At 71.8% G+C, this 52,992-nt stretch carries 43 protein-coding genes, 1 tRNA gene and 1 rRNA gene; 19 read left to right on the forward strand and 26 right to left on the reverse strand.

Annotated elements, in window-relative coordinates; all coding sequences use genetic code 11:
* Window positions 1-1,020 (forward strand): chitinase (locus ACZ4WH_RS36560; protein WP_468189029.1); only part of this gene is annotated, 1,020 nt, incomplete at its 5' end.
* A 40-nt stretch (window positions 1,021-1,060) separates the two neighbouring features.
* On the opposite strand, the gene ACZ4WH_RS36565 is transcribed toward ACZ4WH_RS36560, so the two are convergent.
* The 3 genes from ACZ4WH_RS36565 to ACZ4WH_RS36575 all read right to left on the reverse strand — a co-directional run bounded on the left by ACZ4WH_RS36565 (window position 1,061) and on the right by ACZ4WH_RS36575 (window position 3,052).
* Window positions 1,061-1,729, reverse strand: a complete 669-nt coding sequence (locus ACZ4WH_RS36565) for an RES family NAD+ phosphorylase (RefSeq protein ID WP_468189031.1) — start codon at window positions 1,727-1,729, stop codon at window positions 1,061-1,063.
* Window positions 1,729-2,424, reverse strand: coding sequence for a hypothetical protein (locus ACZ4WH_RS36570; RefSeq protein ID WP_468189033.1), 696 nt, complete (start codon window positions 2,422-2,424; stop codon window positions 1,729-1,731). The genes ACZ4WH_RS36565 and ACZ4WH_RS36570 overlap by 1 nt, the downstream gene beginning before the upstream one ends.
* Window positions 2,425-2,509: 85 nt before the next feature.
* The gene (locus tag ACZ4WH_RS36575; RefSeq protein ID WP_468189036.1) at window positions 2,510-3,052 is read right to left on the reverse strand and encodes a hypothetical protein; all 543 of its coding nucleotides are present in this window, start codon (window positions 3,050-3,052) and stop codon (window positions 2,510-2,512) included.
* Between the two features lie 216 nt (window positions 3,053-3,268).
* On the opposite strand from ACZ4WH_RS36575, the gene ACZ4WH_RS36580 reads away from it, so the two are divergent.
* Both ACZ4WH_RS36580 and ACZ4WH_RS36585 read left to right on the forward strand, forming a co-directional pair.
* Entirely contained in the window at window positions 3,269-3,628 is a 360-nt protein-coding gene (locus ACZ4WH_RS36580; RefSeq protein ID WP_468189038.1) for a DUF6204 family protein, read from the forward strand.
* Window positions 3,629-3,687: 59 nt separating this feature from the next.
* The gene (locus ACZ4WH_RS36585; protein ID WP_468189041.1) at window positions 3,688-4,125 is read left to right on the forward strand and encodes a MarR family winged helix-turn-helix transcriptional regulator; all 438 of its coding nucleotides are present in this window, start codon (window positions 3,688-3,690) and stop codon (window positions 4,123-4,125) included.
* Between the two features lie 254 nt (window positions 4,126-4,379).
* On the opposite strand, the gene ACZ4WH_RS36590 is transcribed toward ACZ4WH_RS36585, so the two are convergent.
* A complete protein-coding gene (locus ACZ4WH_RS36590) occupies window positions 4,380-4,811 on the reverse strand; it encodes a pyrophosphohydrolase domain-containing protein (RefSeq protein ID WP_468189044.1) in 432 nt (143 codons plus the stop codon).
* A gap of 135 nt (window positions 4,812-4,946) precedes the next feature.
* On the opposite strand from ACZ4WH_RS36590, the gene ACZ4WH_RS36595 reads away from it, so the two are divergent.
* Complete coding sequence (locus ACZ4WH_RS36595) at window positions 4,947-5,945, forward strand: TAXI family TRAP transporter solute-binding subunit (protein WP_468189046.1); 999 nt, start codon at window positions 4,947-4,949, stop codon at window positions 5,943-5,945.
* Window positions 5,946-6,149: 204 nt separating this feature from the next.
* On the opposite strand, the gene ACZ4WH_RS36600 is transcribed toward ACZ4WH_RS36595, so the two are convergent.
* On the reverse strand, window positions 6,150-7,580 hold the full coding sequence (locus ACZ4WH_RS36600; RefSeq protein ID WP_468189048.1) for a sensor histidine kinase: 1,431 nt from the start codon (window positions 7,578-7,580) through the stop codon (window positions 6,150-6,152).
* Between the two features lie 9 nt (window positions 7,581-7,589).
* Window positions 7,590-8,276 (reverse strand): response regulator transcription factor, encoded by a 687-nt coding sequence (locus ACZ4WH_RS36605; protein WP_103817574.1) that lies wholly within the window; start codon window positions 8,274-8,276, stop codon window positions 7,590-7,592.
* Window positions 8,277-8,572: 296 nt separating this feature from the next.
* Between ACZ4WH_RS36605 and ACZ4WH_RS36610 the strand changes: the two genes are divergently transcribed.
* The 8 genes from ACZ4WH_RS36610 (at window position 8,573) to ACZ4WH_RS36645 (ending at window position 15,165) form a co-directional block, all read left to right on the forward strand.
* Window positions 8,573-9,349 carry an amino acid ABC transporter ATP-binding protein gene (locus ACZ4WH_RS36610; protein WP_468189051.1) on the forward strand — a complete coding sequence of 259 codons (777 nt, stop codon included), beginning with the start codon at window positions 8,573-8,575 and terminating at the stop codon, window positions 9,347-9,349.
* A gap of 155 nt (window positions 9,350-9,504) precedes the next feature.
* On the forward strand, window positions 9,505-10,344 hold the full coding sequence (locus ACZ4WH_RS36615) for a glutamate ABC transporter substrate-binding protein (RefSeq protein WP_468189053.1): 840 nt from the start codon (window positions 9,505-9,507) through the stop codon (window positions 10,342-10,344).
* 74 nt (window positions 10,345-10,418) lie between these two features.
* The gene (locus ACZ4WH_RS36620; protein ID WP_468189055.1) at window positions 10,419-11,084 is read left to right on the forward strand and encodes an amino acid ABC transporter permease; all 666 of its coding nucleotides are present in this window, start codon (window positions 10,419-10,421) and stop codon (window positions 11,082-11,084) included.
* The gene (locus ACZ4WH_RS36625) at window positions 11,081-11,974 is read left to right on the forward strand and encodes an amino acid ABC transporter permease (RefSeq protein WP_468189057.1); all 894 of its coding nucleotides are present in this window, start codon (window positions 11,081-11,083) and stop codon (window positions 11,972-11,974) included. The genes ACZ4WH_RS36620 and ACZ4WH_RS36625 overlap by 4 nt, the downstream gene beginning before the upstream one ends.
* A 177-nt stretch (window positions 11,975-12,151) precedes the next feature.
* Window positions 12,152-13,813 carry an FAD-dependent monooxygenase gene (locus ACZ4WH_RS36630; RefSeq protein ID WP_468189059.1) on the forward strand — a complete coding sequence of 554 codons (1,662 nt, stop codon included), beginning with the start codon at window positions 12,152-12,154 and terminating at the stop codon, window positions 13,811-13,813.
* A 241-nt stretch (window positions 13,814-14,054) separates the two neighbouring features.
* The gene (locus tag ACZ4WH_RS36635) at window positions 14,055-14,102 is read left to right on the forward strand and encodes a hypothetical protein (RefSeq protein ID WP_309506048.1); all 48 of its coding nucleotides are present in this window, start codon (window positions 14,055-14,057) and stop codon (window positions 14,100-14,102) included.
* Between the two features lie 68 nt (window positions 14,103-14,170).
* On the forward strand, window positions 14,171-14,728 hold the full coding sequence (locus tag ACZ4WH_RS36640; RefSeq protein WP_468189061.1) for a cupin domain-containing protein: 558 nt from the start codon (window positions 14,171-14,173) through the stop codon (window positions 14,726-14,728).
* Window positions 14,725-15,165, forward strand: a complete 441-nt coding sequence (locus tag ACZ4WH_RS36645) for a rhodanese-like domain-containing protein (RefSeq protein ID WP_468189064.1) — start codon at window positions 14,725-14,727, stop codon at window positions 15,163-15,165. Before ACZ4WH_RS36640 ends, ACZ4WH_RS36645 begins: the two co-directional genes overlap by 4 nt.
* Window positions 15,166-15,223: 58 nt before the next feature.
* On the opposite strand, the gene ACZ4WH_RS36650 is transcribed toward ACZ4WH_RS36645, so the two are convergent.
* From ACZ4WH_RS36650 to recA, 3 genes are all read right to left on the reverse strand, one after another.
* The gene (locus ACZ4WH_RS36650; RefSeq protein ID WP_468189066.1) at window positions 15,224-17,752 is read right to left on the reverse strand and encodes an FtsX-like permease family protein; all 2,529 of its coding nucleotides are present in this window, start codon (window positions 17,750-17,752) and stop codon (window positions 15,224-15,226) included.
* Between the two features lie 215 nt (window positions 17,753-17,967).
* The gene (gene recX / locus ACZ4WH_RS36655; protein WP_468189069.1) at window positions 17,968-18,903 is read right to left on the reverse strand and encodes a recombination regulator RecX; all 936 of its coding nucleotides are present in this window, start codon (window positions 18,901-18,903) and stop codon (window positions 17,968-17,970) included.
* Between the two features lie 3 nt (window positions 18,904-18,906).
* On the reverse strand, window positions 18,907-20,037 hold the full coding sequence (gene recA / locus ACZ4WH_RS36660) for a recombinase RecA (protein ID WP_468189071.1): 1,131 nt from the start codon (window positions 20,035-20,037) through the stop codon (window positions 18,907-18,909).
* A 184-nt stretch (window positions 20,038-20,221) separates the two neighbouring features.
* Between recA and ACZ4WH_RS36665 the strand changes: the two genes are divergently transcribed.
* Window positions 20,222-20,527, forward strand: a complete 306-nt coding sequence (locus ACZ4WH_RS36665; protein WP_468189074.1) for a hypothetical protein — start codon at window positions 20,222-20,224, stop codon at window positions 20,525-20,527.
* 146 nt (window positions 20,528-20,673) lie between these two features.
* Window positions 20,674-21,420 carry a hypothetical protein gene (locus tag ACZ4WH_RS36670; protein ID WP_468189076.1) on the forward strand — a complete coding sequence of 249 codons (747 nt, stop codon included), beginning with the start codon at window positions 20,674-20,676 and terminating at the stop codon, window positions 21,418-21,420.
* 24 nt (window positions 21,421-21,444) lie between these two features.
* On the opposite strand, the gene ACZ4WH_RS36675 is transcribed toward ACZ4WH_RS36670, so the two are convergent.
* Together ACZ4WH_RS36675 and ACZ4WH_RS36680 are read right to left on the reverse strand one after the other, a co-directional pair.
* On the reverse strand, window positions 21,445-22,584 hold the full coding sequence (locus ACZ4WH_RS36675) for an AI-2E family transporter (protein ID WP_468189116.1): 1,140 nt from the start codon (window positions 22,582-22,584) through the stop codon (window positions 21,445-21,447).
* Between the two features lie 246 nt (window positions 22,585-22,830).
* Window positions 22,831-23,025, reverse strand: coding sequence for a DUF3046 domain-containing protein (locus ACZ4WH_RS36680; RefSeq protein WP_468189078.1), 195 nt, complete (start codon window positions 23,023-23,025; stop codon window positions 22,831-22,833).
* 80 nt (window positions 23,026-23,105) lie between these two features.
* Here ACZ4WH_RS36680 and ACZ4WH_RS36685 point away from each other — a divergent pair, with 80 nt between their 5' ends.
* Window positions 23,106-24,050, forward strand: coding sequence for a hypothetical protein (locus tag ACZ4WH_RS36685; RefSeq protein ID WP_468189080.1), 945 nt, complete (start codon window positions 23,106-23,108; stop codon window positions 24,048-24,050).
* A 93-nt stretch (window positions 24,051-24,143) separates the two neighbouring features.
* Here ACZ4WH_RS36685 and ACZ4WH_RS36690 read toward each other — a convergent pair whose 3' ends face one another.
* The 3 genes from ACZ4WH_RS36690 to ACZ4WH_RS36700 are packed head-to-tail and all read right to left on the reverse strand — an operon-like array spanning window position 24,144 to window position 26,139.
* The gene (locus ACZ4WH_RS36690; protein WP_468189082.1) at window positions 24,144-24,452 is read right to left on the reverse strand and encodes an AzlD domain-containing protein; all 309 of its coding nucleotides are present in this window, start codon (window positions 24,450-24,452) and stop codon (window positions 24,144-24,146) included.
* Window positions 24,449-25,204 (reverse strand): AzlC family ABC transporter permease, encoded by a 756-nt coding sequence (locus ACZ4WH_RS36695; protein WP_468189084.1) that lies wholly within the window; start codon window positions 25,202-25,204, stop codon window positions 24,449-24,451. Before ACZ4WH_RS36695 ends, ACZ4WH_RS36690 begins: the two co-directional genes overlap by 4 nt.
* A gap of 23 nt (window positions 25,205-25,227) precedes the next feature.
* A complete protein-coding gene (locus ACZ4WH_RS36700) occupies window positions 25,228-26,139 on the reverse strand; it encodes an AraC family transcriptional regulator (RefSeq protein ID WP_468189086.1) in 912 nt (303 codons plus the stop codon).
* A gap of 203 nt (window positions 26,140-26,342) precedes the next feature.
* Between ACZ4WH_RS36700 and ACZ4WH_RS36705 the strand changes: the two genes are divergently transcribed.
* The 3 genes from ACZ4WH_RS36705 (at window position 26,343) to ACZ4WH_RS36715 (ending at window position 33,888) form a co-directional block, all read left to right on the forward strand.
* The gene (locus ACZ4WH_RS36705; protein ID WP_468189089.1) at window positions 26,343-31,409 is read left to right on the forward strand and encodes an ATP-dependent helicase; all 5,067 of its coding nucleotides are present in this window, start codon (window positions 26,343-26,345) and stop codon (window positions 31,407-31,409) included.
* Between the two features lie 694 nt (window positions 31,410-32,103).
* Window positions 32,104-32,949 carry an Fpg/Nei family DNA glycosylase gene (locus tag ACZ4WH_RS36710; protein ID WP_468189092.1) on the forward strand — a complete coding sequence of 282 codons (846 nt, stop codon included), beginning with the start codon at window positions 32,104-32,106 and terminating at the stop codon, window positions 32,947-32,949.
* Window positions 32,950-33,123: 174 nt separating this feature from the next.
* Window positions 33,124-33,888, forward strand: coding sequence for an SDR family NAD(P)-dependent oxidoreductase (locus tag ACZ4WH_RS36715; RefSeq protein ID WP_468189094.1), 765 nt, complete (start codon window positions 33,124-33,126; stop codon window positions 33,886-33,888).
* Between the two features lie 378 nt (window positions 33,889-34,266).
* Here the strand turns inward: ACZ4WH_RS36715 and ACZ4WH_RS36720 are convergent, their stop codons facing one another.
* From ACZ4WH_RS36720 to ACZ4WH_RS36760, 9 genes are all read right to left on the reverse strand, one after another.
* A complete protein-coding gene (locus ACZ4WH_RS36720) occupies window positions 34,267-34,737 on the reverse strand; it encodes a Dps family protein (RefSeq protein ID WP_468189097.1) in 471 nt (156 codons plus the stop codon).
* Window positions 34,738-34,938: 201 nt separating this feature from the next.
* Window positions 34,939-35,313: a helix-turn-helix domain-containing protein gene (locus ACZ4WH_RS36725; protein WP_053666341.1), complete on the reverse strand. Its 375-nt coding sequence runs from the start codon at window positions 35,311-35,313 to the stop codon at window positions 34,939-34,941.
* Window positions 35,314-35,422: 109 nt separating this feature from the next.
* The gene (locus ACZ4WH_RS36730) at window positions 35,423-35,968 is read right to left on the reverse strand and encodes a CinA family protein (protein WP_468189099.1); all 546 of its coding nucleotides are present in this window, start codon (window positions 35,966-35,968) and stop codon (window positions 35,423-35,425) included.
* Window positions 35,965-36,732, reverse strand: a complete 768-nt coding sequence (gene pgsA, locus ACZ4WH_RS36735; protein WP_468189102.1) for a CDP-diacylglycerol--glycerol-3-phosphate 3-phosphatidyltransferase — start codon at window positions 36,730-36,732, stop codon at window positions 35,965-35,967. Before pgsA ends, ACZ4WH_RS36730 begins: the two co-directional genes overlap by 4 nt.
* On the reverse strand, window positions 36,729-38,201 hold the full coding sequence (gene rimO, locus ACZ4WH_RS36740) for a 30S ribosomal protein S12 methylthiotransferase RimO (protein WP_468189104.1): 1,473 nt from the start codon (window positions 38,199-38,201) through the stop codon (window positions 36,729-36,731). The genes pgsA and rimO overlap by 4 nt, the downstream gene beginning before the upstream one ends.
* Window positions 38,202-38,297: 96 nt before the next feature.
* Window positions 38,298-39,137 carry a helix-turn-helix domain-containing protein gene (locus tag ACZ4WH_RS36745; RefSeq protein ID WP_468189106.1) on the reverse strand — a complete coding sequence of 280 codons (840 nt, stop codon included), beginning with the start codon at window positions 39,135-39,137 and terminating at the stop codon, window positions 38,298-38,300.
* A gap of 282 nt (window positions 39,138-39,419) precedes the next feature.
* Entirely contained in the window at window positions 39,420-42,176 is a 2,757-nt protein-coding gene (locus ACZ4WH_RS36750; RefSeq protein WP_468189108.1) for a DNA translocase FtsK, read from the reverse strand.
* A 140-nt stretch (window positions 42,177-42,316) separates the two neighbouring features.
* Entirely contained in the window at window positions 42,317-42,997 is a 681-nt protein-coding gene (locus ACZ4WH_RS36755) for a response regulator (RefSeq protein ID WP_031101857.1), read from the reverse strand.
* A 294-nt stretch (window positions 42,998-43,291) separates the two neighbouring features.
* Complete coding sequence (locus ACZ4WH_RS36760; protein WP_468189111.1) at window positions 43,292-48,748, reverse strand: HAMP domain-containing protein; 5,457 nt, start codon at window positions 48,746-48,748, stop codon at window positions 43,292-43,294.
* A gap of 411 nt (window positions 48,749-49,159) precedes the next feature.
* Between ACZ4WH_RS36760 and ACZ4WH_RS36765 the strand changes: the two genes are divergently transcribed.
* Window positions 49,160-51,919 (forward strand): SpoIIE family protein phosphatase, encoded by a 2,760-nt coding sequence (locus ACZ4WH_RS36765; RefSeq protein WP_468189113.1) that lies wholly within the window; start codon window positions 49,160-49,162, stop codon window positions 51,917-51,919.
* A 44-nt stretch (window positions 51,920-51,963) separates the two neighbouring features.
* On the opposite strand, the gene ACZ4WH_RS36770 is transcribed toward ACZ4WH_RS36765, so the two are convergent.
* From ACZ4WH_RS36770 to rrf, 3 genes are all read right to left on the reverse strand, one after another.
* Window positions 51,964-52,039, reverse strand: a tRNA-Thr gene (locus ACZ4WH_RS36770).
* 84 nt (window positions 52,040-52,123) lie between these two features.
* Complete coding sequence (locus ACZ4WH_RS36775; protein ID WP_468189118.1) at window positions 52,124-52,786, reverse strand: DegT/DnrJ/EryC1/StrS family aminotransferase; 663 nt, start codon at window positions 52,784-52,786, stop codon at window positions 52,124-52,126.
* Between the two features lie 114 nt (window positions 52,787-52,900).
* Window positions 52,901-52,992 (reverse strand): 5S ribosomal RNA (gene rrf, locus ACZ4WH_RS36780); the annotation flags it as partial.

Here is a 52,992-nt window from a genome sequence, read left to right on the forward strand (position 1 = left end):
CACGACATCGTCAACCCCCAGGCGAACAAGTGCCTGGACGTCACCGACAACAACTCCGCCAACGGCACCCGGACACAGATCTGGAGCTGCACCGGCGGCGCCAACCAGAAGTGGAACGCGCCCGCGGCCGGTGGCGGCGACACCCCCTCGGCGCCGATGGCGGTGGCGCCGTACCTGTACAACGGCTGGGGCAGCCCGCCCGACCCGAGCACCATCACCCAGGCCACGGGCGTGAAGTGGTTCACGCTCGCCTTCGTGCTGAGCAACGGTTACTGCAACCCGCAGTGGGACGGCAGCCGTCCGCTGACCGGTGGAGTGGACCAGCAGACGGTCAACACCGTGCGGGCGAACGGCGGTGACGTCATCCCGTCCTTCGGCGGCTACAGCGGCAACAAGCTGGAGAGTTCCTGCTCCAGCGCCGGCGAACTCGCCGCCGCCTACCAGAAGGTCATCAACACCTACGGCCTGAAGGCGATCGACATCGACCTGGAGGCCGACGCCTACAGCAACGGGACCGTGCAGCAGCGCACGGTCGACGCGCTGAAGACCGTGAAGGCCAACAACCCCGGCCTGAAGGTGTACATCACCATCGGCACCGGGCAGAGCGGCCCCGACACCAGCCTCATCAACCGGGCCGCCGCGTCCGGGCTGACCGTCGACGCCTGGGCCATCATGCCGTTCGACTTCGGCGGCGCCGGCCAGAACATGGGCAACCTGACCGTGCAGGCGGCCGAGGGGCTGAAGAACGCGCTGAAGAACGCGTACCACTACAGCGACGACCAGGCCTACCGGGACATGGGCATCTCGTCCATGAACGGCATCACCGACAACAACGAGACCGTCACGGTGAACGACTTCCGCACCATCCTCGCCTACGCCCAGCAGCACCACCTGGCCCGGCTGACCTTCTGGTCCGCCAACCGCGACCGGCCCTGCACCGGCGGCCCGGCCGACAGCTGCTCCGGCGTGAGCCAGTCCGCATGGGACTACACGCGGGTCTTCGCCGGCTACACCGGCTGAGCATCCCTGGCCCCGGGGTCCGGGCTCGGACCCCGGGGTCTCACGGCTCGGGCTTGGCGATTCTCGCCCGCAGCGGCGTGAGGAGTTCGTTGGCCCGCTCCCAGCCCTCCTCCGAGCCGAGATCCTGGATGCCCCTCTCCGTCAGCACCTCCAGCGGCCTGCCGTCCGGGCCCGCGCAACGGTCGTGATAGAGCACCAGCGCGTGTTCGGACCGGTTGCGCCGGGACTCCCAGATCAGGCCCATGGCGTCGGACGCCTGCGCCCGGATCTCGCTCGACCAGCGCCGGGCCCGCGCATAGTTGCTCTCGTCCTCCAGAAGCGTGGTGTCCTGGCACACGGCGGCCAGGTCCGCGCCACTGATCAGCGAGACGAGGGTCAGGTCGTACCGGGTGCGCAGACAGCTCAGGGACCGTTGCCAGACCGTGCGGTAGGGGATCGTGCGCTCGCCGACGGGCGGCTCGAAGGGCCGCGAGCGCAGCACGCTCTCGGCCAGCGCCGTCAGCGCGCTCTCCGCCAGGTACAGGCTGTGGTACGTGTCCAGTACCGTGCCGTCGAAGCGGCCTCCCTCGAAGTGGATGTCCGCGAGTCTCGGGTTGAACTCGTCCGGCGCGTAGCGGGACTGGTGCACCCGCCACAGCACCGTCCCAGCCGCGATCACCCGGCGGTGGGGACGCAGTTTCAGGTCGATCATGGGGAAGAAGCCGCTCATCACTCCCCCTCCGCGAGTTCGCGGGCCGCGCCTGCCAGCCGGTGGTCGGGCAGCCGGCCGAGCAGCGCCGCGGGGGTACCGCCCAGCCAGCTGTTGCCGCTGAACCACCAGGCCGCGGCCCCCCACGGGTCGATGTCCGCGAGGAGCAGCCGGTTGACTTCGAGGACGACCCCGTACGGCGTGCCGCCGCCCGGGGCGAACTGGAACTCCGGGTAGCGGTCGCTGTCGTCCGGAGCACGCAGTCTGATCAGCTCTGGGGGTGGCGCGCCACCACAGCGGGCTCGCGCCTCGGCGGCCGACAGGGCGGGTTCCCGCAGCAGCCGCTCCCGCTCGGGGCCCGGACCGTACGCCGGTTCGTACGCCGGTCCGCGCGTCGGCGGCGGGAGGCGGAACCAGGCCATCAGCTCCTGTGCACCGGCCACGGTCCCCGGTCCGGGCAGCGTCACGGCACCACGCGGGGAGTCCAGTTCCCGGCGCACCGGATGGCCCAGCGGCAGCTTCAGCAGCACCAGCCTGACGCCGTGGAGTGCCCTGCGGACCGCCCTGTCGTCGTCCGGTGGCGCTTCGGCGAGCGCCGTCAGCCGGGCCAGCAGCACCGCGTGCTGCTCGTCGCCCAGCGCCTGCCGGAGGCTGTCCCGGTGTTCGCCGATCAGGGCGAGCAGCCGCTCCGCCGACCCCGCACGCTCCTCGTTCATACCGTCTGCCCCTCCGCGTCCGCCGTCCGCGCCGTACTGTGCCGACCCTCGGCGCGTACGGCGACAAGATCCCGCCCCGGCCTCCTCATCGGCCGGAATCCGCCCGGAACGCACCCGGTTCGGAGCGCATCTCGTGCCGCATCCCGCGCAGCCGGCCCCACAGTTCGTCGATGCTCTCCCGCACCGCGGCCGGTGAGTCACCGGCGCGCGGGATTCCGTCCTCCAGGCGCCGGACCATGCCGTACACCGCCCCGAGGTCGTGGCTGAGGCCGCCCGCGAGATCGAGCACCCGGTCGGGCATCCGCATCTGGGCCTCCGCGTACACGTCCCGGTACTGGTCGCGTGCCTCCGTGAGCCGCTGCCGTACGGCGCGCACCTCCTCGTCCCGGCCCAGGGCGTGCAACTGGTCGGTCAGCGCGGCCAGATACTGCCGGGCGGAGGTGTTCAGGGCGACGTAGCACACCCGCAGTTCCTGGGCCTGCCGGCGCCGCTCCCGCACCTCCTCGGCGCGCTCCTGCTCGCGCCGGCGGCTGCGGTCGGCCGCGCGCTGGGTCAGCAGCGCGGACAGCAACGTGCCGACGACTCCGACGACCGCGACCACGGGCGCGGTCGCTTCCCCGACGTCCACCCGCCCTCCATCCCCCGTGATTCCTCACGGTTCCAGGGAAGCACCGTCCCTCCGGCCAGGTGAACAGACGATCCGGACCTCGCCCGGTGTCCGCCCCGCCAACGCCCGGACCCGCCGACCGGCCCGACCCGACGGCATCCGCGCAAGGCACTTGGCGCTCCCGTGCCCCGGGAAACCCGGTGGAGGAGTCACCCCCGCCGTGCCTAAGGTCGCGCAATGAGCACCCGAACCTTCCGCATCACCGTCCGCGGCGCCTTCGACGCCCTCACCGACGCCCAGCGCGCCGCCCTGTTGGCCGACGCCGCCGAACACGACGTCCTGCGCGCCGCCTTCACCCCCGAGGGGAGCCTCACCTACGACATCGCCGCCCGGCCCGCCTTCGTCTTCCGCTTCTCCGCGACGGGAGAGAAGGAGGAGGACGTCCTGGAGGCGACGGAACGGGCCGAGGAGGCGGCGAAGTCCTGGCTGACCGGGCGCGGCTACGGCTTCAAGCACCTGCGGACCACCGCCGAGGACCTGTCCCAGGCACCCCTGGGCAAGCGACAGCGCCGCGCCGCGCGGACGACCGGCTCCTGACGTCCGCCATAAACTTGAGTACTCAAGGAGTGGGCAAGGGACGCGAGAGAGAGTGGACCGTGAGTGAGGCCCTGGACGCGGCGCTGCGCCTGGTACGGGCCCAGTCGGCGCTCGTACGACGCTTCGACTCCCGCCTGAGCGGCCTGCACGGCGTCAGCCTCGCCGACTTCACCCTGCTGCTGCGACTGGCGCAGGCGCCCGGCGGCCGGATGCGCCGGGTGGACCTCGCCGAGGCGCTGGGGCTGACCGCCTCGGGGGTGACGCGCGGGCTCGTTCCGCTGGAGCGGATCGGCCTGGTGACCCGGGAGACGGACGCCCGGGACGCGCGCGTGGCGTACGCGGCGCTGACCGGGACGGGCCGGAGGCGGCTGGCGGAGATGCGGGCCACGGCGGAGGAGACCGCCGCCGAGGTCTTCACCGCCCCGGCGTGGCCCGCGGCGGACATCGACCGCCTCGCGCATCTGCTGACCCGCCTCGGCGGCACGGGCCTGACCTGACGGGCCGCTGAGTTCGCGCGTTGTCGGGCGCGCCTCAAGGGCGCCTTCACGGCGGGCGGCACCTCATCCCCGAGTCGGCCTACCCGAACGTGCAGCACGCCCGTGCGCGCCTCCGTCACCACCGCCGGACACGTGAAGGCCGCGCTCGGCGCGCCGAGGCCACGGCCGGCCTCCACGGCACCGCCGGTGTCACCGCCGAGGCCGGCGTACGGCTCGCTGTCCTCGTACTGTCCTCGTAGGACCCGGCCCGGACGTCAGGCCGCGCCGCCCGGTATCCAGCCCTGGCGGCGCAGTACGGCCGACACGTCCGGCGCCCGGTAGTGCTCCCCCTTGAGCACCTTGCCGTCGGCCCGGCGGGCGACCGTCCCGTCCGGGCCGATCTTGCTCATGTTGGCGCGGTGGACCTCGGCGATCACCTCGTCGAGGTCGATGCCGTGCACCAGGGCCGTGCCGTAGGCCACGTACACCACGTCGGCCAGCTCGTGCGCGAGCCGGTCCAGCGGCCCCTCCACCGCGACCTCGGCGACCTCCGCGGCCTCCTCGGCGAGCAGTTCGCCGCGGTGAGCGGCCAGGCCCGGGTCCACTTCCGTCGGCGTGCTGCGGGCGTCGAGGCCGAAGGCGTGGTGGAACTCACGGACGAGGTGGGCGGGCGACGTGCTCGTGCGGTCGGCGGGCGAAGTGCTCATACGGCGACTGTAACGGCGGCCACTGACAACGCCCGCCGGCCCGTGCGGACCCCGTGGCATCGGCTCCCCGGTCCCCGGTCCCCGGAGTGACCCCGGCCCTGGCCAGTGGCGCGCGTCGCCTGGCAGGATCGCCGCATGTCCAAGGTGTTCCCCCGGCTCGGCAGGCGCCGAGCGCTGCAAGGCGCGGCCGTCGGTGCCGTCGCCCTGGGGCTGCTGCTGTGGTGGCTGCTGCCCCTGGGCGAGAAGCCGCCGAGCGGAACGATCGTCTTCAGCACCGGTACGCCCCGCGGGGTCTACCAGGAGTACGGCGAGCGGCTGCGCACCGAGCTGGGCCGGGACATGCCGGGCCTGAGGGTGAAGCTGCTCAACAGCGCGGGCTCCCAGGAGAACGTCCAGCGGGTGGCGACCGGGCAGGCCGACTTCACCATCGCGGCGGCCGACGCCGTGGCGACGTACGAGCTGCGGCACGGCAGCGGCGCCGGGCGGCTGCGCGGTGTGGCCCGGCTCTACGACGACTATGTGCACCTCATCGTCCCCCGCGACTCGGACGTCCGGAGCATCGCGGACCTGCGGCACAAGCGGGTGGCGACCGGGCTGCCCGATTCCGGGGTGCGGCTGATAGCCGACCGGGTGCTGCGGGCCGCCGGTATCGACCCCCGGAAGGACATCACGCCGGTCGCGGACGGCATCGACACCGGACCCGCGCGGCTGCGGGAGGGCAAGGTCGACGCCTTCTTCTGGTCCGGCGGCCTGCCCACGAAGGGGCTGGACGCGCTGGCACGGAAGGGCGGGTTCCGGTTCCTGTCGATCGACGACGACCTCGTCGCCCGGCTGCACACCCAGGGCGAGGGCGCGCGCTACTACCGGACCACCAACATCCCGGAGTCGGCCTACCCGAACGTGCAGCAGGGGGCGCAGGTGCCGACGATCGCCGTGTCCAACCTGCTGATGACCCGTACGGACGTGGACCCCCGGCTGACCGAGTGGGTGACCCGTACGGTGATCAAGAGCCGGGACGGCATCGGCGCACATGTCCACTCCGCCCAGCTGGTCGATCTGCGCACCGCCATCTACACCGATCCGCTGCCCTTGCAGGAGGGCGCCCGGCGGTACTACCGGTCGGCGAAGCCATAAGGGCTGTCGATGCAGCCAAAGGGCCTGCCGGTGGCGCCATAAAGCCCTGCCCGTGGCGCATAAGGGCCTACCGGTGGCGTCATAGGGGCCTCTCGGTGAAGCCATGAGGGGCCGAGGGAAGCCCGGGAAGGGAATCCCGGAGGACCATATGGGCCTCAGGGAGGCATGGAAGGGAATCCCGCGGCCGGCCGGCCTCGGCGGAGCCTAGATGACGGCGTCCGCGGCGCTCCCGCCGGTCTCCGGGTGCCGTGGCACCCGGACCGTCACCCGCAGCCCCCGCGGCTCGTGGTGGGCGTAGTCGATCGAGCCGCCGCCCGCCGCGAGCAGGGCGCGGGTTATGGACAGCCCCAGGCCCGAGCCCTTCACGTTCTGGTGCCGGCCGCTGCGCCAGAACCGGTCGCCCACGCGCGCGAGTTCCTCGTCGGTGAGGCCCGGCCCGGTGTCCGTGACGACGACCGTGGTGGTGTCGCCGTCGGCCGCGACGACGACCTCGACCGTGCCGCCCTCGGGGGTGAACTTCACGGCGTTGTCGATCACCGCGTCCAAGGCGCTGGACAGGGCTATCGGGTCGGCCCAGCCGGTGGTGGGCGGGCAGTCGCCGGTCAGGCGGACGTCCTTGGTCCGGGCGGCCGGCGCCCAGGCGGCCACCCGTTCCTCGGCCAGCGCGCCGATGTCGGTCAGCACGAGGTCAGCCTCGGCGTGCTCGGCCAGCGCCAGGTCGAGCAGGTCGTCCAGGACCTGCGCGAGACGCTTGCCCTCGGTGCGGACCGAGGCGATCTCCTCGTTGCCCTCCGGGAGTTCGAGGGCGAGCAGTTCGATGCGCAGCAGCAGCGCCGCGAGCGGGTTGCGCAGCTGGTGCGAGGCGTCGGCGACGAAGGCGCGCTGCTGCTCCAGCACGGCCTCGACGTTGTCCGCCATCTCGTTGAACGAACGGGCCAGCCGTCTGAGTTCCGGCGGCCCGCCGGCGGCCGCGACCCGGGACTTCAGGCGCCCGGTGGCGATGTCGTGGGTGGTGGCGTCCAGGATCCGGACCGGCCTGAGCACCCAGCCGGTCAGCCTGAGCGCGGCGCCGACGGCGAGCAGCATGGCCGCGATCTCGCCGGCCCCGATGAACAGCCAGCCGCGCAGGATGCGGGAACGCAGCTGTCCGGTGGGCGAGTCGGTGACCACGACCGCGACCACGTCCCCGTCCCGGATCACCGGCGAGGCGACGACGAGCCGGCCGCGCTGCCAGGGCCACACCTGCCGCGGGTCATGGCTGCGCCGGCTGAGCAGCGCCTCGCCGAACGCCCTGCGGACCTCCCCCGCCCGCGGTACCAACCAGTCGCCGGGCGCGTTGGCCATGGGGGAGCCGTTGCGGTAGAAGACACCGGCGCGGATGCCGTAGACGCCGTAGTAGCTCTCCAGTTCGCTGCGCAGGGTCTCCCCGCGCTCGTCCGTGGCGGTGCGGTGGGGTCCGCTGGGCCCTTCGGTGACGAACTGGGCCAGCGCCGCGAAGCGTGCCGTGTCGTCGATCCGGTCGACCACGACCCGCTGCTGCTGTGCGGCGGCCACGCTGCCGGCGAGCGGGATGCCGAGCGCGAGCAGGACGGCCGCCAGCAGGACGATGAGCAGCGGGAGGAGGCGTGTGCGCACCCGTCCCCGCTAGGCGGCCGGGGCGACGAGCCGGTAGCCGACGCCGCGTACGGTCTCGATCAGCGCGGGCATCCGCAGCTTGGCGCGCAGGGAGGCGACGTGCACCTCCAGGGTGCGGCCGGTCCCCTCCCAGCTGGTGCGCCAGACCTCGCTGATGATCTGCTCGCGCCGGAAGACCACGCCGGGCCGCTGGGCGAGCAGGGCGAGCAGATCGAACTCCTTGCGGGTCAGTTGGACGACCGAACCGTCCACGCTGACCTGGCGGGTGGGCAGTTCGATCCGGACCGGGCCGAGAAGCAGGGCGCTCTCGCCGCCGGTCGCCGGGTCCTCGTGGGCGGTGCGCCGGCTGACGGCGTGGATGCGCGCGAGCAGTTCCCCGGTGTCGTACGGCTTCACGACGTAGTCGTCGGCGCCCAGGTTGAGCCCGTGGATGCGGGAGCGGACGTCGGAGCGGGCGGTGACCATGATCACCGGAGTGCTGGTGCGCTTGCGGATCTTGCCGCAGACCTCGTAGCCGTCCTGGTCGGGCAGGCCGAGGTCGAGCAGGACGACACCGAAGCCGTTGCCCTCGGGGACGAGCGCCTGGAGGGCTTCCTCACCGCTGCGCGCGTGGGTGACCTGGAAGCCGTGCTTCGCGAGGACGGCCGACAGCGCCGCGGCGACGTGGTTGTCGTCCTCGACGAGGAGCAGTCTCATCCCGGCCCCCTCCGGTTCAGCGGTCGTACGGTCTCGGTTCGCGTCGGCCTTGTAGATCACGCACACGCGCGCGTGCACCATGGCAGTGACGCTGATGGACAAGGACGACGTCAAGAGGGTTCGGGTTGCCCGTCGCTTCCGTTACCCGGCCGATACGCGCACCGGCGACAAGTACTACGACATGTGTCCGATTGCTATCGGATCGTGATGCTCAGATCTCCCTCAGATGTGATGACGCAGGTCACAGCCCCTCACTACTGTCCTCGGAAACCCGAGGAGGACGGAGCCTGAGAGCGATGACCAATGTATCGGTGGCCAAGGAAGATGTGGCCACGTCCGACGAACTGGTCGTCCTGAGGAGCGTCAACAAGCACTTCGGCGCGTTGCACGTGCTCCAGGACATCGACCTGACGATCGCCCGCGGCGAGGTCGTCGTGGTCATCGGGCCCTCCGGGTCCGGAAAGTCGACCCTGTGCCGCACCATCAACCGCCTGGAGACGATCGACTCGGGCACGATCACGATCGACGGCAGGCCCCTGCCGCACGAGGGCCGCGAGCTGGCGCGACTGCGGGCGGACGTCGGCATGGTGTTCCAGTCGTTCAACCTCTTCGCGCACAAGACCGTGCTCGAGAACGTGATGCTGGGTCAGGTCAAGGTCCGCAAGGCGGACAAGAAGCAGGCCGAGGAGAAGGCCCGGGCCCTGCTGGACCGGGTCGGTGTGGGCACGCAGGCCGACAAGTACCCCGCCCAGCTCTCCGGTGGCCAGCAGCAGCGGGTCGCGATCGCGCGGGCGCTGGCGATGGGGCCGAAGGTCATGCTGTTCGACGAGCCGACCTCCGCCCTCGACCCCGAGATGATCAACGAGGTCCTGGAGGTCATGCAGCAGCTCGCGCGCGAGGGCATGACGATGATCGTGGTCACCCACGAGATGGGCTTCGCGCGATCGGCCGCGAACCGCGTGGTCTTCATGGCGGACGGCCGGATCGTCGAAGAGGCCACGCCCGACCAGTTCTTCAGCAACCCGCGCAGCGACCGGGCCAAGGACTTCCTGTCCAAGATCCTGCACCACTGACGGCACCGGCCCAGCACACCCACCGCCAGGCCGAACACGCCACCAGTCCGCACGCACCGCCCGGCCCACGTACCGCCGCCCGCCGCACGCCCCGCCCGGTCCGCGTCACCCCTGCCTCAGGGACTCGTTCCTCACCACTCAGAAGGATGTTCACCATGAAGCTCCGCAAGGTCACCGCCGCCTCGGCCGTCCTCCTCGCCCTCTCCGTGACCGCAACCGCCTGCGGCGGCGACAAGAAGGACGACGGCGCCGGTTCCTCCGGCGGCGGCAAGAAGATCACCATCGGCATCAAGTTCGACCAGCCGGGCATCGGCCAGAAGACCCCGCAGGGTTACTCGGGCTTCGACGTCGACGTGGCCACCTATGTCGCCAAGAAGCTCGGTTACGGCGCCGACCAGATCGAGTGGAAGGAGTCGAAGAGCGCCGACCGCGAGACCATGCTGAAGCGCGGTGACGTCGACTTCATCGCCGCCTCCTACTCGATCACCCCGGAGCGCCAGAAGCTGGTCGACTTCGCCGGGCCGTACCTGCTGGCCCACCAGGACGTGCTGGTCCGCGCGGACGACAGCAGCATCAAGTCGCCGGCCGACCTGAACAACAAGAAGCTGTGTTCCGTCACCGGCTCCACCTCGGCGCAGAACGTCAAGGAGAAGCTGGCGCCCAAGGCGCAGCTCCAGCAGTACCCGACGTACTCCGCGTGCCTGACCGGTCTCCAGAACAAGGTGATCGACGCTCTGACCACGGACGACTCGATCCTCGCCGGTTACGCCGCCCAGTCCCAGTTCAAGGGCAAGTTCAAGCTCGGCGGCCTGAAGATGACCAACGAGAACTACGGCATCGGCGTCAAGAAGGGCAGCGACCTCAAGGCCAAGATCAACAAGGCGCTGGAGGAGATGGTCTCCGACGGTTCCTGGGACACGGCCGTGAAGAAGAACTTCGGCCCGGCCGGCTACAAGAACGAGCCCGCGCCGAAGATCGGCGACATCAAGAGCTGAGGCAACGCCCGGCGGATGCGCCGTCCTCGAGGGCGGCGCATCCGGGCATCCCTACACGCGAAAGCGCGGGAGACGTGTTCGACTTTCTTGACGACTACGACGTACTGGGCGCCTTCTGGACGACGGTACAGCTGACGCTGCTGTCCGCCGTGGGCTCCCTGGTCTGGGGCACTCTGCTGGCCGCCATGCGGGTGGGTCCGGTACCGCTGATGCGCGGTTTCGGCACCACCTACGTGAACATCGTGCGGAACATCCCGCTCACGGTGATCATCCTGTTCTCCTCGCTCGGCCTCTACCAGACGCTGAACATCACCCTCGGTGCGCACGACACCGACACGATCAACTTCCGGCTCGCGGTGCTGGGGCTGATCCTCTACACGTCGGCCTTCGTGTGCGAGGCGATCCGGTCCGGCATCAACACGGTGCCGGTCGGCCAGGCGGAGGCCGCGCGGGCCATCGGCCTGAGCTTCTCCCAGGTGCTGTTCCTGGTCGTGCTGCCGCAGGCCTTCCGGGCAGCCGTCGGCCCGCTGACCAACGTCCTGATCGCCTTGACGAAGAACACGACCGTGGCGGCCGCGATCGGCGTCGCAGAGGCGGCCCTGCTCATGAAGGACATGGTCGAGAAGGAGGCCCAGCTGCTGCTGATCTCCGCGATCATCGCCTTCGGATTCTGCTGCCTGACCCTGCCGACCGGTCTGATCCTCGGCTGGGTGGGCAAGAAGGTGGCGGTGAAGCGATGACCTCGGTCCTCTACGACGCCCAGGGACCGCGCGCCAAACGGCGCAACATCCTCTACACGGCGCTCTTCATCGTCGCGCTCGCCGCCGTCCTCTGGTGGGTCTACACGTCCCTGGACGAGAAGAACCAGCTGGACTGGGCGCTGTGGAAGCCGTTCTTCAGCGGCTCCGAGGCGTACTCGACGTACATCTGGCCCGGTCTGGAGAACACGCTGAAGGCGGCGGCCCTGTCGATGGTCGTCGCGCTGCCGCTGGGTGCCGTCCTGGGCATCGCACGGCTCTCGGACCACATATGGGTGCGGGTCCCGGCCACGGTCGTGGTCGAGTTCTTCCGCGCGATCCCCGTCCTGGTCCTGATGATCTTCGGCAACGAGCTGTACAGCCAGTACACCGACGTGAGTTCCGACGACCGTCCGCTGTACGCGGTCGTGACCGGCCTGGTGCTGTACAACGCGTCGGTGCTCGCCGAGATCGTCCGCGCGGGCATCCTCGCCCTGCCGAAGGGCCAGTCCGAGGCGGCCATGGCGATCGGTATGCGCAAGAACCAGGTGATGCGGCTCATCCTGCTGCCGCAGGCGGTCACCGCGATGCTCCCGGCGATCGTCAGCCAGCTCGTGGTCATCGTGAAGGACACCGCGCTCGGCGGCGCCGTCCTCACCTTCCCCGAACTGCTCGCTTCGGCGAGCACGATGAGCGGCTACTACGGCGCCAACACCATCGCCTCCTTCACGGTGGTGGCCGTCATCTTCGTGATCATCAACTTCTCGCTGACCTCGTTCGCGAGCTGGCTGGAGGGCCGGCTGCGACGCGGGAAGAAGTCGACCGGGGCGGTGCTCGGCGCCGACGAGACCGTGGACATCCCCGGCCACGCGGGCACGGGAACCGCGGCCTGACGCCAGGTCAGACCCGAATGCGTCACCCGGGGGCAGTGGCATGATCGCCACTGCCCCCGGTCGCTTGACGCAAACTCTGCCAATGGGTTGCATACGTTGTGTGATCGTGCACCCCGCTTCACCTTCCTGTTCACTTGTCTCCGTCAAGGCATCGCCACGAGCAGGGGGCGCCACACCGTGGACCCGGTGATCATCGTCGGAGCGGGGCCCGTCGGGCTCACGCTCGCCCTGGCGCTGGCGCGTCAGCAGGTGCCGTCCATCGTGCTGGACGAGGGCGTCGGCAAGGACGAGCCCCGTCCGGCACGCACGGTCGTCCTGCACGAGGACACGGCCGCCCTGCTGGAGCGGCTGACCGGAATCGCGCTCGCGGAGCAGGGCGTGCGCTGGGCCGGCTGGCGGTCGGTCAGGCGCAAGCAGGTGATGAGCGAGATCACTTTCACCGAGACCGAGTCCGCGCCGCTGCACATCGCCCAGCATGTGCTCACGGGTGTCCTGCGAGCGGCCATCGCGGCGGAGCCCCTGGTGAAGACGGTGGTGGAGAGCCGCCTGGACGCGATCGAGCAGGAGCGTTCCGGCGTCTCCGCGCACACCCGTGGCCCCAACGGCACGTGGTGGCGCGGCAGTTACCTGGTCGGCTGCGACGGCCCCCGCTCGACCGTGCGCAAACTCCAGGACATCCGCTTCCCGGGCCGTACGGCGGTGGAGCGGCACGCGGTCGCCGCGCTGCGCGCGGAACTTCCGTGGGCGGGTCACGCGTTGCTCCATCGGATGCCGCCGTGGCGGTCGTCCGGGCCCTCGGCCGGGGAGGTGACCGCCCGCCCCCTCCCGGACGGCGTGTGGCGCCTGGACTGGCTGCTGCCACCGGGCAAGGACCTGGTGACACCCGAGATGCTGCTGACCCGCATCCGTGAGACCCTCACGGGCTGGACGGACAGCACGTCACCCGTGTACGAGCTGCTCGACACCGGCGTCCACACGGTGCACCACCGCCTCGCCCGCCGGTGGCGCGCCGGCCGGGTCTTCCTCGCCGGGGACGCGGCCCACCTGCTCGGCGCGCTCGGCACCCAGGGTCTCGACGAGGGCCTCAGGGACGCCGGCAACCTCGCCTGGAAGCTGGCCACGGCCTGGCACCACGGCCCGCACGAGGCCCTGCTGGACAGCTATCAGACCGAGCGGCGCGCGCTGGTCGCCGCCCGGCTGCGCGCCGCCGACCAGGCCCTGCCGGTGCTGCGCGGCGGGGGCGGGCTGCGCGGCATCGTGCCGGGCGCGGCCCGCAACCACGACGCGCTGTTCACCGACGGCCATCTGGGCCGCGGCCCGCTGGGCGCGTCCGGCACCTACGCCGACTCACCGCTCGCACCCCGGCGGCTGGAAGGCGAGATCCCGGTCGAGACCGCGCCCGGCGCACCGGTCACCGACGTCCGGGTCACGGCGGAGGACGGGTCCTTCGTCCAGCTGCGCGACCGGCTCGGCCGTGGCGCGCTGCTCGTCGTGCTGATCGCGCCCGGTACAGGTGTCTGGGACCGCAAGCACTGGATGTCCGCCGGGGTGATGCCCCGGCTCGCGGCCGCCGTGACCGCGCTGCCGCACCCCGCCGAGCTGCTGGTGGCCGAGAGCTACCCGGGTGCGCCGGCGCACAGCGTGCTGCTCGTGCGCCCCGACGGCCACCTGGTCACCGCGCTGAGCGGGGTCCGCCCGGCCGACCTGTACGCGGCGGCCGAGGCCACGGTGGGCGGCGCGGTGCAGACCGAGGAGACGGAACAGAGGGAGAAGGAGAGGGAGGCGGACAGGGAGAAGGGGAAGAAGGCAGCGGCGGAGGCCGGCTCGGGCGCACGCTGACGACAGGCCCGCTTTCAAACCGACGGCGGACCCCGGTGACGCCTTCCCGAGCGCGCCGACCGTGCCCCGAAGAGGGCTCCCGCACGCGCCGGCCGTGCTCCGTAGGAGGCTCCCGCACGCGCCGACCGCACCTCCTCGCACCCCCGTCCACAGGCTGACACTCGGTTGACCGCAGTGCGGCAGCAGTGCTGTACTCCGGATCGTGACCGACACCTGTGTGCGCCTGTGGCGGAGGGTCCATATGGACCTCGTCCGCTATGCGGGCTGCGTGTGTCGTCCGTCCTGCTGAATTCGCATCCTTCCCTTTCCGGGCGCCGTCGTGCGCCCGTTCCGCGAACGCTCCTCAGGACGGTGTACGTGTCTGTCCCCTCCTCTTCCGCTTCCCCTTCCCTGTCCACGTCCGTCTCCGCTGTCCCCGGCCCGGCGCCCACCCAGGCGGACCTCCTCGACTTCGTCCGGCGTACGGCGGCCGACGCCGAGCTGATCGCCTCCCTGCCGCTCGATCCGGAGGGCCGCACCTGGTTGCGGTTGCAGGGCCCCGGCGGAAGCGAGGCCTGGCTGATCGGCTGGCCGCCCGGTACCGGCACCGGCTGGCACGACCACGCCGACTCGGTCGGTGCCTTCCTCACCGCTGCGGGCGAACTCACGGAGAACTCCCTCGCCGCCCGGCTGCCCACCGACGGCTGGAAGACCCTGGAACTCACCGAGGGCGTGGACCGCGTACGCCGACTGCCCGCCGGACAGGGCCGCGGCTTCGGCCGCCATCATGTGCACGAGGTGCTCAACGAGTCCGGCGAGCGACACGCGATCTCCGTCCACGCCTACTACCCGCCGCTGCCCCGGATCCGCCGCTACAGTCGCACGGGCCAGGTGCTGCGCCTGGAGCAGGTCGAACGCCCGGAGGACTGGCAGTGAGCGGCACGATCGAGCAGCCGGGGGGCGCCCGTGTGACGGCGGAACGACCCCTGGGCATCGACGAGTTGCTGGAACGCGTGCGTGCCGGCTACCGGCGCGTCGAGGCACGCGAGGCGCACGAGGCGGCGCAGGCCGGTGAAGCGCTCCTGGTCGACATCCGGTACGCCGCCCTGCGCGACCGGGACGGACTCATCCCCGGCGCCGTCGTGGTCGAACGCAACGAACTGGAGTGGCGACTCGACCCCCAGGGCAGCCACCGCCTCCCCGAGGCCACCGGGCACGACCTGCGGGTCGTGGTGATCTGCAACGAGGGCTACGCCTCCAGCCTCGCCGTCGCCTCCCTCCACCAGCTGGGCCTGCACCGGGCGACGGACCTGGTGGGCGGCTTCCAGGCGTGGCGGGCGGAGGGGCTGCCGGTGAGCCCGGCGACGCCCTGAACGGCGCTGGGCGCCCTGACCGGCGCTGACCGGAAACCGCACGTACGAGGGGCCCGTCCTACTCCTTCGCCGTGGCCACGGTCACCGCCCGCACCCGCAGCGCCGCACGCCCCGGCACGGCGCCGGCCACGAGCGCGAGGAGACCGGCGACCGCGACGACGCCGACGTACGGCAGCGGGGTGACCGCCGGGGCGGCCCGGCCCGTCATGCCGACGCTGAACGCGGTGAGCACGGCGAGGGCGATACCGCTGCCGACCGAGGTGGCGAGGAGCAGGACGGACAGTGCCTCGGTGCGCAGCATGCGCAGCACCTGACGGCGGGTCGCGCCGGCGAGGCGGAGCAGTGCGAACTCCCGGACACGCTCGGCGACCGACATGGCGAGCGTGTTGACGACGGCGATGGCGGTGAAGGCCAGGACGAGCCCCATGGCCAGGTAGTTGACCTCGGCGTTCGTCTGCTGCCGATCGGCCTGAAGAGCGTCGGCGGCGGCCGGCGAAAGAATTCTCAGTCCCGGGAACTCACGGAGTGTAGTCGCGAGTTCTGTCTGTGTACGGGTCGTGCGGACGAGGACGGAGGAGGCGAGCGGGTTGTCGACGTGGTGGGCCACGAGGTCGTGGGCGAAGGTGAGGTCGCCGAAGCCGAGACCCCGGGCGTAGACGGCGGCGACGGTCAGCGTGGCGGGCGTGCCGTCGCCGAGCGTGAGTTTCAGAGTGCTTCCCGGCTTCAGATGCCGCTGGTCCGCGGCCAGTTCGCTGACGGCGACAGTGCCGGGACCGAGCCGGTCGAGGGAGCCGGCGGTGACCTTCGGGTCCCAGGTGCGGGTCAGGCCCGCGGGGGTGACGCCCTGTGCGGGGTACTTGTCGAGGCCGACGCGGACGGTCGTGCGGACCACCTCGGTGACGGTGTCGTGCCGTGCGCGCAGCCGCTCGGCGGCCTCGCCGGGGACGCCCGGCCCCTGGGCGGCGACGACCCAGTCGGCCCGGACGCCCTCGCGGACCTGGGCGCGGGCGGCGTTGCCGAGGGTGTCCTGGACGAACAGGACGGTGCAGGTCATGCCGACGAGCAGGGTGAGGGGGGTGACGACGGAGGCCATGCGGGTGGCGTTGCCGCGCAGGTTGGCGGTGGCGAGCCTGCCGCCGTGACCGGTGAGCCGGAGCGGGCCGGCGAGCAGCAGCGCGGCGGCCTTGACCAGGAGCGGACCGAGCAGGGCGACGGAGGCGGACAGGACGACGACGGCGAGGAAGGTCACGGGTGTCGAGGCGGGCTCGCTGCGCAGGGAGGTGAGGACGACGAGGAGGACGACTCCGCCGGCGAGGAGCAGCAGCCCGGCGGCGATGCGGCCCCAGGCCGGTCGGCTGCGCTCGGTCCTGGCTTCGCCCAGGGCCTCGGCCGGGCGGATCCGGGCGATCCTGCGGGAGGCGATCCGGGCCGCCGCCCAGGCTCCGAGCAGGGTGGCGGCGAGAGCGGCGAGCGGCGGGAAGACACTGACGGTGCGGTCGAGCGTGTCGGGTACGGCGCCCAGGGCGACGAACCTCGCGTGCAGCCAGCCACCCAGCGGCAGCCCGAGCAGGGCGCCGGCCGTGCCCGCCGCCGCGCCGACGATCAGCGCCTCCCGGCCGAGCAGCCTGCGGATCTGCCCGGACGTGGCAGCGACGGCCCGCAGCAAAGCGAGTTCGCGGTGGCGCTGCTGGACCGTGAGCGCGAAGGTGCCGACGACCACGAGCACCGCCACCAGCAGCGAGGTGCCGCCCATGGCGCCGCCCATGCTGACCAGCCGGGTCCGGGCGGCAGCCGCGTCCAGGAACTCGACGGGCCCGCGGGCGTCTCCGGTGCTGACCTGGGCCGTGGTGCCGCGCAGCGCCCGCGCCACGCCCCGGCGCACCCGCTCGGGGTCCGTCCCCTTGGCCGGCAGCACACCGAACGCGGTGACCTGGCCGGGGTGCGCGGCCAGCCTGCGGGCTTCGCCGGCGGAGAAGAACAGGGACGTCTGGTGGCGTACGGCGGTGGCCGGGGTGGCGATACCGGTGATCCGGTAGGTGCGCGGGGCCTGGGTGGACTGCACGGTGAGCCGGTCGCCGGACCGCAGCCGGGCCCGCGCGGCGAGGTCCCCGTCGATGACGAGGTCACCGGCGGCCTCGGGGGCGCGGCCCGCCGTCAGCCGGTACGGGGTCAGCGCGGCGGAGTCCCAGGCGTGGCCGTAGGCGGTACGACCGCCGGTGTCGGCCGGGGTCAACGGCTGGGCGAGAAAGGTGAGTTCGGGGACGACCCGGGCCACCCCAGGGGTGCGGGCGAGCGTGGTGCGCAGGTGCTCGGGCAGCCAGGCGCGCTCGGCGATGGGCTTCGCCTTGTGCTTGACCTTGGTCTTGCCCTTCTTGTGCTTGACGGTGGTCCGATGCACGTACTGGTCGGCGGAGACCACGACGGGAGCGGCGGCGTAGCGCTCGGTACGGATGGTGCCGCGCAGGCCGGTGTCGAGGAGGGTGCCGCAAGCGGTGATCAGAGCGGCCGCGCACATCAGGGCGACGAAGGCGCCGAGGAAGCCCGCCTTGCGGGCGCGGACGGACTGCACGGCGTAACGCAGCATCATGGGGACGGGCTCTCTTCTGTTGTACGCATCGGTTGTGTCGTGCGCTGGGCGCGCGTACAGACTCGCCGCTGCGGGGTGGGAGAGCACTGCGGTGGCCCGGCGTCTTGCGACGGGGGCCACCCCGACCGTCGGCGGCGGGGGTTAACCCCACCCCGGGGTGCCGGTCCGCCCCTCCGCCCCAAGGAGCCGTCACGCGTCTCCGTCCCGAGGAGCCGTCAGAAGTCCCCGTCCCCGAGGAACTCCGTGTCCTCGCCCTCCTCCTCCAGGGCTTGGCGGACGACCCGGAGGGCCATGCCCTCGGGGTAGCCCTTGCGGGCGAGCATGCCCGCGAGCCGGCGGAGCCGCTTGTCCCGGTCGAGGCCACGGGTGGCCCGCAGTTTGCGGGCGACGAGTTCGCGGGCGGTCGCCTCCTCCTGCTCGGAGTCGAGCTGGGCGACGGCGTCCTCGATCAGCGCCGAGTCGACCCCCTTGGTGCGCAGTTCCCGGGCGAGCGCCCGGCGGGCGAGTCCCCGGCCATGGTGCCGGGACTCCACCCAGGCGTCCGCGAAGGCGCCGTCGTCGATGAGCCCGACCTCCTCGAACCGCGACAGCACCTCCTCGGCCGCGTCCTCGGGGATCTCCCGCTTGCGCAGGGCGTCCGCGAGTTGCTTGCGGGTGCGCGGGGTCCCGGTGAGCAGGCGCAGGCAGATCGCCCGGGCCCGCTCGACCGGGTCCGCTGAAGACTCCCCCCGCTCGTCCCTCGCCGAGGAAGGGGCGCCTTCGTCCTGACCGGGCCCGGACGCGTCACCGAAGCCGCGCCGGCGGCCACGCCCTCGGCGACCGTCCCGCGCGCCTACGGAGCGCCCGGAGCGCCCGGCCCCACGACCGTCGAGCGAACCGCCCCCGTACGGCTCGCTGCCCTCGGCACCCAGGTCCGCACCGCCGTCACCGTCGTAGCCGCCGGTCCCGTGGTACGCGTCCTGCCCGCCGTACGCGGCACGACCACGGTGCTCGTCGCGCCCACCGTGCGCGCCCCCGTCGTCCCTGTATCCGTCGGCCCGGTGTCCGTCGTCACCTTCCGGGGCGGAGTCCGGGTGGCCCCCGGTGCCCCTCCCCCGTGGGGCACCGGGGGTGGCGTACTCGTACTCGGCCCAGTCGGTTCGTCGCGTCACGGGTCAGCTCTTGGCTGCGGCGGCCTTGGGCTTGGTGGCCTTGGCGGCTGCCGGGGCGGGAGCCGACTTGGCGGGGTCGTCGGCCGCCGCGGTGGCGACCGCCGCGTCGGTGCCCGGCTCGACGGCGGGCTCCTCCGGCCGGACACCCACGCCCAGCTTCTCCTTGATCTTCTTCTCGATCTCGTTGGCCAGGTCGGGGTTGTCCTTGAGGAAGTTGCGCGCGTTCTCCTTGCCCTGGCCGAGCTGGTCGCCCTCGTACGTGTACCAGGCACCGGCCTTGCGCACGAAGCCGTGCTCCACGCCCATGTCGATCAGACCGCCCTCGCGGCTGATGCCCTGGCCGTAGAGGATGTCGAACTCGGCCTGCTTGAAGGGCGGCGCGACCTTGTTCTTGACGACCTTGCAGCGGGTGCGGTTGCCGACCGCCTCCGTGCCGTCCTTCAGGGTCTCGATGCGGCGGATGTCGATACGCACCGAGGCGTAGAACTTCAGTGCCCGGCCACCGGTCGTGGTCTCCGGGGAGCCGAACATCACGCCGATCTTCTCGCGGAGCTGGTTGATGAAGATCGCGGTGGTCTTGGACTGGTTGAGCGCGCTGGTGATCTTCCGCAGCGCCTGGCTCATCAGGCGGGCCTGGAGACCCACGTGGCTGTCGCCCATCTCGCCCTCGATCTCCGCGCGCGGGACGAGCGCGGCGACGGAGTCGATGACGATGAGGTCCAGGGCGCCGGAGCGGACCAGCATGTCCACGATCTCCAGGGCCTGCTCGCCGTTGTCCGGCTGGGACAGGATGAGGTTGTCGATGTCGACGCCGAGCTTGCGCGCGTACTCGGGGTCGAGGGCGTGCTCGGCGTCCACGAAGGCGACCTGGCCGCCGGCCTTCTGTGCGTTCGCCACGGCGTGCAGGGTCAGGGTCGTCTTACCGGAGGACTCCGGCCCGTAGATCTCCACGACACGGCCGCGCGGCAGCCCACCGACGCCGAGGGCGACGTCGAGGGCGGTCGACCCGGTCGGGATGACCTCGATGGGCTCCCTCGACCGCTCGCCCATGCGCATGACCGCGCCCTTGCCGAATTGCCGTTCAATCTGCGCGAGCGCGGCGTCGAGCGCCTTCTCGCGGTCGGTTCCTGCCATGGGTTCCACCCGGTTTGCTTGAGTCGATCGCTTCACGTCAAAGACGCTAACGCCTGCCACTGACAATGCGCCCCGACGCAGGCCCAGCCTGTGGATAACCAAGGGACATCTACCCGCGAATCGGGGCGAAATCCCCAACCGAAAGCCGCGCCTGAGCCCCCATAAGAATGGATGTTCGATTTTCGTGTCAAGCGCGCCACACGGCACCCGCCAGGGCCCCCCGGGCCGTGCCGACGCGAGCTTCTCCTTCTCCGTGGACATCCCGGCCAAGGCGACCGGGGCCGGGGTGCCCCTCGCCGTGCGGCTGAGCAACTACGGCGGTCTGGCCGTGGTCACCGCGCCGGCGCCCGACAGCCACGACGACCTGGACGACGCCGTACGCGACGGAGCGCTGTCCGAGGCGGACCGCGACCGGATCACGGCCGCCCTGTCCGCGCTCGGCTACCGGCTGGTCCCCCCACGGCTGCTCCACCGGCGTACGACGGTGTGACCTGGCTCGCCGACGAGAGCCACGCGACCTGGTGGACCCGCTTCTTCGACCATCTGTGACACGGGCCGGCCTGCTCCCGGCGATGTACCACGGTTGTCTCCGACCGGACGACGACCGCGCGGGCCGCGCCCGGAAGCCTTGGGTCCATGAAGAACCCGCGTGCCGCCGTCGACCGCCTCTGTCACACGACGGGGCTGCTCCTCGTCCTGTCCGGCCTCGTCCACTTGGTGGTGTTCGCGGTCGACGGCGGTCCCTGGGACGGTCCCGTCTCCTGGCGCAAGCCCGTCACGTTCGGGCTGTCGTTCGGGGTGACGCTGATCGCGGTCACCTGGGTCACGTCGTACCTGCGGACCGGTGACCGGCTGCGCCCGGTCCTGCTGCTGGTCTTCGCCGCCGACTGCGTGGTGGAGGTGGGCGGCATCACCCTCCAGGCATGGCGCCGGGTGCCCTCGCACCTGAACAGGGAGACCCCCTTCGACACGGTGGTGTCCATGACGCTCGCGGTGGGCGGCGGTGTCCTGGTGGTCCTGCTCACCGTCTTCGCCGTCGCGTCCTTCCGGCACCGGCCGGCGGGGCCCGCCGGCATGCCGCTCGCCGTGCGCTCCGGTTTCGCGCTCCTGCTGGTCGCGCTGGCCTCCGGTGCGGCGATGATCGCGCGCGGGGTCGTCCTGACGCGGAACGGCCACCAGGAGGCCGCCTACCACTCGACGGCCCCGCTCAAGCCACTGCACGGCGTGAGCCTGCACGCGGTCCTCGTCCTGCCCCTGCTGGCCTGGCTGCTGTCGCGTACGCCGTGGAGCGAGCGGACGCGCCGGCGGACCGTTGCCGTGGCGGCGGGCTGTTACGCGGCGGCCGTGGCCGTGGCCGCCGTGTGGGCGGTCCTGACGTACTGAGGCGGCACGATCGCGCGAGGCGGCCTACGGGCGCTCTTCCCCGCCGGGGCGGCGGCCGGCCCAGAGCCGCCGCGCGCGCGTGAGCATCCCGGGGCCGCCCGGGCCGTTGCCGCGGCGCCCGTGCACGCGGGGGTCGTCCGTGACGGCGTACCGCTTCACGTACGCCCCCAGGAACGCCTGGAGCGTGGCCACCGCCGGGATGGCGATCAGCGCGCCGACCGCGCCCAGCAGCGCGGTGCCCGCGACGACCGAGCCGAACGCCACCGCCGGGTGGATGTCGACCGTCTTGGCGGTCAGCTTGGGCTGGAGCATGTAGTTCTCGAACTGCTGGTAGACCACGACGAAGATCAGCACCCACAGCGCGTACCAGGGGTTGACCGTGAACGCGATCAGCATCGGCAGCGCGCCCGCGAGGTACGTGCCGATGGTGGGGATGAACTGTGAGACGAGGCCCACCCAGACGCCGAGCACGGGCGCGTACGGCACGCTGAGGGCCTCGAGCAGGACGTAGTGCGCGATGCCGGAGATGAGCGCCATGAGGCCGCGCGAGTACAGATAGCCGCCCGTCTTGTCGACGGCGATCTCCCAGGCGCGCAGCACCTCGGCCTGGCGTGCGGGCGGCAGGACGGAGCACAGGGCGCGCCGCAGCCGGGGGCCGTCGGCGGCGAAGTAGAAGGAGAACAGCGCGACCGTCAGCAGCTGGAAGAGCCCGCCGAGCACCTGGGCGGAGACGTCCAGGACTCCGGCCGCGCTGTTCTGCACGTACTTGCGCAGCCAGTCGGAGTGGAGCAGGCCCTCCTGGATGTCCACCCGTCTGAGGTCGGTGTGGAAGGTCTGGTTGACCCAGCGGATGACCGAGTCAAGGTAGCCCGGGAAGCCCTCGATCATCTTGATGATCTGGCCGGCCAGCATGGACCCGAGCAAGGTGACGAACCCGGCGGCGAGGACGGTCAGTCCGAGGAAGACCAGGAAGGTGGCGAGCCCCCTGCGCATGCCACGGGCCGCCATGCGGCTCACCGCGGGCTCGATCGCCAGGGCCAGGAAGAACGCGATCAATATGTTGATCAAGAGTCCGGTCAGCTGGTGGAAGGCCCAGCTGCCGAGCTGGAACGCGGCGATCAGCGCGAGCGCGAGCACCATGGCGCGCGGCAGCCAGCGCGGCATCCGGCCGCCCGGCGCGACGACGCCGGAGACCGGGGGCCGGCCGGGCGGGGTCGTAGCGGCCGGTGCTGCCTGCCCGGGGGACGGCTCGCCGTCCTCGGGAGTGGATGCCAGGGGGTCCTCGTTGGGTGCCACGCGCCCAGTCTCGCCCACGCCACCGACAACCGGCGCCCCGCGGCGATCTTCGTGACAGATCAGTGCCGTACCGGCGACTTCTTCACCGACAAGCCCGGCATTTCGGCTGACGTGTCAGCGCCTCTCGCCCGGCACGTTCATCACCGCGCACACCACACGCCACACGTCCTTGGCCTCCCAGCCGGCGTCCAGCGCCTGGTTCACCGTGCGTCCGCCCAGTTCCGACATGACGTGATCGCGCGCGAAGGTGTCGGCGTACCCCGGACCGAAGTGTTCCGCCATCCGCTGCCAGAAGACCGTCAACCGCATGACTCCAGTATCCAGCCCCTGGGGGTGGGCCCTGCCCGGGAGCACCTGCCGAGACCGCTTTCCGTCCTACGGTCTGACGCATGGCTGAAACAGGAGCTTCCCCACTCCCCTCCACGCCCCCGGCGCGCTCCCCGCTCTTCCGCGCCGAACAGTTCGTGTGGCTCACCGCGCGCTTGCTGGAGCAGCATCTGTTCGCATACCACTTCCTGCGCGGCAGCCCGGAGGCGGTGGAAGCGGCACTGGACGCCTACCGCAACGAGGACGGTGGCTACGGCCACGCGCTGGAGCCCGATCTGCGCGGACCGGTCAGCCAGCCCCTGCACACCGCGCACGCCCTGCGCGTGCTGGACGCCATCGGGCGCTGCGGCGGCCAGCGGGTGGAGCGCGTGTGCCGCTATCTGACCTCCGTCTCCACACCGGACGGCGCCCTGCCGGCGATCCACCCCAGCCAGCGCGGGTATCCGACGGCGCCGTTCGTCCCGGTCGTCGACGACCCGCCCAGCGACCTCCTGGCCACGGGACCGGTCGTCGGACTGCTGCACCGCAACGAGGTGTGGCACGCCTGGCTGTTCCGGGCCACCGACTTCTGCTGGCAGGCGGTGGAGTCCCTGGAGAAGTCCCATCCCTACGAGGTGCAGGCCGCCGTGACATTCCTGGACTCCGTTCCCGACCGCCCGCGCGCGGAGGCCGCCGCCGACCGGCTGGGCCGCCTGGTGCGGAAGCAGCGGCTCGCGGCGCTGGACCCCGACCGGCTCGACGCGTTCCCGGTCGCGTCCGGCTACGCCCCGGGCGAGCACCACTTCCCGCACGACTTCGCCCGGAGCCCGGACTCGCTCGCGCGCGCGTGGTTCACGGACGACGAGATGACGCGCTCGCTGGACCACCTGGCCGCCGGGCAGGAGGAGGACGGCGGCTGGCCGGTCCGGTGGCGCCGATGGGCCCCGGCGCCCGCCCTGGAGGCGCGCTCCCTGGTGACGATCGAAGCTCTGTGCACCTTGCGGGCCCACGGCCGCTTCGTCGGCTGAGCGGACCCCTCGGCGGACCGGGCCCGCCCTTCCGCGGACCGGGTCGGTCCGGCTCACCCACCGACGGCCCACCTCACCCACCGACCGTCCGCCTCACCCGCCGACGGCCCGTACGCCCGCCGTCACCACCACCGCCGCCGCGACGACCAGCAGGAACGGAGCGCGCAGCACCAGTGCCACGGCCGCCGCGCCGAGCCCGGCGGCCCGGGCGTCCAGCACCAGCGCGTGCCCGTCGGCGAACGTCTGCTGGGCCGTGAGCGCGGCGAGCAGGGCGACCGGCAGCAGGGCGGCGAGCCGCCGCACGTACGGCCGCTCGACGGCGTGCGCCGGCACGAGCAGGCCGGCGAGCTTGACGGCGTAGCAGCCGAGGGCGGTCGCGCCGATCGCGATCCAGGTGTTCACCGGTCCTCCTCCGAGCCGTCCAGCCCGTCCTGCCGGGTACGCTCCCCGCGCCGGCCCTCCACGAAGAGCGCGAGCGGGGCCGCCAGTGCCGCCACCAGCACCGGCACACCGGCCGGCAGGACGGGCAGCAGTCCGAGGCCCAGCAGAACGGCGAGACCCGCGACGGCACGCTCGGTGGCCGTCTTCAGCATCGGGGCGAGCAGCGCCAGGAACACGGCGGGCCCCGCCGCGTCCAGGCCCCACGCGCGCGTGTCGCCGATCGCCCTGGCGCCCAGCGCGCCGAGCAGCGTGGTGAGGTTCCACAGCACGTACAGGCTGAGCCCGGTGACGGTGAAGCCGAGCCGCGCGGCCCGCCGGGTCGGCTGGGCGAGGGTCACCGCGGTGGTCTCGTCGATCACCCACTGCGCGGCGAACGGCCGTACCGCGCGCGGGAGGGCGAGAAGCTGCGACAGCCGCAGCCCGTAGAAGGCGTTGCGCACGCCCAGGAAGAAGGCGCCGGCGGCGGCCGTGAACGGGTTGCCGCCGGCGGCGAGCGCCCCGACCAGGGCGAACTGGGAGGCTCCGGTGAACACCAGGAGGCTGAGCGCGCAGGTCTGGAGCAGCCCGAGTCCGCTGCCGGCCGAGGTCACTCCGAAGGCGAATCCGGACAGGCCCACGGCGACGCCGACCCCGAGGGCGTCCCGTACGACGGCCGCGTCCGGCTTGTCCGCGCCGTCGGCGGTCTGGTTCGTGAGTGCTATGTGCTGTGCCACGCCCCGGACGGTACGGGCGGCCGTCAGCCCGCGTCTTGTACGTTCTTGCGCTCGTCCGGGCCGGCGTGCACACCCAGCCCGGTGCGCTCGCCGATCCCGGTGCGGTCGACCAGGTCGGCGCGCTCGCGCTGGTACGCGCCCGGGGGCACGCCGACGATCCGGGCGAAGTGCCGGTTGAGGTGGGGCTGGTCGGTGAAGCCGACGGCGACGGCCGCCTCGGCGGGGGTCGTCCCGGCGTCCAGCAGCAGCCGCGCGTGACGCACGCGGGCGTCGGTCAGCCAGGTGTGCGGCGGCATGCCGTAGGCGTCGCGGAACGCCCGCAGCAGGGCGAACGGGCTGGTCCCGAGGTCCGTGGCCAGCTGTTCCAGGGTCGGCGGCCCTGCCATCCGCTCCTCCAGCACCGCACGCGCGCGTGCCGCGATCCGCGCGCCGGCCGTCCGGGGCCGCCGCTGGGGCAGGGGGCCGCCGTTCAGCCGCAGCAGCCTGGTCACGGCGACCCGCAGGAGGGTGTCGGCGGCCAGCGCGTTGCCCTCGTCGGCGGCGCGCAGCACCTGGTGGACCAGGCGGACGGTGTAGGGGTCGTCGAGGACGGGGCTGACGAAGCCCGGCGCGCCCCGGAGGGTGGTGGTCTCGGCGGCGATCGCGGCGACCACGTCCGGCGACGGGTACAGGGCGCCGTACCGCCAGCCCTCGGGGACTCCGGCCCGGCCGGTGTGCGGGGTGTCCGGGTTGACGAGGGCGAGCGCTCCCGCGCCGGCGGAGACGTCGGAGCCGCGGTGGTGGAAGACCTCGACGCCGTCGGCGATGGCCGCGATCACGAAGTTCTCGTGGGTGTGCCGGATGAAGGTCTTGCGGATGTACCGGGCCCGCAGCAGGTCGACCCCGGGCAGCTCCGCGTACCGCCAGTGCCGTGCCCGCTCCCCTGAACCCGCCATAGGCCCATTGTCCGCCCGGCCCAGCACCCCACCGGCTCCGGCCGTCCCGGTCCGACTCCGCCCCACACGTCTGAACCCCAGCACCGCCGCCCTCGCCGGTCCGGCCGACCGGCCCACCCGTCGGCCCACCTCGCCGCACCCCAGCGTTCGCCCCGTTTGCCCAGGTCAGGGCGATTGTCAGTGGGTGGGTGCAGGATGGACGCATGGTCAGCTCCGCACACCGAGCCCTCGACGGCTTCTCCCCCGCGACCCGCGGCTGGTTCACGGGGGCCTTCTCCGCGCCCACCGCGGCCCAGGCGGGCGCATGGCAGGCCATCCGGGAGGGCTCGGACGTGCTGGTGGTCGCCCCGACCGGCTCCGGCAAGACGCTGGCCGCTTTCCTCGCCGCCCTGGACCAGCTGGCCTCGGCCCCGCCCCCGGCCGACCCGAAGAAGCGCTGCCGCGTGCTGTACGTGTCCCCGCTGAAGGCCCTGGCGGTCGACGTCGAGCGCAATCTGCGCAGCCCGCTGACCGGTATCCGCCAGGAGTCCGTGCGGCTGGGCCTGCCCGAGCCCGAGGTCAGGGTCGGCATCCGCTCCGGCGACACCCCGGCCGCCGAGCGCCGCGCCCTGTCCACGCGCCCGCCGGACATCCTGATCACCACCCCCGAGTCGCTGTTCCTGATGCTGACGTCGGCCACGCGCGACGCGCTCACGGGCGTGGAGACGGTGATCCTGGACGAGGTGCACGCGGTCGCGGGCACCAAGCGCGGCGCGCACCTCGCGCTCTCCCTGGAGCGGCTGGACGAGCTGCTTCCGAAGCCCGCCCGCCGGATCGGCCTGTCGGCGACCGTGCGCCCGGTGGACGAGGTGGCCCGGTATCTCTCCCCGCGCCGCAAGGTGGAGATCGTCCAGCCGGAGTCCGGCAAGGAGTTCGATCTCTCCGTGGTCGTCCCGGTCGAGGACATGGGCGAACTTGCCGGCTCCCCGGCCGCCGACGCCTCCGAGGGCGGGGAGCGGCCGTCGATCTGGCCGCATGTGGAGGAGCGGATCGCCGACCTGGTGCAGGCCCACCGGTCCACGATCGTCTTCGCCAACTCCCGTCGTCTGGCCGAGCGGCTGTGCAACCGGCTCAACGAGATCGCGTACGAGCGGGCCACCGGCGAGACCCTGGACGAGCACCACTCCCCCGCCCAGCTGATGGGCGGCTCCGGCGCGGCCCAGGGCGCGCCGCCGGTGATCGCCCGCGCGCACCACGGCTCGGTCTCCAAGGAGCAGCGTGCCCTGGTCGAGGAGGACCTGAAGGCCGGCCGGCTGCCCGCGGTGGTGGCCACCTCCAGCCTCGAACTCGGCATCGACATGGGCGCCGTGGACCTCGTCGTGCAGGTCGAGTCCCCGCCGTCGGTCGCCTCCGGCCTCCAGCGGGTGGGCCGCGCGGGACACCAGGTCGGCGCCGTCTCCACCGGTGTGGTCTTCCCGAAGTACCGGGGCGACCTCGTCCAGGCGGCCGTGGTCACCGAGCGGATGCGCACGGGCGCGATCGAGTCGCTGAAGGTGCCCGCGAACCCACTGGACGTGCTCGCGCAGCAACTCGTCGCGATGACGGCACTGGACACCTGGCAGTTCGACGACCTGCTCGCCGTGGTCCGCCGCGCGGCCCCGTTCGCCTCGCTGCCCGAGTCGGCGTTCACGGCGACGCTGGACATGCTCGCGGGCCGCTATCCGTCGGACGCGTTCGCGGAGCTGCGCCCGCGCGTGGTGTGGGACCGCGTCACCGGCGAGATCACCGGCCGCCCGGGCGCCCAGCGCCTCGCGGTGACCTCCGGCGGCACGATCCCGGACCGTGGCCTGTTCGGCGTCTTCCTCGCCGGTTCCGACCCCAAGAAGGGCGGCGGCCGGGTCGGTGAGCTGGACGAGGAGATGGTCTACGAGTCCCGGGTGGGGGACGTCTTCACGCTGGGTACGAGTTCCTGGCGGATCGAGGACATCACGCGCGACCGCGTCCTGGTCTCGCCCGCGCCGGGCGTGCCGGGCCGGCTGCCCTTCTGGAAGGGCGACCAGCTGGGCCGGCCGCTGGAGCTGGGCCGCGCGGTGGGCGCGTTCCTGCGCGAGGTCGGCTCACTGTCCAAGGACGACGCCCGGCTGCGGCTGCTGGCGGCGGGCCTGGACGCGTGGGCGGCGGACAACGTGCTGTCATACCTGGACGAGCAGCGGGAGGCCTGCGGCCACGTCCCGGACGACCGCACGATCGTCGTGGAGCGGTTCCGTGACGAGCTGGGCGACTGGCGGGTCGTCGTCCACTCGCCGTTCGGCGCCCAGGTGCACGCCCCCTGGGCTCTCGCCCTCGGCGCCCGCCTGTCCGAGCGGTACGGCATGGACGCGCAGGTCATGCACGCCGACGACGGCATCGTGCTGCGCCTGCCCGACGCCGACCTGATGGGCCTGGACCTGCTCGACCAGGAGCCCACGAAGGCCGGCACCGAGTACGACAGCGACCAGGCGCCGGTCGGCGCGGCCGACGTCGCCTTCGACAAGGGCGAGGTCGACCAGGTCGTCACCGACCAGGTCGGCGGCTCGGCCCTGTTCGCCTCCCGTTTCCGCGAGTGCGCCGCCCGCGCGCTGCTGCTGCCACGCCGCAACCCCGGCAAGCGCACCCCGCTGTGGCAGCAGCGTCAGCGGGCGGCCCAGCTGCTCCAGGTGGCGAGCGAGTTCGGCTCGTTCCCGATCGTCCTGGAGGCGGTCCGCGAATGCCTCCAGGACGTCTTCGACGTCCCCGGGCTGGTCGAGCTGATGGGCGACATCGAGTCCCGCAAGGTGCGCCTGGTCGAGGTGACCACCCCGGAGCCGTCCCCGTTCGCCCGCTCCCTGCTCTTCGGGTACGTCGCCCAGTTCCTGTACGAGGGCGACTCCCCGCTGGCCGAGCGGCGCGCCGCCGCGCTGTCGCTGGACTCGCGGCTGTTGGCCGAGCTGCTGGGCCAGGCCGAGCTGCGCGAACTGCTCGACGCCGAGGTGCTGACCGAGCTGGAGCGCGAACTTCAGTGGCTCACCGAGGACCGCCGGGTCAAGGACGTCGAGGGTGTCGCCGACGTGCTCCGGCTGCTCGGCCCGCTGACCGACGCCGAGCTGGTCGCGCGGGGCGCGGACCCGCAGTGGGCGCGGGACCTGGCCGGGGCCCGCCGGGCGATCAAGGTGCGGATCGCGGGCGCCGACCACTGGGCGGCCGTCGAGGACGCGGGCCGGCTGCGCGACGCGCTCGGCACGGCGCTGCCGGTCGGTGTCCCCGAGGCGTTCACCGAGCCCGTCAAGGACCCGCTGGGCGACCTCCTCGCGCGGTATGCCCGTACCCACGGCCCGTTCACCTCGGCCACCGCGGCGACCCGGTTCGGCCTGGGCGTGGCGGTCACCGAGGGCGGGCTGCAACGACTGGCCGCGGCCGGCCGGATCGTGCAGGGGGAGTTCCACCCGGCGGGAATCGGTCAGGAGTGGTGCGACGCGGCCGTACTGCGCCGGCTGCGCCGCCGTTCCCTGGCGGCCCTGCGGCATGAGCTGGAGCCCGTGCCGCCCGCCGCGCTCGCCCAGTTCCTGCCGCAGTGGCAGCACATCGGCAAGGGCCACGGTCTGCGGGGCATCGACGGACTGGTGCGGGCTGTCGAGCAGGTGCAGGGTGCCTCCGTGCCTGCCTCCGCGCTGGAGAAGCTGGTCCTGCCCTCCCGCGTGGCGAACTACACGCCCTCGATGCTCGACGAGCTGACCGCCGCGGGCGAGGTGGTGTGGGCCGGCGCGGGCGCCCTGCCCGGCAAGGACGGCTGGGTCTCCCTCTATCTGGCGGACGCGGCCCCGCTGCTGCTCCCGGCACCGCACCCGCTGGAGCTGACCGCGCTCCACCAGTCGATCCTCGACGCCCTCTCCGGTGGCTACGGCCTGTTCTTCCGGCAGATCGCCGACCAGGTGCGCGCCACCACGCACCCCGACGTCACCGACCCCCAACTGGCCGACGCGCTCTGGGACCTGGCCTGGTCGGGCCGGCTCACCAACGACACCCTGGCGCCGATGCGGTCCCTGCTGGGCTCGGGCCGTACGGCGGGCTCGACCGCCCATCGCGCCAAGCGTGCCGTCCCGCGCGGGCGCTACGGCTCCCTGACGGCCGCCGCGCGCACCGCCTCCCGCACCGGCCCGCCGACCGTCGCCGGCCGCTGGTCGCTGCTGCCCGCGGCCGAGCCGGACGCCACGGTGCGCGCGCACGCGCTGGCCCGCACGCTCCTGGACCGGCACGGCGTGGTCACCCGGGGCGCGGTCGCCGCGGAGGGCGTCGAGGGCGGCTTCTCGGCGGTGTACCGGGTGCTGTCGGCCTTCGAGGAGAGCGGTCAGGCCCGTCGCGGTTACGTGGTCGAGGGACTGGGCGCGGCCCAGTTCGCGATGGACGGCGCGGTGGACCGCCTCCGCGCGGTGGCGAACGCCCGGGAGCGAGCCGAAGGCCTGCCCGCCCCGGCCCGCCCGCACGGCTTCGGCGCCCCTGGCACTGCGAACGGCTTCGGCGCGCGGGATGCCATGAACGGCTTCGCCGAGCAGGACTTCCCGAACCCGTTCGACGACCCCGACGGCCCCCACGGTCCTGGCGGCCCCACCGGCACCCCGCACGGCCACACACCCCCCGGCGCCTTCGACGGAGCCGAGGGCGGCTTCGGCCACCCCGGCCTGGACGGCGACTTCACCTGGCCGCCGGAGGACCACTCCGGTGCCGACGGCGACCCCACGGCGGCCCGCGACCTGGCCGACCCGTTCGCCTCCCCCGGCTACGGCGGCCCCCGTGGCGGCGGCCCCGCCCGCTACGGCTCGACCGCCTACGGCGCGGCCCCGCACCGGGGCTACGGCAACGGTCGAACGGGCACCGCCGGGCCCGACCCCCGTGCCGTGGTCCTCGCCGCCGCCGACCCCGCGAACGCCTACGGCTCCGCGCTCCCCTGGCCCGAGCCGCCGACCGGAGCCGGACACAAGCCGGGCCGTAAGGCAGGCTCGCTGGTCGTTCTGGTGGAGGGCGAACTGACGCTGTACATGGAGCGCGGCGGCAAGACCCTGCTGGCCTGGCCGACCGCCCCGGACACGGCCGCGACGGACGATCCCCGCCTGCGTACGGCCGCCGAGGCGCTGGCCGCGGCGGCCCGCGCGGGCTCGCTCGGCACGGTCACGGTCGAGCGGATCAACGGCACCCAGGCCCTGACCTCCCCCATGGGCACCCTCCTGGAGACAGCGGGATTCGTGGCGACACCGCGCGGCCTACGCCTGAGAGCGTGACGATTCAGCACGCCCGACGGCGGGGCGGCCACGGTGCCACCCCTCGGGGCGACCGACGCGGAACCGCCCGCCCCCAGGCCCCGCCCAGCACGGTGCCCGACCCGGGGTCACCCCCGGCTCCCGTCCGACAGGATGCTGGCACACGGCCGCCCAGATCCAGCCTGGCAGCATCACCGGCACGGGCCACCCTCACGTGCCGCCGACAGCATGACCGGCACGGGGCCAGCCCTCAAGTCCCGCCGACAGCATGACCAGCACAGGGCCAGCCCCCAGCTCCCGCCCGACAGCGTGACCGGCGCGGTACCGCTGCCCGGTCCGCCCAATACAGCCGCCGACCAACAGCCCCGCAGCCCCGCAGCCCCGCAGCCGCCGACCTCACCGCGCGATCCCACCGCCCGGCCCCCGGACACAGCCGCCGACCCCCACCCCCTTCACCACACAACGCCACCTCCCCGCCCCCGGTACAGCCGCCGACCTCCACCACCCCCTCGGCCCCTCGCCCCCCGGTACAGCCGCCGACCCCCACCACCCCCTCGGCCCCTCGCCCCCCGGTACAGCCGCCGACCCCCACCACCCTCACCCCGCAATGCCACCGACCGCCCCCATCGACCGACGCCACCCACCGACCCCGCCCCCCTCACCCCACGCCCCCGCCGACCCAAACCCCCGCCACCCCCCATGGCACCCTTGACCCATGCCCGAAGGTGACACGGTCTGGCAGGCCGCGCGGCGGCTGCACGAGGCGCTCGCGGGCAAGGCGCTGACCCGCAGCGACTTCCGCGTGCCGAAGTACGCGACGGTCGACCTCACCGGCCGCAGGGTCCTGAACACGATCCCGCGCGGCAAGCACCTGCTGACCCGGTTCGAGGGTGGCCTGACCCTGCACACCCACCTGCGCATGGAGGGCACCTGGAAGGTGTACGGCACGGGCGAGCGCTGGCGGGGCGGGCCGGCGTACCAGATCCGGGCGGTTCTCGGCACCGCCGACCGTACGGCCGTCGGCTACCGGCTACAGGTCCTGGAGCTGCTGCGCACGACCGAGGAGGAGCGGGTCGTGGGCCACCTCGGCCCCGACCTGCTCGGCCCGGACTGGGACCCGGAGCGCGCCCTGGCCAACGTGCTCTCGGACCCGTCGCGCCAGCTCGGTGAGGCCCTGCTGGACCAGCGCAATCTGGCCGGCATCGGCAACGTCTACAAGAGCGAGCTGTGCTTCCTGCTCGGGGTGACCCCCTGGCTGCCGGCCGGGGCGCTCCCCGCGGACCGCGCCGAGCAGCTGCCCGTTCTGGCCAAGCGGCTGCTGGAGACCAACCGCGACCGCCCGGTCCGGCAGACCACCGGCCTGCACCGGCACGACCTGTTCGTGTACGGCCGCGCACCCCGCCCGTGCCTGCGCTGCCACACCCCCGTCCGGGTGGCCGACCAGGGCGACGGCTCCCAGGAACGCCCCACCTACTGGTGCCCCACCTGCCAGCCGGGCCCCGCCCCGGCACCGGGCGCACCCCAGCGTTGGCGCGACAAGTACCCGCGCCGCACCAGCTGACCGCACCACCTGACCGTCCCACCTGGACCGCCCGCCTGACCGTCCGACGCCGTGGACAGGCCCCAGCAGCCCCCAGCCCCCTCGCCTAAGCCGCACACCCACACCGCCCACCCAAGCCGCCCACCCACGCCATACTAATTGACGGTCCGTCAGAGATGCTCGTACCGTCCCCTCATGGCCCTCACCGCGTACGACCTCAGCGGGCGCACCGCCTTCGTCACCGGAGCCGCCGGGGGCATCGGGCGGGCCTCCGCCATAGTGCTGGCCGAGGCGGGTGCGACGGTGCACTGTGCCGACCGGGACGCGGACGGCCTGGACGGTACGGCCGCGCTGATCGAGGACCGCGGCGGTACGGCACGAGTCCACGTCCTCGACGTCACCGACCGATCCCGGCTCGGCGAGGCGATCCGGTCCTGCGGGCGGCTGGACGTGCTGGCGGCGATCGCCGGAATCATGCACAGCAGCCCGGTGCTGGAGACCCGCGACGAGGATCTCGACCGGGTGCTGGACGTCAATTTCAAGGGTGTGCTCCACGCCTGCCAGGCGGCGGCCCGGCTGATGCTCGCCCACCGGACCCGCGGCAGCATCGTCACCATGGCCTCCGGCGCGGTCGACACCGGCGGCGCCGGGCTGCTCTGCTACGGCGCGGCGAAGGCGGCCGTGGTGCAGCTGACCAAGACGCTGGCCACCGAGGTCGGCCCGCACGGCATCCGGGTCAACGCCATCGCCCCGGGCTGGATCCGCACCCCCATGACCGACCGGCACGACCGCGAGGCACAGGCGCACACCGAGGCCGCCATGACCCGGATGACCCCGCTGGGCCGGGTCGGCGAACCGGACGACGTCGCGCACGCGGTGCTGTACCTGGCGTCGGACGCGTCGGCGTTCACGACGGGCCAGATACTTCGCCCGAACGGGGGCGTGGCGATGCCCTGGTGACGCCTCCGGCCCGCCAGGCGGCCACCCAGCGCCCCGTCGGCAGCGCCCCGGTCGCGCGCCCCTGGGGCACACAGTGCACCGGCAGCAGGCTCAGCCCCCAGCCGCCGGCCACGACGGCCCCTTCCAGCACGCCCGACCCCTCTCCCACGGCGAGCCGCAGCACGGCCCACCACCACACCGCTCCCAGGCCGAGCGCCAGTCCCCAGCGCACTGTCCGTCCCGCCATGCCCGCCATCACCTCCAGCCGGACGCTAGACCGCCGCCCCTACGGCACGGGAGGCGCACCGAGGGCTCACTGATGCAGCGCGGGGAGGAGAACGGCCCGTCCGGCGTTCAAGGCGGCCTTCCCGCGCAGGGCACGGACCCCGGCCACTCCGCTTACGCGTTCTCCGCCTGGAACATCCAGTGATGCTTCTCGAGGTCCGCGGTGATCCCGATGAACATGTCCTGGGACACCGGGTCCGGCTCCCCGGTCGCCCGCACCCGCTCCCGCATCCGGGTGATCACCGAGCCCAGCGCGTCCACCATCGCCCCGACCGCGTCCCCGTCCTTGATCCATCCCGCCGGGGTGGTCCTGATGCCGCTGCCGGAGGCCACCGTGCCCACGCGTCCGTCGGGCGGTATGCCCAGGGCCGACGCCCGCTCGGCCACCGTGTCCATATGGGTGCGGGCGGAGTCGACCACCTCGTCCAGCTGGAGGTGGACGGAGCGGAAGCGCGGACCGACGACGTTCCAGTGGATCTGCTTGGCGACCAGGGACAGGTCCACCAGATCGACGAGGGCGCTCTGGAGCGCCTCGGACACGGTCTTCAGGTCTCCGTCGGCCAACGGGCTCTTCACGACGTACATCCGCTTCCTCCGGTGTTTTCGGCGCCGTCATGTCCCTCCCACGATGACCGCACCCCACACCACCGGCAAACGGGCACACAGCGGGCCAAGAGCGACGAAAAGCCCCCACCAGCTCCCCAGGTCTCCCTGGAGAAGCCGGCCGGTGCTTCAGCCGTATCGGATCGTCACTCGTCCCGGATCGTCAGACCGCGCACGCGAAGGTCACGCGGCGACCACGTCCACCGCCTCCGCGGGCGCCTTGATGGTCACCCGTTCCGGTGGCACGCCGGTCACCGACACGGAACCCAGCATCGGTCGGACCGGCGTGGGCACGGGCTCGGTGGCCGCGGCGGACTGGGCCAGTTCGGCGAGCGCCAGTTCGTCGCTCACCTCTCGCATGAGTTCCGACATCCGTACGTCCAGCGCGTCGCAGATGGCGGCGAGCAGTTCGGAGGAAGCCTCCTTCTGCCCCCGCTCCACCTCGGAGAGATAGCCGAGTGAGACTCGGGCGGACGAGGAGACTTCGCGCAGAGTACGGCCCTGGCGTTGGCGCTGCCGACGCAGCACGTCACCCAGCAGGCGACGGAGCAGAATCATCGGTGGCTCCCTCCTCGGACCGCGTAGCCGCATCCTTCTCGCCCCACCGTACCGCCTTGCGCCGCGGCCGTGCGGGGAGCGATGTCGTGTTCACTCAGGGCTGCAAACATCAAAACCCCCCGTTCCGTTCCGTATCCTGTGCCCGCTCATTCCCAGTCTGTTCGCCCGCAAGCTGCTCCAGGAGCACTGCGAGTACGCTCCGTACACTCTCCATACGAATTTCCGCACGGCTGCCGTTCAACCGCAGAGCCTCGACTTTTCCGCCACCGGCAGAACCGGACCGGGCGGTGAGAGGTCCGTCGACGGCCACGAACACCGTCCCGACGGGCTGGCCGTCCTGTGGGTCGGGGCCGGCGACCCCGGTGGTCGCGATGCCCCAGTCGGCGCCCAGTGCCTTGCGGACTCCGGCCGCCATCTGGCCCGCGACCTGCGGATCCACCGCTCCGCGCTGGGCCAGCAGGGTGGCGTCGACGCCCAGCAGGTCATGCTTCAGTTGGGTGGCGTAGGCGGTGATCGAGCCCCGGAACACCCGGGACGCGCCGGGTACCCCGGTGATCTCCGCCGCTACCAGGCCACCGGTCAGCGACTCCGCGACGGCGAGGGTCTCGCCCCTCACGGTCAGTAGTCGCACCAGTTCGGTGGCCCGGGAACTCACGCTTCCTTCTCCTCCAACGCTGCCGCGCGCTCGGCGATTCCCCGCCGGCGCAGCACAATGGCTTGTCTTACGTAGTCGAGGCCCGTCACGACGGTGAGGACGACCGCCGCGGCCATCACCCAGAAGCGCAGGCTGGCGAGCCACCCGGTCAGGGCCAGGACGTACATCCCGACGGCCACGCCCTGGGTGAGCGTCTTCAGCTTGCCGCCCCTGCTGGCGGGGATCACACCGTAGCGAATGACCAGAAAACGAAGCAGGGTGATGCCGAGTTCCCGGCCGAGGATGACGGCCGTCACCCACCACGGCAGATCACCGAGCCCGGACAGACAGATGAGCGCCGCACCCATGATCGCCTTGTCGGCGATGGGGTCGGCGATCTTCCCGAAGTCGGTGACCAGGTTGTAGGTGCGCGCGAGATGCCCGTCGAACAGGTCGGTGATCATGGCGATGGCGAAGGCCGCCCAGGCCAGGGAGCGCCAGGCCGGGTCGTAGCCGCCGCCGGCCAGCATCAGGGCCACGAAGCCGGGCACCAGGAGCAGCCGGAGCATGGTCAGCAGATTGGCGACGTTCCAGACGCTCGCCTGGTTGACGGCCGCGGCCGCGATCTTCCCGCCACGCGGGGACTTGCCGCCCTCGGGAGCCGTGGCCGGACCCGAAGCAGAACCGGAGACCTCGGACGGGGTTCCGCCGTCGGCGGCGGCGGGACCCCGGGCGCCCTGCGCACCGGAGGAGCCGCCCGCGGCGGATGCCGGGACTCCGGTCATCTGCCCGCCTCCTCACTACACGCGAGCGAGCCGGTCAGCGGCTCGGCCACCAGGTCGACGCCTTCGGTGCCGACCACCTTCGCCTCGACCATACGTCCGACGCTCAGGCCCGCGCCGCTCGTGAGGAGCACCTGGCCGTCGGTCTCCGGCGCCTGGTGCGCGCCGCGGCCGTAGACGCCCTCCTCCTCGTCCACGGACTCCACCAGGACCTGGACGGTCTCACCGACGCGCTCCTCGGCGCGCTGCGAGACGAGTTCCTCGGCGAGCCGGGAGACGCGGGCCAGGCGCTCGGCGACGACGTCCTCGTCCAGCTTGTTGTCGTACGTCGCCGCTTCCGTGCCCTCCTCGTCGGAGTAGCCGAAGACGCCGATGGCGTCCAGCCGGGCGCCGTTCAGGAAGCGCTCCAGTTCGGCCAGGTCGGACTCGGTCTCGCCGGGGAAGCCGACGATGAAGTTGGAGCGCACACCGGCCTGGGGGGCCTTTCCGCGGATGGTGTCGAGCAGTTCCAGGAAGCGGTCGGTGTCTCCGAAGCGGCGCATGGCGCGCAGCACGTCGGGCGCGGAGTGCTGGAAGGACAGGTCGAAGTACGGGGCGACCTTCGGGGTGGAGGTCAGGACGTCGATGAGCCCGGGGCGCATCTCGGCCGGCTGGAGGTAGCTGACCCGCACCCGCTCGATGCCGTCGACCTCGGCCAGCTCCGGCAGCAGGGACTCCAGCAGGCGGATGTCGCCGAGGTCCTTGCCGTAGGAGGTGTTGTTCTCGGAGACCAGCATGATCTCCTTCACGCCCTGCTCGGCCAGCCAGCGGGTCTCGTTCAGGACGTCGCTGGGGCGGCGGGAGATGAAGGAGCCGCGGAAGGAGGGGATGGCGCAGAAGGAGCAGCGCCGGTCGCAGCCCGAGGCGAGCTTGACCGAGGCGACCGGGGAGCCGTCCAGGCGGCGGCGCAGCGGGGCACGGGGGCCGGAGGCGGGTGCGACGCCCTCGGGGAGGTCGGCCGGGCCGTGCCCGGGCAGCGCGACGGACGCGGCCGACTCCTGCCGCTCGGCCGGGCTGATCGGCAGCAGCTTGCGCCGGTCGCGCGGGGTGTGGGCGGCGTGGATGCCGCCGGACAGGATGGTCTGGAGGCGGTCCGAGATGTTCGTGTAGTCGTCGAAGCCGAGGACGCCGTCGGCCTCGGGCAGCGCCTCGGCCAGTTCCTTGCCGTACCGCTCGGCCATGCAGCCCACCGCCACGACGGCCTGGGTTCTGCCGTGGCTCTTGAGGTCATTGGCCTCCAGCAGCGCGTCGACGGAGTCCTTCTTGGCGGCCTCCACGAAGCCACAGGTGTTGACCACGGCGACGTCGGCGTCCGCGGCGTCCTCGACGAGCTGCCAGCCGTCCGCCTCCAAACGGCCTGCGAGCTCCTCGGAATCCACCTCGTTACGAGCGCAGCCGAGAGTGACGAGTGCGACGGTACGGCGTTCAGGCATGGGCTCAAGACTACTTTGTCTTACTGACAGCCCACGTCGACGGGGTTGGCCGATGGTGGCCGACTCCGTCACACATCCGTCCCGCCGGACCCGTCGTCAGCCCGCGACCGGGTCGCCCTTCGTGTAGGTGAGGCGCTGGACCGCGCCGGGCCGGAAGGTGTCCTCGATCTTCTTGCCGTTGACGTACAGCTCGATCGCGCCCGCGTCGCCGAGGATCAGGTTGATCTTGGAGCTGTCCTGGAAGGTCTTGGACTGGCCCTTCTTCAGCAGCCCGTCGAAGAGCATCCGGCCGTTGTGGTCCTTGGCCGAGATCCAGCTGCGTCCGTTGGGCGCGCTGACCTGGACGGTCACCTTGTCCTGGGGCGCTGCGGCGATGGCGCTGTCGGAGGGCTCGCCGGTCGGCTGGGCGGGCTTCTCCTTCTTCGGCGTGGGCGAGGCGGACTTGCCGGGGGTGGGCGTGAGGCCCTCGGCGACCTGGGACTTCCCGTCACCGGAGTCGCCGCCCTTGAACGCGGTGAACCCGACGAACCCGATCACGACGACGATCGCGGCGACCATCGCGGCGGTCCAGTTCGGTCCGCGCCGCTCGGGCCGGATCCGCTCGGCCTCGAACAGGGGTGCGGCGGGGGTGGGCGCGGGCCGGCCGCCGTGCTCGGCGTCGTACTGGGCGATCAGCGGCTCGGGGTCGAGGTGGACGGCCTTGGCCAGCGTGCGGAGGTGTCCCCGGGCGTACACGTCGCCGCCACAGGGGGCGAAGTTGTCCGCCTCGATGGCGTGCACGATGGCGATACGGACACGAGTGGCACTGCTGACGTCGTCCACGGTGAGCCCGGCCGCGATCCGCGCCTGCTGCAACGCGCGGCCAACGGAGGGTCGGGTTTCCTGGGACTCGTCTCGGAACGGACGCTCGTCTTCAGGGGAGTTGCCGATGGACACGGGGGCGCCTTTCGAGCGTGTAGCCACCTGTGCTGGAAGCTCAGTCTAGGGGGGGTACGAAAGGGTGGGGCAACCGGACGGTGGGACATTTGTGCGCCATCGGAATGGCCGGACAATCCGATGGTTTGACAGGCTGGTACCCCATGATGAGACGCCTACCTGTCCATTCGCTCAACTGGACGTACGACAAAGGGAAACGGTTGCCCGCCGCTCCCTAACGGGTGGGTCACGGCGGTCCCGCCACCCGGCGTAACCCGCGTCCGCCGAACGGCCCTTCGCCCCTCACCCCTCGGACTCCCCACGGATCACGGCGAGCACGCCGTCCAGCTCGTCGGGCTTCACCAGAACGTCACGTGCCTTGGAGCCCTCGCTCGGCCCCACGATGTTGCGGGACTCCATGAGGTCCATGAGGCGTCCGGCCTTGGCGAAGCCGACGCGCAGCTTGCGCTGGAGCATGGACGTCGACCCGAACTGGGTGGAGACGACCAGCTCGGCCGCCTGGCACAGCAGATCGAGGTCGTCACCGATGTCCTCGTCGATCTCCCTCTTCTGCTTGGTGCCCACGGTGACGTCGTCCCGGAAGACCGGCGCCATCTGCTCCTTGCAGTGCCGGACGACAGCCGCGACCTCCTCCTCGGTCACGAACGCGCCCTGCATACGCGTCGGCTTGTTCGCACCCATCGGCAGGAACAGGCCGTCGCCCTTGCCGATCAGCTTCTCGGCGCCGGGCTGGTCGAGGATGACCCGGGAGTCGGCCAGCGAGGAGGTGGCGAAGGCCAGCCGGGAGGGCACGTTGGCCTTGATGAGACCGGTGACCACGTCGACCGACGGGCGCTGGGTGGCGAGCACCAGGTGGATGCCGGCCGCGCGCGCGAGCTGCGTGATGCGCACGATCGCGTCCTCGACGTCGCGCGGGGCGACCATCATCAGGTCGGCCAGCTCGTCGACGATCACCAGCAGATACGGGTACGGCTGCAACTCGCGCTCGCTGCCCTCGGGCGTCTTGGCCCTGCCCTCGCGCACCGCGCGGTTGAAGTCGTCGATGTGCCGGTATCCGTAGGCGGCCAGGTCGTCGTACCTGAGGTCCATCTCGCGGACCACCCACTGAAGCGCCTCGGCCGCCCGCTTGGGGTTGGTGATGATCGGCGTGATCAGGTGCGGGATGCCCTCGTAGGCGGTCAGCTCGACGCGCTTGGGGTCGACCAGGATCATCCGGACGTCCTCCGGTGTCGCCCGCATCATGACCGAGGTGATCAGGCAGTTGATGCAGGACGACTTGCCGGAGCCGGTGGCGCCGGCGACCAGCATGTGCGGCATCTTCGCCAGCGAGTGCATGACGTACCCGCCCTCGACGTCCTTGCCGAAGGCCACCAGCATCGGGTCGTCGTCCTCGGCGGACTCGGCCAGGCGCAGGACGTCGCCGAGGTTGACCATCTCCCGGTCGGTGTTCGGGATCTCGATGCCGACCGCGGACTTGCCGGGGATCGGGCTGATGATCCGCACGTCCGGGCTGGCCACCGCGTAGGCGATGTTCTTGGTCAGCGCGGTGATCCGCTCGACCTTCACGGCGGGGCCGAGTTCGACCTCGTAGCGGGTGACCGTCGGGCCACGGGTGAAGCCGGTGACGGCCGCGTCGACCTTGAACTCGGTGAAGACCTGGGTGAGCGAGGCGACGACCGCGTCGTTGGCGGCGCTGCGCGCCTTGCCGGGGCCACCGCGGGTCAGCAGGTCCAGGGACGGCAGCGCGTAGGTGATGTCGCCGGACAGCTGGAGCTGCTCCGCGCGCGTGGGCAGCTCGCGGGGCTCCTCGGGGGCCTTCTTGGTCAGGTCCGGGACGGGGCCGGTCGTCAGCTTCTCCTGCTTGGGGCGGGCCGCCGGGACCGGCGCCGGAGCGGGAGCGGGAGCCGGCTCGGCGGCGGGCGCCGGCGCGGGCACGGGGGTGGTGTCCTCGCGCTCGCCCACGCTCACCCCCTGGGTGAGGTCGGCGACGAGCGGGGACGGCGGCATGCCGTGCATGACGGCGCCGTCGAGCGCGGCGGCGGCCGCCGCCGCGACGTCCACGGCGTCCATCTGCCGCTGTAGGTCCGGCTGGGGCACCGCGGAACGCCTGGGTCGCCCGCGGCGCTGCGACAGGGCCTCCTCCTCGGCGCTGTCGGGGTCGTACGTCCGCGGCGCGGCGGAGCGCCTGCGCGGGCGCGCGGGCGTCGCCTCGCGCCACTGCTCGTCGTAGCCCTCGTCGTCCCCGGCGAGCCGGTCCTCCTCGGGGTCGCGCAGCACGCCCAGGTGCACGCCGAGCGTCCGCAGCCGCTGCGGGACGGCGTTGACCGGGGTGGCGGTCACCACGAGCAGCCCGAAGACGGTCAGCAGCACCAGCAGGGGTACGGCGAGCACCTCGGTCATGGTGTACGTCAGCGGGGTGGCCGCCGCCCAGCCGATGAGGCCGCCGGCGTCTCTTATGCCCTGCATGCCGTCGCTGCGCGCGGGTGAGCCGCAGGCGATGTGGACCTGGCCGAGCACGCCGACGACGAGCGCGGACAGGCCGATCACGATCCGCCCGTTGGCCTCCGGCTTCTCCGGGTGCCGGATGAACCGTACGGCGATGACCGCGAGCAGTATCGGCACCAGCAGGTCGAGCCGGCCGAAGGCGCCGGTGACCAGGATCTCGACCAGGTCGCCGACGGGTCCGCGCAGGTCCGCCCAGGTGCCGGCGGCGACGATCAGCGCGATGCCGAACAGCAGCAGCGCGATGCCGTCCTTGCGGTGGGCCGGGTCGAGGTTCTTCGCGCCCTGCCCTATGCCGCGGAAGACGGCGCCGACGGCGTGCGCGAGGCCGAGCCAGAGGGCGCGCACGAGCCGGTACAAGCCCCCCGTGGGGCTGGGTGCGGGCTTCGCGGGCGCGGACTTCTTCACCGCGACCTTCTTGGCGGGCGCCTTCTTGGCCGGGGCCTTCTTCGCGGCGGCCTTCTTCGCCGGAGCCTTCGCGGGAGCCGCCGCCTTCTTGGCGGGCTGCTTCTTGGCTGCGGAGGGACGTGAGGCCATGGTGTGAGGTTACCGGGGGAGACGACAGCGGACACGTGTGCCCACAGCTTCACCCGTTCGTGTCGTGCCTGGCGGGGCCCGGAACTGACGCACACTCATCCACAACCGTGGCCCCGGCGTACGTCAGTTCCGCGTGTACGTCAGTTCTGCGAGGGCACCGAGGCACCGGCGCCGCCCGCGCCCGGCTCCAGGGCGTCGAGCGCCCGGCGCAACCCGGTCAGTTTGCGCTCCAGATGGGCCGCCGTGGCCACCGCGGCCGCGTCCGCGGAGTCGTCGTCCAGCTGCTTGGACAGCGCCTCCGCCTGCTCCTCGACGGCCGCGAGCCGCGCGGACAGCTCGGCGAGCAGCCCGGCCGACTCCTTGCCCGCGGCTCCGCCCTTGCCGCCGCCCTCCAACTGGAGCCGCAGCAGCGCCGCCTGCTCACGCAGCTGGCAGTTCTTCATGTACAGCTCGACGAAGACCGAGACCTTCGCGCGCAGCACCCACGGGTCGAACGGCTTGCTGATGTAGTCCACCGCGCCCGCCGCGTACCCCCGGAAGGTGTGGTGCGGGCCGTGGTTGATCGCCGTGAGGAAGATGATCGGGATGTCCCGGGTGCGCTCCCGTCGCTTGATGTGCGCGGCGGTCTCGAACCCGTCCATGCCCGGCATCTGGACGTCCAGCAGAATGACCGCGAAATCGTCCGTGAGCAGTGCTTTGAGCGCTTCCTCCCCGCTCGATGCCCGCACCAGCGTCTGATCGAGCGCAGAGAGGATGGCCTCCAGCGCCAGCAGATTCTCCGGCCGGTCATCGACCAGGAGGATCTTGGCCTTCTGCACCATGGCCCGCCCTCCTCGCCCCGGCGGTACACCGGGCGCCGCCCCAGGGGACGACTCCCTTTCGCCGCCCGTCCTTGTGCCGGTCATCGTAGCCGCACCCCGCCTGTCGCCACACCCTGTCACCGCGATGTCACTGTGCACGTAGCGGAAACGCGGCGAGACCCCGGATGGTTCCCGGAATCCGGGATTCCCGCGCGTACCCGGCCTTCATCATGCAGCAACTCCCCGCCTCCGCCGCAGGTTCCCCCGGTGTTCACAGCACACCCGTCCGATCCGCTCACCGTGGTCACCGGGAGGTCACTCCCCGGTCATCCACTGACGCATCACCGACAGCAGATGATCAGGGTCGACCGGCTTGGTGACATAGTCGGAGGCGCCCGACTCGATCGCCTTCTCCCGGTCGCCCTTCATCGCCTTCGCGGTCAGCGCGATGATCGGCAGCCCCGCGAACTGCGGCATCCTGCGGATCGCCGTGGTCGTCGCGTACCCGTCCATCTCCGGCATCATGATGTCCATCAGGACGACCGCCACGTCGTCGTGCTGCTCCAGCACCTCGATGCCCTCGCGGCCGTTCTCCGCGTACAGCACCGACAGGCCGTGCTGCTCCAGGACGCTGGTGAGCGCGAACACATTGCGGATGTCGTCGTCGACGATCAGCACCTTCTCGCCGCCGAACCGCACCGCGCGGCTCTGCGGCGCGCGCTCCCGCTCCGGCACCGCCGTCCACTGCTCGGGCCGCTGCCCGTCCGCCGGCAGGCTCCGCCGCCGGCGCCTGAAGAGCGCGGCGGGTCCGTTCTGCGTCTCCTGGTACGACTTCACCTCGGCCGGCGTCTCGATCTCCACCGCGGACAGCTCCGAGGACCGGTGCGCCTCGGAGGCGACCAGATCGCCGGCCTCCAGCGCGGGCACGGACTGCTGGTAGCCCTGCGGAGGCAGTTCGCTCAGGTGCAGCGGCAGGTAGAGCGTGAACGTCGAGCCACGGCCCGGTTCGCTCTGCGCGTGGATCTCACCGCCGAGCAGCTGCGCGATCTCCCGCGAGATCGACAGGCCGAGGCCGGTACCGCCGTACTTGCGGCTGGTGGTGCCGTCCGCCTGCTTGAACGCCTCGAAGATCACCCGCATCTTGCTGGCCGCGATCCCGATACCGGTGTCGGTCACCGAGAACGCGATCAGCTCGCCGTCCGGAGCGCGCAGCGAACCGGCCTCCAGCAGCTGCTCCCGGATGGACTGCGGCACACTCGCCCCGGCGGGCCGGATCACCAGCTCCACCGACCCGGAGTCGGTGAACTTCACCGCGTTGGACAGCAGGTTACGCAGCACCTGGAGCAGTCGCTGCTCGTCGGTGTGCAGGGTCGCCGGCAGCTCCGGGGAGACCCGTACGGACAGATCCAGGCCCTTCTCCGCGGTCAGCGGCCGGAAGGTGGCCTCCACGTAGTCCACCAGCTGGACGAGCGCGATCCGCGTCGGGGAGACGTCCATCTTGCCCGCCTCGACCTTCGACAGGTCCAGGATGTCGTTGATCAGCTGGAGCAGGTCGGAGCCGGCGCCGTGGATGGTCTCGGCGAACTCCACCTGCTTGGGCGAGAGGTTGCCCTCGGCGTTGTCGGCGAGCAGCTTCGCCAGGATCAGCAGCGAGTTGAGCGGGGTGCGCAGCTCGTGCGACATGTTGGCGAGGAACTCGCTCTTGTAGCGCATCGAGACCGCGAGCTGCTCGGCACGCTCCTCCAGGACCTGCCGGGCCTCCTCGATCTCGGTGTTCTTCACTTCGATGTCCCGGTTCTGCCGGGCCAGCAGCTCGGCCTTCTCCTCCAGTTCGGCGTTGGAGGCCTGCAACGCCTTCTGCCGGTTCTCCAGCTCCGCCGACCGCTCCCGCAACTGCTCGGTCAGCTCCTGCGACTGCTTGAGCAGCTTCTCGGTCTTGGTGTTGACCGAGATGGTGTTGACGCTGGTCGCGATCATCTCGGCGATCTGGTTGAGGAAGTCCTTCTGGATCTGCGTGAACGGCGTGAAGGAGGCCAGCTCGATCACGCCGAGCACCTTGCCCTCGAACAGCACCGGCAACACGATGACCTGCGCGGGCGGCGCCTCGCCGAGCCCGGAGGAGATCTTCAGATAGCCGCTCGGCGCGTCCGATACCAGGATCGTGCGCTTCTCCTGCGCGGCCGTGCCGACCAGCGCCTCACCGGGCCGGAACGACGTCGGCATGGAGCCCATCGAGTAGCCGTACGAGCCGAGCATCCGCAGCTCGTAGTCGTCCTCGCCGTTGCCGACGCCCTTGCCCTCCATGAGCGGCATCGCCAGGAAGAACGCGCCGTGCTGCGCGGACACCACCGGCGTCAGCTCGCTCATGATCAGCGAGGCCACGTCCTCCAGGTCCCGGCGGCCCTGCATGAGGGCGGAGATCCGGGCCAGGTTGCCCTTGAGCCAGTCCTGCTCCTTGTTGGCGATCGTGGTGTCGCGCAGGTTGGCGATCATCTTGTTGATGTAGTCCTGAAGCTCCTGGATCTCGCCGGACGCGTCCACGTCGATCTTCAGGTTCAGGTCGCCACGGGTCACCGCGGTCGCCACGCGCGCGATGGCCCGCACCTGCCGGGTCAGGTTCCCGGCCATCTCGTTCACGGACTCGGTGAGGTCCCGCCAGGTGCCGTCGACGTCACGCACGCGTGCCTGACCGCCCAGCTGTCCCTCCGTACCCACCTCACGGGCGACCCGGGTGACCTCCTCGGCGAAGCTGGACAGCTGATCAACCATCGTGTTGATCGTCGTCTTCAGCTCAAGGATCTCACCGCGAGCGTCAATGTCGATCTTCTTCGTCAAGTCACCCTTGGCGATGGCCGTGGTGACCATGGCGATGTTGCGCACCTGCCCGGTCAGGTTGGACGCCATCTGGTTCACCGACTCGGTGAGGTCCTTCCAGGTGCCCGCCACACCGGGCACGTGCGCCTGGCCGCCCAGGATGCCGTCCGTGCCCACCTCGCGGGCCACCTTGGTGACCTGGTCGGCGAACGAACTCAGCGTCTTCACCATGGTGTTGATGGTGTCGGCGAGCTGCGCGACCTCACCGCGCGCCTCGATCGTCACCTGCCGCGTCAGGTCACCGTTGGCGACGGCCGCGGCCACCTGGGAGATGTTCCGCACCTGCATGGTCAGGTTGTTGGCCATCAGGTTGACGTTGTTGCTGAGGTCCTTCCAGATGCCCGTGACACCCGGTACGTGCGCCTGGCCGCCCAGGATGCCCTCGGTGCCCACCTCACGGGCCACCCGGGTCACCTGCTCGGCGAAGCTCGACAGCTGATCAACCATCGTGTTGACCGTCGTGACGAGCTCAAGGATCTCGCCCTTCGCGTCAACAGTGATCTTCTTCGACAGGTCACCCTTGGCGACCGCCGTCGTCACCTCGGCGATGTTGCGCACCTGGATCGTCAGGTTGTTCGCCATGAAGTTCACCGACTGCGTGAGGTCCTTCCAGGTGCCGGAGACACCCTGCACCTCGGCCTGACCGCCGAGGATGCCCTCCGTACCCACCTCACGGGCCACCCTGGTGACCTCCTGGGCGAACGACGACAGCTGGTCGACCATCGTGTTCAGGGTGTTCTTCAGTTCCAGGATCTCCCCGCGCGCGTCCACGGTGATCTTCTGGGAGAGGTCACCGCGCGCCACGGCCGTGGCGACCTGCGCGATGTTGCGCACCTGGGCCGTGAGGTTGCCGGCCATGCCGTTCACGGAGTCGGTCAGGTCCCGCCACACACCGGCCACACCGGGCACCTGCGCCTGCCCGCCCAGGCGGCCCTCCGTACCCACGTCCCGCGCGACCCGCGTCACCTGGTCGGCGAAGGCGGACAGCTGATCGACCATCGTGTTGATCGTGTTCTTCAGCTCAAGGATCTCGCCGCGCGCGTCCACGTCGATCTTCTGCGACAGGTCACCGCGCGCCACGGCCGTCGTCACCTGGGCGATCTGCCGCACCTGGGACGTCAGGTTGCCGGCCATGAAGTTGACGGAGTCCGTCAACTCCTTCCACGTGCCGGAGACCCCGTCCACCCGGGCCTGACCGCCCAGCCGGCCCTCCGTGCCCACGTCCCGGGCCATCCGCGTGACCTGGTCGGCGAAGCTCGACAGCTGGTCCACCATCGTGTTCACGGTGTTCTTCAGCTGGAGCATCTCGCCGGACACGTCGACGGTGACCTTCTGCGACAGGTCGCCGTTGGCCACCGCCGTGGTCACCTGGGCGATGTTGCGCACCTGCCCGGTGAGGTTGCGGAACGCGGTGTTGACGGAGTCCGTCAAGTCCTTCCAGGTACCGGCCGCCCCCGGCACCTGCGCCTGGCCGCCCAGCTCGCCCTCGACACCGATCTCCCGCGCGACCCGCGTCACCTCGGCACCGAACGCGGACAGCTGGTCCACCATGCCGTTGACGGTGTTCTTCAGCTCCAGCATCTCGCCGGCCACGTCCACGGTGACCTTCTGCGACAGATCACCGCTGGCCACCGCGGTCGTCACGGCCGCGATGTCCCGCACCTGCGTGGTGAGGTTCCGGAACACCGTGTTGACGGAGTCCGTCAGGTCCTTCCACGTACCCGCCGCGCCCGGCACGTTCGCCTGCCCGCCGAGCCGCCCCTCCGCGCCGACCTCGTTCGCCACCCGCGTGACCTCGTCCGCGAAGATCCGCAGCGTCTCGGTCATCTGGTTGATCGTCTCGGCGAGCTGCGCCACCTCGCCGCGCGCCGGAACCGTCACCTTCTGCGACAGATCACCGTTGGCGACAGCGGTCGTCACCTGGGAGATCCCGCGCACCTGCGCGGTCAGGTTGCCCGCCATCGTGTTGACGGAGTCGGTCAGTTCCTTCCACACACCGGCCACCTCGGGCACCTGCGCCCGGCCGCCCAGGATGCCCTCGGTGCCCACCTCCCGGGCCACCCGGGTGACCTCGGAGGAGAACGCCGACAGCTGGTCCACCATCGTGTTGACGGTGTTCTTCAGCTCCAGCATCTCGCCGGCGACATGAACGGTCACCTTCCGGGACAGATCGCCCTTGGCGACCGCCGTGGTCACCAGCGCGATGTCCCGCACCTGGGCGGTCAGCCGGTCCGCCATGGTGTTGACGGACTCGGTCAGGTCCTTCCACGAACCGGACATACCGCGCACCCGGGCCTGCCCGCCGAGCTTGCCCTCGGTCCCGACCTCGCTGGCCACGCGCGTGACCTCGTCGGTGAACGTCGACAACTGGTCGACCAGGTTGTTGACGGTACGGCCGACCTTCAGGAACTCACCCCGCAGCGGATGCCCCGTGCCGCCGTCCGGCGCCTGTGTCCGCAGCTCCATCCGCGGCGACAGATCGCCCTCGGCGACCGCCGTGAGCACCCGGCTGACCTCCGACACCGGCCAGACCAGGTCGTCCACCAGCGCGTTGGAGTTGTCGATGGCCGTCGCCCAGGAGCCCTCACAGGCCCCCGTCTCCAGCCGCTCCGTGAGTTTTCCCTCACGCCCCACCATGCGCCGCACTCGCGACAGCTCACCGGTCAGATGCAGATTCCGGTCGGCCACCTCGTTGAAGACGGCCGCGATCTCCGACATCACGCCGTCCCCGGAGACCGTGAGCCGCTTGCGGAAGTTCCCGTCGCGCATCGACAGGAGAGCCGCCAGCAGCCGGTTCAGGGCAGCCGTGTCCACCGTGGTGGTGCCGCCGCTCCTGCCCAGGGACGGTTCGCCTTTCGCGCGCGTCTTCGTGGCTCGCGTCGCCGCGCCAGACTCCACTGTGTCCCTCCCGGAGGGGTAGACCGTTACTGCTGTACTCGGCCGCTTCGGCCCCGGCCTGCCGGTCATCGGCATACCGGTTACTTCCGCGTACCGGTTACTGCTGCGTATTTCTGCCAGACGAGATCCGGCCACACCAAGGGCTGCTGCCCGCCGTACACGGAACGCACGCAGCCCGACCCGACCTTCATCAGAAGCTTGCCCAGTGTTTCACCCCGGCCGAACCAGGCCATAACAGTTCGGCAGCTTCGCACATCGTCCGCACACCCTGGGGGCGTAAACACCGGCAACCGGCATCCGCTCGGACGGCGAAGGTAAGTAACCTTGCATGCGGCTGTCCAGCCGCACCGGTCCGACCGGTCTGGGCGGTGGCACGAGTACGAGCGGGCATCGGAGGGGCGGCCGGACACCATGACCACCGGACTGATCCCCGGGGGACAGCCCCCGGAGCCACAGCCGACGGGCGAGCTGATGCCGCAACAGCGGAGCGAGCCGGCCGGCCACGCAGCCCTGCATGTCGACAACCGGCCGAGGAGTTCTGTGATCACCGCGCGCGCGGCTGCCAGTTTCGAGCCCGTCGGACGATCGGTCGCGACCGCCCGGTCCTTCGTCCGCGACACCCTCCAGGGCTGGGGATTCGCCGACATCGTCGACGACGCGGTCGTCCTCACCAGCGAACTGGTGACCAACGCCGTCGTCCACGCGGGCACCCACGCCGAGGTGCTGTGCCTGCGCACCGAGGACGGCGTGCGCATCGAGGTCTCCGACCGCTACCCGGAGCGCGAGGTCCCGCTCCAGAGCTCCGCCGTCGCCATGAGCAGCCCGGACCGCGAGGGCGGCCGCGGCCTCCAGCTCTGCGCGGCCCTGGCCACCCGCTGGGGCGTGGACTACACCCCCACCCACAAGAACGTCTGGTTCCAGCTCAACCTGCCCCAACGAGCGGTCGGCACCCGCGCCGCCGGCCCGGCCCTGCCCGCCGACCTCCTCCCGCTGGCCGACGGCCGCGTCCGCGTCGCCGTCCTCCAGGTCGACCGGAAGGGCAACATCAGCGCCTGGAACGAGGACGCCGAGGAACTGTTCGGCTACCCGGCGAACGACGTCATCGGCAAGCCCCTCACCGACCTCGCCGCCTGGCCGCACACCCCGGGCACCGGCACCGGCATCGCCGAGGCCCTCCAGCTCTCCCGCTGGGAGGGCAGCTACGGCATCCGCGGCGCCGACGGCCGCGTGGCCCAGGTGTACGCCTCCCACCTCAGGGTCCGCGACACCGGCGGCGAGCCCTCCACGGTCTGCCTCCTCGTCCGCGACCACGAGCGCGCCGTCCTCCAGACCCCGTCCCGCGTCCCGGCCACCGACCCGGCCCCGTCCGCCGACGGACAGAGCACCGACCCCTTCGAGGTGTTCATCGGCTCCCCCGCCCCGGACGACCTCGACGGCCTCCTCCAACGCACGGTGGAACGCGCCCGCGACATGCTCGACGGCGACTCCGCTTTCCTCCTGCTCGCCACCGACGACGAGACGGAACTGGAGGTCCGCGCCTCCACCGGCCTGCCCTCCGCCCGCCAGCGCTTCGCGCGCGTGCCCGTCGAGGCGGGCCCCGGCCGCTACGGCTCCGCCCGCATGCCCGCCGTCCACGACGACCTCGCCGCCGTCCCCGGGGCCGTACCCCTGCTCGCCGGAACCGGCATGCGCTCCGTCGTCACCGTCCCGCTCAAGGTCGAGGGCCGCCTCACCGGCTCCCTCGGCGTCGCGGCGGAGGCGCCCGGCCGGTACACCAACGAGGAGGCGCTGCGCCTCCAGTTCGCCGCCGACCGCATCGCCCTCGCCGTCGAGTCGGCCCGCCTCGGCGAACTCGAACGCCTGCGCCGCGGCTCCCTGAGCTTCCTGGTCGAGGCGTCCGACCTGCTGGCCGGCACCCTGGACCGCGACCAGACCCTCGCCCTGATGGCCCAGATGACGGTCCCGACGCTGGCCACCTGGTGCGCGGTCTACACGATCGCCGACCAGGCCTCCGAGCCCTACCTGTCGTACGTCCTGCACGAGGACGAGGAACTCATCGACGGCATCAAGTCGCTGCTGTCGAAGGTCCCCGCGCCGGACCCGGTGCCGACGCCCGGCGCCCGCGTCTGGACGACCCCGGGCGAGGTCGCCCACCAGGCCGCCCTGCGGACCTCCATGCGCAGCCTGGGCCTGGCCGGCGGCCCCACGCGCCAGGTCACCTCCGGCATCGGCCCGACGCTCGCCACGGCCTCCGCGGTCGGCGGCGAGACGGTCGTCCTGCCGCTGGTCGCCCGCAACCGCGTCATCGGCATGCTGACCCTCGGCAAGCCCACCGACGAACACTTCCGCCAGGAAATCCTGGAACTCGCCGAGGACTTGAGCCGCCGCGCCGCCCTCGCCCTGGACAACGCCCGCCTGTACTCGGAGCGCACGGCCATCAGCCAGTCCCTCCAGCGCAGCCTGCTCCCGCCGGGCCTGCCGCAGATCGACGGCGTCGAGGTCGAGGTCATCTACCGCGCGGCCGGCGAGGGCAACGAGGTCGGCGGTGACTTCTACGACCTCTTCCCCATCGGCGACGGCGCGTACGGCTTCGCCATCGGCGACGTCTGCGGTACGGGCCCCAACGCGGCGGCGGTCACCGGCCTGGCCCGGCATGCCCTGCGACTGCTGGCCCGCGAGGGCCTGTCCGGCCCGGCCGTCCTGGAGCGCCTGAACTCCGCGATCCTCGACGAGGGCGACCGCAGCCGCTTCCTGACCCTCCTGTACGGCGAGATGCGCCCGCGGGAGGACGGCAGCGCCGAGTTGAAGGTGGTCTGCGCCGGCCACCCGCTCCCGCTGCGCCTGCGCCAGGACGGCACGGTGGTGGCCGCGGCCGAACCCCAGCCCCTGCTGGGCGTCATCGAGGACCTGGAACTGTACGAGGAGACGGTCACCCTGGACCCGGGTGACGTGCTCCTGTGCGTCACGGACGGCGTCACCGAACGCCGGGAGGGCTCACGCATGCTGGGCGACGACGGCCTCGCCGACGTCCTCACGACGTGCACGGGTCTGACGGCGGGCGCGGTCGCGGCACGCATCATGCGCGCGGTGGAGCGTTTCGCCTCGGACGCCCCCTCCGACGACATGGCGATTCTGGCGATGCGGGTTCCGGGAATCCACCAGGAGCCCTGAGGAAGCACGAAAAGGCCCCACCCGGAAGGGTGGGGCCTTTTTGCTGGAGCCCCCAAACGGAATCGAACCGTTGACCTTCTCCTTACCATGGAGACGCTCTGCCGACTGAGCTATAGGGGCCTGTCGTTTTCGAGGTTTCCCTCGCGGCGACGAAGAAACTGTACCCCGAGCCGGCCCCAGTTCCCAAATTCGTTCGGTGCCCGGTCAGAAGGCGGGCTGAAGCAGACCGCCCAGGGCGTTGCAGGCGGACACGACGCGGTGCATCTCCCTCTTGGTGAGCGCGGCGTCCACGGGCAGCGCGAGCGTTTCGTCGGCGGCCAGCTCGGTCTGCGGCAACGACACGCACCGACGGAACTCCGGCAGCCGGTGCACGGGCGTCTTCACCGGCACCCGGCACTCAACTCCCTTGGCCCGCACGGCCCGCGCGAAGGCGTCCCGGTCCGGCCGGCCGTTCCCCGGCACCCGCACGACGTACTGCTGATAGGTGTGCCCGTCCCCGCCGTCCGGCGTCCGTACGCCCTTCAGCTTGGCGTCGAGATAAGCGGCCCGCTCCCTGCGCTGCGCTATCTCGTCGTACGGCGCCTCGGACTCGCCCTGCTCCAGCACCAGCAGCCCGTGGCGCTGCCCGAGCGCGTGCAACCGCCCGATGTCGGCGCGCCGTCCGAAGCGGTGGACCACAACCACCGCGGCCGTACGGGCAGTTACGGCCGCCTCGACCGAGTCCGGGTCGAGGCAGTAGGTCACGGGATCTATGTCCGCGAACACCGGGAGCGCGCCCGCCAGGGTCACGGCCTCGGCGACCTCGACGTTCCCGAAGGCCGGTACGACGACCTCGTCACCGACTCCGACGCCGGCGGCCCTGAGCATTGCTGCTGTTCCCATGTCTGGGATGCTGGGCTCGCAACGTGAACGACACGTTACGCACAACAGAAAAAGGCCGGACCCCGAACCGAAGTTCAGGATCCGACCTTTTCAAGAATTGTTCGGCGGTGTCCTACTCTCCCACAGGGTCCCCCCTGCAGTACCATCGGCGCTGTGAGGCTTAGCTTCCGGGTTCGGAATGTAACCGGGCG

This window comes from Streptomyces sp. NPDC029138, assembly GCF_055564375.1.

Coding starts and splice junctions, on each gene's coding strand:
- ACZ4WH_RS36565 (WP_468189031.1), bottom strand. CDS start 1,729: ATGAGCGGCTTCTTCCCCATGATCGACCTGAAACTGCGTCCCCACCGC.
- ACZ4WH_RS36570 (WP_468189033.1), bottom strand. CDS start 2,424: ATGAACGAGGAGCGTGCGGGGTCGGCGGAGCGGCTGCTCGCCCTGATC.
- ACZ4WH_RS36580 (WP_468189038.1), top strand. CDS start 3,269: ATGAGCACCCGAACCTTCCGCATCACCGTCCGCGGCGCCTTCGACGCC.
- ACZ4WH_RS36590 (WP_468189044.1), bottom strand. CDS start 4,811: ATGAGCACTTCGCCCGCCGACCGCACGAGCACGTCGCCCGCCCACCTC.
- ACZ4WH_RS36595 (WP_468189046.1), top strand. CDS start 4,947: ATGTCCAAGGTGTTCCCCCGGCTCGGCAGGCGCCGAGCGCTGCAAGGC.
- ACZ4WH_RS36605 (WP_103817574.1), bottom strand. CDS start 8,276: ATGAGACTGCTCCTCGTCGAGGACGACAACCACGTCGCCGCGGCGCTG.
- ACZ4WH_RS36610 (WP_468189051.1), top strand. CDS start 8,573: ATGACCAATGTATCGGTGGCCAAGGAAGATGTGGCCACGTCCGACGAA.
- ACZ4WH_RS36615 (WP_468189053.1), top strand. CDS start 9,505: ATGAAGCTCCGCAAGGTCACCGCCGCCTCGGCCGTCCTCCTCGCCCTC.
- ACZ4WH_RS36625 (WP_468189057.1), top strand. CDS start 11,081: ATGACCTCGGTCCTCTACGACGCCCAGGGACCGCGCGCCAAACGGCGC.
- ACZ4WH_RS36650 (WP_468189066.1), bottom strand. CDS start 17,752: ATGATGCTGCGTTACGCCGTGCAGTCCGTCCGCGCCCGCAAGGCGGGC.
- recA (WP_468189071.1), bottom strand. CDS start 20,037: ATGGCAGGAACCGACCGCGAGAAGGCGCTCGACGCCGCGCTCGCGCAG.
- ACZ4WH_RS36670 (WP_468189076.1), top strand. CDS start 20,674: ATGAAGAACCCGCGTGCCGCCGTCGACCGCCTCTGTCACACGACGGGG.
- ACZ4WH_RS36675 (WP_468189116.1), bottom strand. CDS start 22,584: ATGCCGCGCTGGCTGCCGCGCGCCATGGTGCTCGCGCTCGCGCTGATC.
- ACZ4WH_RS36680 (WP_468189078.1), bottom strand. CDS start 23,025: ATGCGGTTGACGGTCTTCTGGCAGCGGATGGCGGAACACTTCGGTCCG.
- ACZ4WH_RS36685 (WP_468189080.1), top strand. CDS start 23,106: ATGGCTGAAACAGGAGCTTCCCCACTCCCCTCCACGCCCCCGGCGCGC.
- ACZ4WH_RS36700 (WP_468189086.1), bottom strand. CDS start 26,139: ATGGCGGGTTCAGGGGAGCGGGCACGGCACTGGCGGTACGCGGAGCTG.
- ACZ4WH_RS36705 (WP_468189089.1), top strand. CDS start 26,343: ATGGTCAGCTCCGCACACCGAGCCCTCGACGGCTTCTCCCCCGCGACC.
- ACZ4WH_RS36710 (WP_468189092.1), top strand. CDS start 32,104: ATGCCCGAAGGTGACACGGTCTGGCAGGCCGCGCGGCGGCTGCACGAG.
- ACZ4WH_RS36715 (WP_468189094.1), top strand. CDS start 33,124: ATGGCCCTCACCGCGTACGACCTCAGCGGGCGCACCGCCTTCGTCACC.
- ACZ4WH_RS36720 (WP_468189097.1), bottom strand. CDS start 34,737: ATGTACGTCGTGAAGAGCCCGTTGGCCGACGGAGACCTGAAGACCGTG.
- ACZ4WH_RS36725 (WP_053666341.1), bottom strand. CDS start 35,313: ATGATTCTGCTCCGTCGCCTGCTGGGTGACGTGCTGCGTCGGCAGCGC.
- pgsA (WP_468189102.1), bottom strand. CDS start 36,732: ATGACCGGAGTCCCGGCATCCGCCGCGGGCGGCTCCTCCGGTGCGCAG.
- rimO (WP_468189104.1), bottom strand. CDS start 38,201: ATGCCTGAACGCCGTACCGTCGCACTCGTCACTCTCGGCTGCGCTCGT.
- ACZ4WH_RS36750 (WP_468189108.1), bottom strand. CDS start 42,176: ATGGCCTCACGTCCCTCCGCAGCCAAGAAGCAGCCCGCCAAGAAGGCG.
- ACZ4WH_RS36755 (WP_031101857.1), bottom strand. CDS start 42,997: ATGGTGCAGAAGGCCAAGATCCTCCTGGTCGATGACCGGCCGGAGAAT.
- ACZ4WH_RS36765 (WP_468189113.1), top strand. CDS start 49,160: ATGACCACCGGACTGATCCCCGGGGGACAGCCCCCGGAGCCACAGCCG.
- ACZ4WH_RS36775 (WP_468189118.1), bottom strand. CDS start 52,786: ATGCTCAGGGCCGCCGGCGTCGGAGTCGGTGACGAGGTCGTCGTACCG.